Annotated in this window: 54 protein-coding genes and 1 pseudogene (1 of these 55 cut by a window edge); 35 read left to right on the forward strand and 20 right to left on the reverse strand. The window is 65.8% G+C overall.

Features of this window, described 5'->3' with window-relative positions:
* Positions 1–133: 133 nt before the first annotated feature.
* The 8 genes from LV28_RS46110 to LV28_RS46145 form a co-directional block, all read right to left on the reverse strand.
* Positions 134–763 carry an alpha/beta hydrolase gene (locus LV28_RS46110; protein WP_023597855.1) on the reverse strand — a complete coding sequence of 210 codons (630 nt, stop codon included), beginning with the start codon at positions 761–763 and terminating at the stop codon, positions 134–136.
* Positions 764–893: 130 nt separating this feature from the next.
* Positions 894–1,223 carry a (2Fe-2S) ferredoxin domain-containing protein gene (locus LV28_RS46115; RefSeq protein ID WP_023597856.1) on the reverse strand — a complete coding sequence of 110 codons (330 nt, stop codon included), beginning with the start codon at positions 1,221–1,223 and terminating at the stop codon, positions 894–896.
* Positions 1,224–1,309: 86 nt separating this feature from the next.
* Entirely contained in the window at positions 1,310–2,851 is a 1,542-nt protein-coding gene (locus LV28_RS46120; protein WP_023597857.1) for an MFS transporter, read from the reverse strand.
* Between the two features lie 208 nt (positions 2,852–3,059).
* Positions 3,060–4,232: a VanZ family protein gene (locus tag LV28_RS46125; protein WP_048806809.1), complete on the reverse strand. Its 1,173-nt coding sequence runs from the start codon at positions 4,230–4,232 to the stop codon at positions 3,060–3,062.
* Between the two features lie 13 nt (positions 4,233–4,245).
* Positions 4,246–5,058: an ABC-type transport auxiliary lipoprotein family protein gene (locus LV28_RS46130; RefSeq protein ID WP_023597859.1), complete on the reverse strand. Its 813-nt coding sequence runs from the start codon at positions 5,056–5,058 to the stop codon at positions 4,246–4,248.
* Positions 5,058–6,017 (reverse strand): MlaD family protein, encoded by a 960-nt coding sequence (locus tag LV28_RS46135; RefSeq protein ID WP_023597860.1) that lies wholly within the window; start codon positions 6,015–6,017, stop codon positions 5,058–5,060. The genes LV28_RS46130 and LV28_RS46135 overlap by 1 nt, the downstream gene beginning before the upstream one ends.
* A complete protein-coding gene (locus LV28_RS46140; protein WP_023597861.1) occupies positions 6,007–6,936 on the reverse strand; it encodes an ABC transporter ATP-binding protein in 930 nt (309 codons plus the stop codon). The genes LV28_RS46135 and LV28_RS46140 overlap by 11 nt, the downstream gene beginning before the upstream one ends.
* The gene (locus tag LV28_RS46145; protein WP_023597862.1) at positions 6,936–8,057 is read right to left on the reverse strand and encodes an MlaE family ABC transporter permease; all 1,122 of its coding nucleotides are present in this window, start codon (positions 8,055–8,057) and stop codon (positions 6,936–6,938) included. The genes LV28_RS46140 and LV28_RS46145 overlap by 1 nt, the downstream gene beginning before the upstream one ends.
* 216 nt (positions 8,058–8,273) lie before the next feature.
* Here LV28_RS46145 and LV28_RS46150 point away from each other — a divergent pair, with 216 nt between their 5' ends.
* Genes LV28_RS46150 through LV28_RS46160 form a run of 3 tightly spaced genes read left to right on the forward strand, consistent with a single transcriptional unit; the run spans position 8,274 to position 11,267 of the window.
* A complete protein-coding gene (locus tag LV28_RS46150; protein ID WP_160117966.1) occupies positions 8,274–9,305 on the forward strand; it encodes a biotin--[acetyl-CoA-carboxylase] ligase in 1,032 nt (343 codons plus the stop codon).
* Positions 9,305–10,366 carry a type III pantothenate kinase gene (locus tag LV28_RS46155; protein WP_052408621.1) on the forward strand — a complete coding sequence of 354 codons (1,062 nt, stop codon included), beginning with the start codon at positions 9,305–9,307 and terminating at the stop codon, positions 10,364–10,366. Before LV28_RS46150 ends, LV28_RS46155 begins: the two co-directional genes overlap by 1 nt.
* Before the next feature lies 1 nt (position 10,367).
* The gene (locus LV28_RS46160) at positions 10,368–11,267 is read left to right on the forward strand and encodes an SPOR domain-containing protein (RefSeq protein ID WP_038619595.1); all 900 of its coding nucleotides are present in this window, start codon (positions 10,368–10,370) and stop codon (positions 11,265–11,267) included.
* A gap of 21 nt (positions 11,268–11,288) precedes the next feature.
* On the opposite strand, the gene LV28_RS46165 is transcribed toward LV28_RS46160, so the two are convergent.
* The 3 genes from LV28_RS46165 to LV28_RS46175 form a co-directional block, all read right to left on the reverse strand.
* Complete coding sequence (locus tag LV28_RS46165; protein WP_038619593.1) at positions 11,289–12,296, reverse strand: asparaginase; 1,008 nt, start codon at positions 12,294–12,296, stop codon at positions 11,289–11,291.
* Positions 12,293–12,796, reverse strand: coding sequence for a D-glycero-beta-D-manno-heptose 1-phosphate adenylyltransferase (gene rfaE2 / locus LV28_RS46170; RefSeq protein WP_038619590.1), 504 nt, complete (start codon positions 12,794–12,796; stop codon positions 12,293–12,295). The genes LV28_RS46165 and rfaE2 overlap by 4 nt, the downstream gene beginning before the upstream one ends.
* A 133-nt stretch (positions 12,797–12,929) precedes the next feature.
* Positions 12,930–13,814 carry a ferritin family protein gene (locus LV28_RS46175; RefSeq protein ID WP_023597868.1) on the reverse strand — a complete coding sequence of 295 codons (885 nt, stop codon included), beginning with the start codon at positions 13,812–13,814 and terminating at the stop codon, positions 12,930–12,932.
* A gap of 761 nt (positions 13,815–14,575) precedes the next feature.
* Between LV28_RS46175 and LV28_RS46180 the strand changes: the two genes are divergently transcribed.
* From LV28_RS46180 to LV28_RS46190, 3 genes are all read left to right on the forward strand, one after another.
* On the forward strand, positions 14,576–15,136 hold the full coding sequence (locus LV28_RS46180) for a chalcone isomerase family protein (protein ID WP_029754410.1): 561 nt from the start codon (positions 14,576–14,578) through the stop codon (positions 15,134–15,136).
* A gap of 242 nt (positions 15,137–15,378) precedes the next feature.
* Entirely contained in the window at positions 15,379–15,816 is a 438-nt protein-coding gene (locus LV28_RS46185; protein ID WP_023597870.1) for a nuclear transport factor 2 family protein, read from the forward strand.
* Between the two features lie 121 nt (positions 15,817–15,937).
* Positions 15,938–16,525, forward strand: coding sequence for a LysE family translocator (locus LV28_RS46190; protein ID WP_023872923.1), 588 nt, complete (start codon positions 15,938–15,940; stop codon positions 16,523–16,525).
* 53 nt (positions 16,526–16,578) lie between these two features.
* On the opposite strand, the gene LV28_RS46195 is transcribed toward LV28_RS46190, so the two are convergent.
* The 6 genes from LV28_RS46195 to LV28_RS46220 form a co-directional block, all read right to left on the reverse strand.
* On the reverse strand, positions 16,579–17,511 hold the full coding sequence (locus LV28_RS46195) for an AraC family transcriptional regulator (protein WP_081326971.1): 933 nt from the start codon (positions 17,509–17,511) through the stop codon (positions 16,579–16,581).
* 159 nt (positions 17,512–17,670) lie between these two features.
* Entirely contained in the window at positions 17,671–18,960 is a 1,290-nt protein-coding gene (locus tag LV28_RS46200; RefSeq protein WP_023597873.1) for a patatin-like phospholipase family protein, read from the reverse strand.
* Positions 18,961–19,078: 118 nt separating this feature from the next.
* Positions 19,079–20,092, reverse strand: coding sequence for a PhaM family polyhydroxyalkanoate granule multifunctional regulatory protein (locus tag LV28_RS46205; protein WP_025249942.1), 1,014 nt, complete (start codon positions 20,090–20,092; stop codon positions 19,079–19,081).
* Between the two features lie 117 nt (positions 20,093–20,209).
* Positions 20,210–21,031 (reverse strand): enoyl-CoA hydratase/isomerase family protein, encoded by an 822-nt coding sequence (locus LV28_RS46210; protein WP_023872920.1) that lies wholly within the window; start codon positions 21,029–21,031, stop codon positions 20,210–20,212.
* 148 nt (positions 21,032–21,179) lie between these two features.
* Positions 21,180–22,331, reverse strand: coding sequence for an ABC transporter substrate-binding protein (locus LV28_RS46215; RefSeq protein ID WP_023597876.1), 1,152 nt, complete (start codon positions 22,329–22,331; stop codon positions 21,180–21,182).
* A gap of 272 nt (positions 22,332–22,603) precedes the next feature.
* Positions 22,604–23,590, reverse strand: coding sequence for a fumarylacetoacetate hydrolase family protein (locus LV28_RS46220; protein ID WP_023597877.1), 987 nt, complete (start codon positions 23,588–23,590; stop codon positions 22,604–22,606).
* A 182-nt stretch (positions 23,591–23,772) separates the two neighbouring features.
* Here LV28_RS46220 and LV28_RS46225 point away from each other — a divergent pair, with 182 nt between their 5' ends.
* The 4 genes from LV28_RS46225 (at position 23,773) to LV28_RS46240 (ending at position 27,353) form a co-directional block, all read left to right on the forward strand.
* Positions 23,773–24,624: an IclR family transcriptional regulator gene (locus LV28_RS46225; protein WP_023597878.1), complete on the forward strand. Its 852-nt coding sequence runs from the start codon at positions 23,773–23,775 to the stop codon at positions 24,622–24,624.
* 279 nt (positions 24,625–24,903) lie between these two features.
* Entirely contained in the window at positions 24,904–25,911 is a 1,008-nt protein-coding gene (locus LV28_RS46230) for a DUF3108 domain-containing protein (protein WP_147291592.1), read from the forward strand.
* A gap of 204 nt (positions 25,912–26,115) precedes the next feature.
* The gene (pcaD, locus tag LV28_RS46235; protein ID WP_023872917.1) at positions 26,116–26,910 is read left to right on the forward strand and encodes a 3-oxoadipate enol-lactonase; all 795 of its coding nucleotides are present in this window, start codon (positions 26,116–26,118) and stop codon (positions 26,908–26,910) included.
* Positions 26,911–27,095: 185 nt separating this feature from the next.
* The gene (locus LV28_RS46240; RefSeq protein WP_023597881.1) at positions 27,096–27,353 is read left to right on the forward strand and encodes a BTH_I0359 family protein; all 258 of its coding nucleotides are present in this window, start codon (positions 27,096–27,098) and stop codon (positions 27,351–27,353) included.
* Between the two features lie 90 nt (positions 27,354–27,443).
* On the opposite strand, the gene LV28_RS46245 is transcribed toward LV28_RS46240, so the two are convergent.
* A complete protein-coding gene (locus LV28_RS46245) occupies positions 27,444–27,836 on the reverse strand; it encodes a rhodanese-like domain-containing protein (protein ID WP_023597882.1) in 393 nt (130 codons plus the stop codon).
* A gap of 100 nt (positions 27,837–27,936) precedes the next feature.
* Here LV28_RS46245 and LV28_RS46250 point away from each other — a divergent pair, with 100 nt between their 5' ends.
* The 4 genes from LV28_RS46250 (at position 27,937) to LV28_RS46265 (ending at position 33,315) form a co-directional block, all read left to right on the forward strand.
* Complete coding sequence (locus LV28_RS46250) at positions 27,937–29,013, forward strand: homocysteine S-methyltransferase family protein (RefSeq protein WP_023597883.1); 1,077 nt, start codon at positions 27,937–27,939, stop codon at positions 29,011–29,013.
* Between the two features lie 126 nt (positions 29,014–29,139).
* Complete coding sequence (gene metH / locus LV28_RS46255; protein ID WP_081326972.1) at positions 29,140–31,872, forward strand: methionine synthase; 2,733 nt, start codon at positions 29,140–29,142, stop codon at positions 31,870–31,872.
* 264 nt (positions 31,873–32,136) lie between these two features.
* Positions 32,137–32,847, forward strand: a complete 711-nt coding sequence (locus LV28_RS46260) for an MgtC/SapB family protein (RefSeq protein ID WP_023872915.1) — start codon at positions 32,137–32,139, stop codon at positions 32,845–32,847.
* 144 nt (positions 32,848–32,991) lie between these two features.
* Positions 32,992–33,315, forward strand: coding sequence for a hypothetical protein (locus tag LV28_RS46265; protein ID WP_038619580.1), 324 nt, complete (start codon positions 32,992–32,994; stop codon positions 33,313–33,315).
* A 207-nt stretch (positions 33,316–33,522) separates the two neighbouring features.
* Here the strand turns inward: LV28_RS46265 and LV28_RS46270 are convergent, their stop codons facing one another.
* Positions 33,523–33,849, reverse strand: coding sequence for a DUF1840 domain-containing protein (locus LV28_RS46270; RefSeq protein ID WP_023597887.1), 327 nt, complete (start codon positions 33,847–33,849; stop codon positions 33,523–33,525).
* 161 nt (positions 33,850–34,010) lie between these two features.
* Here LV28_RS46270 and argS point away from each other — a divergent pair, with 161 nt between their 5' ends.
* From argS to LV28_RS46300, 6 genes are all read left to right on the forward strand, one after another.
* Positions 34,011–35,774 (forward strand): arginine--tRNA ligase, encoded by a 1,764-nt coding sequence (gene argS, locus LV28_RS46275; RefSeq protein ID WP_023597888.1) that lies wholly within the window; start codon positions 34,011–34,013, stop codon positions 35,772–35,774.
* 61 nt (positions 35,775–35,835) lie between these two features.
* Positions 35,836–36,525: an SPOR domain-containing protein gene (locus LV28_RS46280; protein ID WP_023597889.1), complete on the forward strand. Its 690-nt coding sequence runs from the start codon at positions 35,836–35,838 to the stop codon at positions 36,523–36,525.
* 266 nt (positions 36,526–36,791) lie between these two features.
* Positions 36,792–37,493 carry a thiol:disulfide interchange protein DsbA/DsbL gene (locus LV28_RS46285; protein ID WP_023597890.1) on the forward strand — a complete coding sequence of 234 codons (702 nt, stop codon included), beginning with the start codon at positions 36,792–36,794 and terminating at the stop codon, positions 37,491–37,493.
* Between the two features lie 46 nt (positions 37,494–37,539).
* A complete protein-coding gene (locus LV28_RS46290) occupies positions 37,540–38,439 on the forward strand; it encodes an SDR family oxidoreductase (protein WP_023872913.1) in 900 nt (299 codons plus the stop codon).
* A 194-nt stretch (positions 38,440–38,633) separates the two neighbouring features.
* Entirely contained in the window at positions 38,634–39,236 is a 603-nt protein-coding gene (locus tag LV28_RS46295; RefSeq protein ID WP_038619577.1) for a hypothetical protein, read from the forward strand.
* Positions 39,237–39,477: 241 nt separating this feature from the next.
* Positions 39,478–40,797 (forward strand): MFS transporter, encoded by a 1,320-nt coding sequence (locus LV28_RS46300; RefSeq protein ID WP_023872910.1) that lies wholly within the window; start codon positions 39,478–39,480, stop codon positions 40,795–40,797.
* An 81-nt stretch (positions 40,798–40,878) separates the two neighbouring features.
* Here the strand turns inward: LV28_RS46300 and LV28_RS46305 are convergent, their stop codons facing one another.
* Positions 40,879–41,961, reverse strand: coding sequence for an MBL fold metallo-hydrolase (locus tag LV28_RS46305; protein ID WP_023597894.1), 1,083 nt, complete (start codon positions 41,959–41,961; stop codon positions 40,879–40,881).
* Positions 41,962–42,090: 129 nt separating this feature from the next.
* On the opposite strand from LV28_RS46305, the gene LV28_RS46310 reads away from it, so the two are divergent.
* The 15 genes and pseudogenes from LV28_RS46310 to bioB form a co-directional block, all read left to right on the forward strand.
* Entirely contained in the window at positions 42,091–42,525 is a 435-nt protein-coding gene (locus LV28_RS46310; RefSeq protein ID WP_023597895.1) for a MerR family transcriptional regulator, read from the forward strand.
* A 216-nt stretch (positions 42,526–42,741) separates the two neighbouring features.
* Complete coding sequence (locus LV28_RS46315; RefSeq protein WP_048806503.1) at positions 42,742–43,227, forward strand: PaaI family thioesterase; 486 nt, start codon at positions 42,742–42,744, stop codon at positions 43,225–43,227.
* Positions 43,228–43,351: 124 nt separating this feature from the next.
* The gene (locus LV28_RS46320) at positions 43,352–44,533 is read left to right on the forward strand and encodes an isovaleryl-CoA dehydrogenase (protein ID WP_038619574.1); all 1,182 of its coding nucleotides are present in this window, start codon (positions 43,352–43,354) and stop codon (positions 44,531–44,533) included.
* Positions 44,534–44,638: 105 nt separating this feature from the next.
* Entirely contained in the window at positions 44,639–46,444 is a 1,806-nt protein-coding gene (gene aceK / locus LV28_RS46325) for a bifunctional isocitrate dehydrogenase kinase/phosphatase (RefSeq protein WP_023597898.1), read from the forward strand.
* Positions 46,445–46,492: 48 nt separating this feature from the next.
* Entirely contained in the window at positions 46,493–47,173 is a 681-nt protein-coding gene (can, locus tag LV28_RS46330) for a carbonate dehydratase (RefSeq protein ID WP_023597899.1), read from the forward strand.
* 157 nt (positions 47,174–47,330) lie between these two features.
* A complete protein-coding gene (locus LV28_RS46335; RefSeq protein WP_038619571.1) occupies positions 47,331–48,515 on the forward strand; it encodes an acetyl-CoA C-acetyltransferase in 1,185 nt (394 codons plus the stop codon).
* A gap of 43 nt (positions 48,516–48,558) precedes the next feature.
* A complete protein-coding gene (locus LV28_RS46340; protein ID WP_038619569.1) occupies positions 48,559–49,236 on the forward strand; it encodes an SDR family oxidoreductase in 678 nt (225 codons plus the stop codon).
* Between the two features lie 164 nt (positions 49,237–49,400).
* A complete protein-coding gene (locus LV28_RS46345) occupies positions 49,401–50,006 on the forward strand; it encodes a 2-hydroxychromene-2-carboxylate isomerase (RefSeq protein ID WP_023872904.1) in 606 nt (201 codons plus the stop codon).
* 20 nt (positions 50,007–50,026) lie between these two features.
* The gene (locus LV28_RS46350) at positions 50,027–50,449 is read left to right on the forward strand and encodes a YchJ family protein (protein WP_038619565.1); all 423 of its coding nucleotides are present in this window, start codon (positions 50,027–50,029) and stop codon (positions 50,447–50,449) included.
* 86 nt (positions 50,450–50,535) lie between these two features.
* Positions 50,536–52,143, forward strand: a complete 1,608-nt coding sequence (locus LV28_RS46355; RefSeq protein WP_023597904.1) for a carboxyl transferase domain-containing protein — start codon at positions 50,536–50,538, stop codon at positions 52,141–52,143.
* Positions 52,144–52,186: 43 nt separating this feature from the next.
* Positions 52,187–52,978, forward strand: coding sequence for an enoyl-CoA hydratase/isomerase family protein (locus LV28_RS46360; RefSeq protein ID WP_023597905.1), 792 nt, complete (start codon positions 52,187–52,189; stop codon positions 52,976–52,978).
* 334 nt (positions 52,979–53,312) lie between these two features.
* On the forward strand, positions 53,313–54,719 hold the full coding sequence (gene bioA, locus LV28_RS46365) for an adenosylmethionine--8-amino-7-oxononanoate transaminase (protein WP_048806502.1): 1,407 nt from the start codon (positions 53,313–53,315) through the stop codon (positions 54,717–54,719).
* Positions 54,716–55,933, forward strand: a complete 1,218-nt coding sequence (gene bioF, locus LV28_RS46370) for an 8-amino-7-oxononanoate synthase (RefSeq protein WP_024788577.1) — start codon at positions 54,716–54,718, stop codon at positions 55,931–55,933. The genes bioA and bioF overlap by 4 nt, the downstream gene beginning before the upstream one ends.
* Positions 55,926–56,720, forward strand: coding sequence for a dethiobiotin synthase (bioD, locus tag LV28_RS46375; RefSeq protein WP_025249951.1), 795 nt, complete (start codon positions 55,926–55,928; stop codon positions 56,718–56,720). The genes bioF and bioD overlap by 8 nt, the downstream gene beginning before the upstream one ends.
* Positions 56,721–56,847: 127 nt before the next feature.
* A pseudogene (bioB, locus tag LV28_RS46380) lies at positions 56,848–56,864 on the forward strand (biotin synthase BioB); its annotated part runs 970 nt beyond the window's last position; the annotation flags it as partial.

A 56,864-nucleotide genomic window follows, 5' to 3' on the forward strand; every position in this document is an offset into this window, starting at 1 on the left:
GCCATGCCTGTCGGGGACATAGACCCCGAGGGACATGACAAGGTTCAGGGGCGAATTATACCCGCCATGATTTCGACACCCCAGCGCCAACCGCCCGGGCGCCCCAAATCCGGCAAAATTCGCCGGCGATGTATCAATGACGCCACGCGTCGACCACGATCTGTTTCAGCAGGGGCAACAGACCGTGGAAAAAGTGCTCGCCGCCCGGGATGACCACGATGGGCAGCTTCTGCGGCCGCGCCCAGTCGAGCACCGACTGCAGCGGCACGGTGTCGTCCACTTCACCGTGAATGACGAGCGTGTCTGCGGGCACGTCGGCCACGTCCCAGTTGCTCGCGGCCGTACCCACGAACACCAGCCGCTGGGCCGGCGTGCCGGCGGCCTCGAGCGTTTTGGCGACGTGCGAGAGCACGAACGTGCCGAACGAAAAACCGGCAAGCGCGAGCGGCAGCGCGTCCCAGCCGGGCTGTCGGCGCATCCACGCGATCACGGCGAGCAAGTCGTCGCGCTCGCCGATGCCCTTGTCGTGCTCGCCCGCCGATTGCCCCACGCCGCGAAAATTCGGGCGGACCACGGCATAACCCAACTGCACGAAAGCGCGGGCGAGGGTCTGGGCAACCTTGTTGTCGAGCGTGCCGCCGAACAGCGGATGCGGATGGGCGACCAGCGTGATGCCGCGCGGCGCGCCGGCCGGTCGGTCGATGGCGATTTCGATGGCCCCGACCGGGCCGTCGATGGTGAAGCGTTCAGTCTGAGCGTTCATGGCGATGTGAGGTCTGGGATGCGGCAGCGCCCGCGCTGCGCCAATGGGTGCGGGAGCGGGCGAGCCGGTTCGGGAAGTTCGGTGTCGGACACACGCGGCGGGACCTGGAGCGGTCGAAGCCGCGGCCGGATCAGTCGATCAGCAGGCGTTCGACGATCTCGCCCTGCACCAAGTGCTTTTCGACAATCTCGTCGATGTCGGACTCGTCGAGGTAGGTGTACCAGGTCCCCTCGGGATAGATCACCACGACCGGGCCCTGCTCGCAGCGATCGAGGCATCCGGCCTTGTTCACACGGACCTTGCCGGGGCCGGCGAGGCCCAGTTGCTTGACCTTCTTCTTGGCGTATTCCTGCATCGACTGCGCATTGCAGTTTGCGCACGACGGACGGTCGGCGCCGGGCTCGCGCTGATTCAGGCAGAAAAAGACGTGATGCTTGTAGAACTGCGGCTGGGTGGCCATGTCGGGGCTATCGGGAAGTGGCAACGTGTTCGCGTATTGCGGCCCATTCTAACCGACCTGCCCCGCGCGTGCGGAGACCGCCGTGCTCACCGAAGCCGGCGTTGCACGGCCATGAACAACGCGCAAAACGCGGCAAGACATGCAAAACCGAAGAACACATTCACGCTGGCGAGTACCAGCGCCTGTTGCGACGCGAGATTACCCACCCAGGCTGATGCCATGTGCCCGGCCGTCGTCGCATCCACGCTTGCGCCGAACACCTGCTGCGCCTGCGACACCGCGGCATTGTAGGCGGGATTGAGTGGCGTCATCGCCGGCGTGAGTTGATGCATGAACACCGCCTGACGATCCTGCATCAGCACGGCCATCATCGACACGGACATTGAACTCACCAACTGGCGCACGATGTTCTTCGTCTGATAGCCATGCTGGAAAACGTATTCGTCCATGCCGCGAAACGTGAGCTCCGCGATGGGGATCATGGCGAACACGCCGCCGAGCCCACTGAGCACCATGGGCAGGATCAGCCATTGACTCGACACACCCGGGTACGTCTGCGAAAGCAGGAACGCATACCCGAGCAGGCACAGGTACCCGATCAGCACAAACGGCTTGAGCTGCACGAACTTCGGACGCGCCAGGGTGTACATGACGGCCACCACCAGGCTCGTGACCGACGCCACCGCCTGCAGATATCCGGTGTGCTCGACGCTCCAGTTCAGCCCCCGTTGCATGTAGATCGGGAACAGATACGACGTCGAATACGAGAAGAAGTAATACACGGCGTAGCCACCCAACCCAAGCACGTAGACCGGGTTGCGCACCAGTACCCGAAAGTCGATCAGCGGCTTGTGGTGCGAGTACTGATGCCACATGTAGCCGATCGCGCAGATCGCCCCGACCAGACACAGTTCGAGCAGATGCAGCGGGTTGGAGAAAAAGTCGAACCGCGATCGCTGCATCATTACTTCGACGAACAACACGCCTGCCGCAAAGAACACGATGCCGCGCATTTCGAATTCGCCCTCGTCGCGCAAACGCTCGCGAAAATCAGGAATCACGATCCACGAAGCCAGCGCGCCGGCCAGCGCAATCGGCACAACCGCAAAGAACACCGACGACCATAGAAAGTGGTCGACGAGATAGCTGGCGAGCAGCGGTGCGGAGATTTGTCCGCCGAAGAAGCCGTAGGTGAAGAAAAGCAGTGCGCGCAGCCGCAATTCCGGGGCGAAGCACAGGTTGATGAGGATGCGGCTCGCGGTGAAGAGCGACCCCGCGCCCAGACCGAGCACGAAGCGGGCGACGGCGAGTTGCGTCGGCGTATGCGCCATGCCGCAGAGCCATGCGCCGAATGCCATGAGCGTCAGCGCACCGGCGAGGAACGTGCGGTACCCCAGGCGCGACGCAAGCCAGCGCTGCTTGAGGATCACGAGAATTCCAGCCACCGCATAGAGGGTGGAGACGAAAGCGTACTCTTCGGGGGCCGCACCGACCCCGCCCGCAATGTGCGACGACGCGAACACGAACATGCCGTTTTCGAGCATTTCGATACCCGTGGCGGCGGCGATCACGGCCATCAGCACGCGCTGCCGTGTCTTGTGCGCAAACGCCAATCCCCAGGTACTCATCTTTGCCTCGCCAATGAAAAACGCCCGGAATCTGCCTGTCGATGCCGGGCGGTCGCGGCACGCGGGATATCAGCGTGCCTTACATGGGAGTTTAGGATTCATGGCGCCCGAGACCAACCGGCGACGGGCCAATACGCTATTGCAGATTCAGAAACAATGCGCGGTGAAACTCGAGCGTATCCCCCTTGCGAAGCAAGAAAAAAGTCCGTCACCGCGACGTTCCGACGCTGCGGGCCGGGCCGCGATGGCTCGGATCGAACATGGCGAGCAGATAGATCAGCACGAGGTAGGGCCACGTCCACGCGAGCCAGCGCGCGAGCACATTGAAGTGAACGTATTGCCCCTGACGCCACGACTGGAGCGCGGCCTCATAGTACGGATTGGCGGGCAACAGATTGACCAGCACCAGCAATACGATGAGTGCCGCAAGGGCGACCGCACCGCGCAAGGCGCGCGGCCCCCTGCCGGCCAGAAACAGCACGAGCCCGCCGACGACCATCCCGTAGACGGCCCCTGCCGTCACCCAGTCGAAGGCCTGAGCCGCCGAGAACTGCCATGCCGAGGCAACGGCCTTGATCGCGAACGCGCTCGCGAACATGGCGCACAGCAATGGCACGCGCGGCGCCGTGCGGCGCATTGCCAGCGTGGCGAGCAGACCTGCGAGGACCGTGCCACATGCCGTGACGATCGTCTCCCACAAGGCATGGCTGGCCACGGCATCGAGCGCGGACAGATAGTCCTGCAGTTGTCCGAGGCGAGGCACCCAGTCGATGACGCGATCGGTCACGTCCGGGTCTTGCCAGAGCCAGATCTGGCGCACGAGGTCGCCGTCGCCGAAGAGAAACTGCTGCGGGTACGCCTGGGCCCAGGGCCAAAGCGCCAGCAAGACGAGCAACATGCTCGCCTGACGCTCGAACCAGGCAAAGCGCAAGTGTCGCAGCCATCCGCGATCGAGCAGCGGGCTGGTGAGCGGCACGGCAATCGCGCCGCCGATGAGCGCGCCGAGCGCGTTCGTCGCCAAATCGACGTTCGAGGCAACGCGCGTCGGCAGATAGGTCTGCAACGCCTCAATGCCGCACGAGAGCAACGCTCCGAGCACGAGCGCGGCGATCACCGCGCGCACGCCCCGCCAGGCCGGATGCAGCGCCAGCACCGTGAGCACGCCCAATGGCAGGTAGCCCAGCACATTGGTCACCACGTCGAACATCGTCATCCAGCGGGGCAGCGGGGCGAACAGATAGTCGAACGGCCCGACGGCCGCGCGCTGGAACGTGAAGGGATACAGACTCGCGTAGGCGATCAGCAGAATCAGACAGATCAGCGCCTGACGCGTGAGCGGTGACGCGCGTCGTTGCCAGGGTTTGACATCCGGCTCGGGCATCGGCGACGTCTGCCTATCGGGCGGGCGCGGCGGCACCCGAAGTCGCCGGCTGCGCCATCGACGCCGGCGTCGCATGCGACTCGGCCGGCCCCCGCGTTGTCGCGGATGGCGCAGGCACGCGCCCGGCGAGCCACTGGATGAGTTGCGTCTGCACGGCGTCGCACGCCGCTGCCAGGGCTTTCGCCCCCCCTGCGGCGTCCGCTGTCGCCGCGGGCGCCTGGGCGCGCAACGTGGTTTGCGCGAGCAACTTCGGGCCGTCGAACAGGGTGGCGCGCATCTGCACGACCCCATGACTGGTCGACGCACTGTCGAAGTACTGTGCGAACTCCTCGATCTCGACACGCAGGGCGGGCGCCGCGGTCGGATCACCGGCAGCCAGTACCGGACGGTCGACGGACAGCGCCGCACGCAGGCGGTCGCCGAAGAGCCGAGCGGGAGACGCCAGCCACCGGCTGTTCGCGTACACGCGCGCCTGGTCGCCATCGCGAGCGGGAAGGCGGTAATAGATCATCTCGGTATCCAGCCAGCTCGGCGCACTGACCACCACCTTCAACGGCGCGAGACGCGGGGCACCCGCCACGTCGGCGACGGCCGGATTTCCCGCGGCTCCCGCGGCCGCCGGCATCGTCGGCGGCCCGAGGTCGAACCGGGCGACCGAATTCGAGGGTGACGGTGCCGCGCATCCCGCGACCAGTATCGCCGCGCCCAGACCCAGCATCCAGGTGCTTAGCAGACGCAGCGGACCGACGCCGGTGTGGACTGTGTGTGTGCTCGCCGTGCTCGGCTTGGTCATCTCGATTTCCCCTTGCATCACGATGTCGCGCATTACTGCCCCGCCGCGCCCGGCCACGAAAAGCCCGCTTCGCCCGGACCGGGCGTCGGCGGCGTCGTGCCGAACAGCAACGCGCGCGGATTGCGATTGATGGTGTCGGCGGCCTGCCCGACCGCCTGCGACGTGAAGCGCAGTTCGTCGGACAACCGGTTCAGGCGCGGCAGCGCTTCTTGCTGCAGCGATCCTTCGAACGTGTGCATCGTGCCTTCGAACGCCGCCAGACTCGACGTCGCCTGATCGGCCGCACGACCGACGCTGTTCAGATTGCGCACGAGCGGTCCTTGCGGGTCGGCCAACTGATTCGTCAGACGATTCGCGCCGGACAAAGTGCCATTGAGTTCCCGCACCGTGTCGGGCAACTGACGGGTGACCGGCTCGAGTTGCTGCGCCACGCGATTCACACTTTGCGCGGCGGTCTTCACGCTGTTGATCGAGTCGAGAATCGCCTGTCGGTTCTCCGGTGCGAGCAGCTTGTTGACCGATGACGTCGCCTCTTCCAGCTGGTGCACCAGATTGTTGCCGCGCCGCTGAAGTTCGTCGACGAAACTCGGGCGAAGCCGCAACTGTGCCACGTGCGCCGGCGACGACGGCAGCAGCGTCCGATCGTGCCCGTCGTCGTCGAGCTGCACGAATGCCAGTCCCGTTACGCCCTGGTAGCTCAGCGTGGCGAACGTCGACTGGGTCATCGGGGTGCCCTCGTTGACGAGAATGCGAATCAGGATCTGTCCGGGCGTGCGCGGATCGAATTTGATCGACTCGACCTTGCCCACGGCCAGGCCGCGGTACCGCACGGCCGATTCCGGGTTGAGCCCCGTGACGTTCGTGTGCGCCACCAGGTCGTACGGGACACGCTCGCGATTGTCGCGATTGAACCAGTACACCGAGGCGGCGACCGCCGCGAGCAGTACCAGCGTGAACAGGCCCGCCATGAAAGCGTGCGATTTATTTTCCATCGTCGAGTAACTCCGAAATCCTGGCGCGCCTTGCCGCAGGCAAAGCCAGCAACGCGCGTCTGCCGCGCTCACCGAGGAAGAAGCTGTGAATGAACGGGTGATCGACCCGAACCACGTCCTCGACCGGCGCGTTGACGATCACCCTGCGCTCCGCGAGCACCGCCACGCGGGTGGCCAGCATCATGACCGTGTCGAGATCGTGCGTCACCATCACGACCGTCAGTCCAAGCGAGCGGTGCAGGCCGCGAACCATGTCCACGAACTCATCGGACGCCTGCGGGTCGAGCCCCGCCGTCGGCTCGTCGAGAAAGAGCAGTTCCGGCTCCAGTGCAATCGCCCGCGCGATCCCCACCCGTTTGATCATCCCGCCAGACAACTCCGACGGCATGCGATTGGCCATGCGCCCCGACAGTCCGACCATTTCGAGCTTGTACATCACCACATCTCGAATCAGGTCCTCCGAGAGCGTATGCAGCTCGCGCAATGGCTGCGCGATGTTGTCGAACACGGTCATGGCGGAGAACAGGGCGCCGCGCTGAAAGAGCATGCCCGACCGACGGCGCAGCAAGTGCGCCGCGCGACGGTCGATCATCGTGATGTCGTGGCCGAAAATCCGGATATGACCGCTCGTCGGCGCCTCCAGCCCGATGATCTGCCGGATCAGTGTTGTCTTGCCCGAACCCGATCCGCCAACGAGCGCGATGATCTCGCTCTGCCCCACCGTGAGGTCGAGGTGCTCGTGAATCGTATGCGTGCCGTAGCGTTTGGTCAGGTCATGCACTTCGATCACCGGCTGTGCTTCGCCCGGCAGGGTCGACGATACCGGCGGACACCCGCTGGAAGCGCCGAAAAGCACGTCACCGCCGGACTCGGGCGCCGCACCTTGGCGGGAAGGATCGGATACGGTGGTCGTGCGCATCAGCCGATCCCCACATTGCGGAACATGATGGCAAAGACCGCGTCGGCCAGAATCACCACGGTGATCGACGTCACCACCGACTGCGTGGTGCCCTCGCCCAGGCTTTGCGTGTTCGGTTTGACGCGCATGCCGAAATGACAGGCGACCAGCGCGATCAGCATGCCGAAGACAACGCCCTTGCCCAGACCGATCCATAGATTCGCGACGCGTACGGCATTCGGCAGCGTCGTGAAGAAATAATGCAGACCGATGCCCAGTTCGTACTTCGCGGCAAGTGCGCCGCCAAGCAGCGCGATGATGTTCGTCCACATGATGAGCAGCGGCATGGCGATGGCCAGCGCGATGACTTTCGGCAGCACCAGACGGAGCCCGTGCGGGATGTCCATCACGCGCATGGCGTCGAGTTCCTCGGTCACACGCATCACCCCGAGCTGCGCCGTAAAGGCGGACCCCGAGCGCCCCGCGACGAGAATCGCCGCGAGCACCGGGCCAAGTTCGCGAATGACCGCGAGGCCCAGGATGTTCACGATGAAGGTGCTCGCTCCATACAGCTTCAACTGCTGGGCAGAGAGGTAGGACAGCACGATCCCGATCAGGAAGGCCACCAGCGCGGTGATGCCGAGCGCCTTGGCCCCCGCGCTGTAGACATTGGCGGACATCTCCAGCCACGGGGCACGCACCGGATGGCGAACCACGCGACCGAGGTCGATCACGAACCGGCCGAACATCGCGATGCCGTCGCGCAGGTGTTCTCCGAGCGAGAACAGCGAATACCCCAGGCGGCTGATCGGATCGACACGGCGCGCCGGCACCGGGCTCTGCCGCGTTCGGTCGAATTCGGCCAGGTGATCGAACAGCGCGCGTTGTGTCGGCGTCAGCGAAATGCGCTCGGGGTATTGCCGTTGCCAATACCGCCAAAGCGCTTGCGCGCCCACGTGGTCCAGCCTTTCGACGCACGTCAGGTCCCACGCCAGCGGGCCATTCGGCAAGGCACGCACCAGACCAAGCAGCGTTTTCTTGCGCTGCGAGAGGGCCAGTGCCGTCCACAGGCCGCGAAGCATGACCACCGGGCCTTGCGCCGTGGTGGTCAGCTCCAGAGTGGGCACGGCATCGAGGTTCAAAACAGAGAGTCTCCTGACAACAAACCCGCTGGAATTCGGCTCGCGTCCAGCGAAACGCGGTCATTGTACGGTACAGGTGGGGCTAATCGATGGCAACCCGGTGCGGTCTGAAAAGCTCTCGGAATCGGCTCACCCGAGCGTCGGATAATGCCGAAACACGGGCATTTGCGCCGATCAGACCGACGCGCCGCCAGCCTCGCCGCTACAATAGCAGCCATGAATAACGCCACATCCTCCTCCCCGGACATCCTCTGCGCCGCCCAGGCCTCCGTGGCCGCCGATGGCACCGAATCCGCCGTCGGCGCAACCGCCGGGACCCGGCTCGACGTCGCATCGCGCCGGCTGGACGGCGAACGCATTCGCTCCCGACTGAGCGCCGCTTGCCGTGGCTGGGGAATCGAGGTGGTCGAGACGACCGGCTCCACGAATCTCGACTTGCTCGCGCGCCTTCGCGAGAACGTCGCGTGTGCGCCGACCGTGCGTGCCGCCATGGTCCAGACCGCCGGGCGCGGGCAGCGCGGCCGGGCGTGGCAGAGCCAGCCCGGCGACAGCCTGATGTTCTCGCTGGCTTATGTGATGTCCGGCGGACCTGCGGACCTGGCGGGCTTGTCGCTCGCCACCGGTGTGGCGGTGATCGAAGGACTTTCCGACTTGCCGTTGTCGGCGCCGCAGGCGCTCGGTCTGAAGTGGCCGAACGATGTGCTGCTGCGAGGGGGCAAGCTGGCGGGCATTCTGATCGAAACCGTTCCGGCAGGCCCGGGGCGTATTGGCATCGTTATCGGCATCGGTCTCAATCTTCGCCGCGCGGACGATGTGGCCACCCGGATCGACAACGCGGCAGCAAGTGCCGCGAGTGCCTCGGATGCGTCGGGTGCATCGAACCGGTCCCCGGCGCCGACACCCGTCGTGCCGGCCACGCCACCGGCGGCACTCGAATCCGTGTTTCCTGAGCCGGACATGTCGACCGTGCTCGTCGCCCTCGTCAAGCGCCTCACTGCCATGCTGGACCGGTTTGCGACGCAGGGCTTCGCGGCGTTTCGCGAAGACTGGGAAGCCATGCATGCCTATGGTGGGGCCGCCATTCGAATCATCGAGCACGGGCGCGACGTCCTGCATGGTGTGGCACTCGGCGTTGACGGACATGGCTGTCTGCGCGTGGCCACGTCACAAGGCGAGCGCGTCATTGCGAGCGGCGAGGTGTCCGTGCGCCTGCTCGATCGCGCGCCTGGCACGCAGGAGGCCCGCTGATGACCGATTCCCGGCAAGGGCCTGCGCGCACGCCGGCAAGTCTGGCGCCACCGGCGGGACCGGGCTCGACCGGGGCGGCGCATCCCGCCCCGTGGCTCCTGATCGACGCAGGTAACAGCCGGATCAAGTGGGCGCTCGCACCCGCGGTCCGACCGAAGCACTGGCGTGCCGCCGCGCCGGGCTTTCTCGCCAGTGGCGCCGTCGATCACGCCGAGTGGCGCACGCTCGCCACCCAGATTCGTGCAGGTTGGGCGGCCCTGGCCGCCGGTGTCGGCAGCCAGCCCCACTTCGCGCCGAATTCGGCACCGATGGCGCTCGGTCAGGGCGGCCAGGACGATGGCTTCATCTGCCCGGCGCCCGCGGGCGTCTGGCTGGCCAATGTCGCGGGCGAGGCGGCGGAGCAGGCCGTTCGCATGACACTGCAAACGCTGTGGGGCATGGCGTCAGCCGATTGGCTCCAGGTGCTGCGCGCCAGCGATTCGCGCGCCGGTGTGCGCAATGGCTACCTTTCCCCGGCCCAGCTCGGCAGCGATCGGTGGGCCAGCCTGATCGGCGCCCATGCCGCCTGGCCCGGCGAGCATTTGCTGATCGTCACACTGGGGACCGCAACGACGGTCGAGGCCCTTCGTGCGGATGGCGATTACCTCGGCGGACTGATCGCGCCCGGGCCCGCGCTGATGCTCCAGTCGCTCGCGCAAGGCACCGCGCAATTACCGACGCTCGACGCCACGACGCCCACCGGCGGCCAGGCATTTGCGCGTAGCACGTCGGATGCGATTCTCCGAGGATGCGCCGCGGCACAGGCCGGGCTTGTCGAGCGCAGCCACGCACAACTCCAAAGCCAGCTCGGGGCGCCCGTGCGTTGCGTTCTCTCGGGCGGCGCGCGCCAGGCGCTTGCGCAGACCCTTGCCTTGCCGTTTACCGAACACGATCAACTGGTGCCGGCCGGCTTGTACGAAGTCGCGCTTCACACCGCCGGCGCCGGGGAATCCGCCGCACCCGCCGCGTCGGCGCCATCGTCGCTCTCGCACGATGACCGCCCCTCCCGCAGAGGTGCCTGAGATGTTGCGTGCCTTGTTACTCGCTGTCTTTCTTGCCGCCAATGCGGCGTTGGCCGCGGTACAGTTCGGCTGGCTGAAATGGCACGACCTCCTGGCGACTTCGGGGCGCGAGCCGATGCGCGTGGCGCAGCAGATCGAACCCGCGAAGATTCGCCTGTTGGGCGCCCAACTCAGCGAACCGGCATCGGATGCCGCAACCCCGAAAGTCGAGGCGCGCGAGAGCACCGCGTCGCAGGCTGTCGCGCCGTCGGGCGCTTCGGGCGCTTCGGGCGCTACGGGCGCGTCAGGCATATCGGGCGTGGCCGCAGCTGCGACCAGTCAGGCCGTCGCAGCTGCAGCGCCTGGCGCCGTGCAGGCCGAGACGAGCACGACACAGGCGGGCGCCGCATCGTCGGCAGCCGCAGCCGCCGTGGCAACGGCGTGCCTGGATATCGGCCCATTCTCCGCCAGCGACGCACCTCAAGCGCGGGGGCTGCTGCTCGCGGCCCTGCCGTCGGGTCAGGGCGACATTCAGTCGATCGCCGTCGACAAGCGCTATTGGGTGCACCTGGACCCCGTCCCGAACAAGGCGGCGGCCGACAAACAGGTTGCCCAATTGCGCGCGGCGGGCGTGACGGAGTATTTCCTGCTCAACGACGACGGATCGAATGTGGTGGTATCGCTGGGATTGTTCAACGATCGCGAGCGCGCCGTGCGGTTGATGGCCGCCGCACAGAAGAAGGGGCTCACGCCGCAATTGAGCGAGCGGCCGAACGCCCGTAGCCGGATCATTTATCGCATTGCCGGCATTAACGGGAATGCCGCCACGCAGGTGCGTGGCGTTGTCACACAACAGTGGTCGGCGCAAATGGTGCGTGCCTGCCCGGTGCCCGCCGGCAGCCCGCCGGCCGGGGTTCGCTAGACGAGAGGGGCATCGACGCCGTCAGCACACACGCCGGAGGTCCACGACCGGCCGCACGACACCCGTTTGGAAGCCGCGCGCGTTCCTGACGACCGGAGTCACCCAGGGCGCCAACCCTGTCGTCCGGGCGGACGTCACCAGACCGAGGGCCTCCAACACGGCGACGGCAGCGGTGTAGAGCGCGCGCATGTTGCCGTCGACCACCTTGATCGCGATACCCAATCCGGCGGATCGCACGCCGATCGTCTGCACGCCGTCGGCGCCGATCTTGGCGACCCAGTCGCCTGGCGCCATGCGCATGAACGCCAGATCGTTGCGCGCGGTACCGGACACCATCTCGGGTTGCTGCGTCATGGCGTCGAACAGTGTCGAGAGTGCCGCATCGTCGCTTGCCGCAAGGCGCGCATAGGCGCCCGCCAGCTTCTCGAGCGGCAGCGCGTAATTCGGCGCGGAGCACCCGTCGATCCCCAACCGCAAGGCATCGCCCTTCACGCCGACGACATCGCCCACACGCGCACGAATGGCCTGCTGCAACGGATGCGCCGGATCCAGGTAGGTATCGAGCGGCAAGCCGTGCTGCACGCAGTACGCAAGAAAACCGGCGTGCTTGCCTGAGCAGTTGTGGTGCAGCGGCGTCGGCTTCAGATCCGCGGGCGCTCGTTTGCCCGTCGCCGAGTAAAAGGTCGGCGTATGGCAACCGCATTGCAGATGATGCTCGTCGCAGCCCGCCTTGGTCAGCAGGCTCGCCACACCTTCGACGTGGAAGCTCTCGCCCGAATGGCTGGCGCAAAGCAGCGCCAACTCCGGCTGCGTCAGGCCAAAGTGCCTGACGCCGTCGCCCTCGACGAAGGGCAGCGCCTGAAACGGCTTGAGGGTCGAGCGCGAAAACGTCAGGAACGAGGGATCGCCGGCCGCGTAGCGCAAATGACCCTGCGCATCAACGACAGCCACACTGCCGTAATGAACGCACTCCACGGTATCGACGCCCTGGGCGCCGCGGGTGACCTCGACGAGCGGGGCAAGATTCATGACTGGGCCCGCACTTTCTTGAGCAACGACGTGGTGGAGCGCTGATGTTCGAACGGGATTGCCAGCGCCTTGCCGCCCCAGCCCCGCACGAGGGCCGCTTCGGGAAGGACGTCCATGTCGTAGTCACCGCCCTTGACCAGGATATCGGGCCGCACCGCCTCGATCAGCGCCTGTGGCGTCGACTCGCCAAACGTCACCACGTAGTCCACGCTTTGCAGCGCCGCGAGCAGCGCGGCGCGATCCTGTTCGTTGTTGATGGGACGGTCGTCGCCCTTGCCGAGCGTGCGCACCGAAGCGTCCGTATTCACGCCGACGACGAGACATGCCCCGAATGCGCGCGCTTGCGCGAGGTAAGTCACATGACCGCGGTGCAGGATGTCGAACACGCCGTTGGTGAATACCAACGGACGCGGCAGCGTTGGCGCAAGCGCGGCGAGGGCCTCGCGCGAGACGATCTTGGCCTCGAAATCGGCCTGAGGAATGACGGGGGAAGATGACATGACGATCGATCGAAGTTGACGCGATATTGTCCCACGTCGAGCGCGAGGCAACAAAAAAGGGGCCGAAGCCCCTCTTTCGTCGATACGTCCATCGCACCCCGCAAGACCCGCGGCTCTCCAGGGCGCGATCCGCTTACGATGCCGTTGCGACGGCCGGTGCCGCCGGGGCCGTGACAGCGGCCAGACGGCTCGTGATTTCCTTGCGGTAACGGTTCAGGTCCTGCGCCGTCGCGAACGTGCGCTCGAACAGGAGCGACATGTTGTGCAGAATGCGCTCGACCACCTTCTTCTCCCAGCTGTCGTCGAACTTGATCTGCTCGTCGAGCCAGTGCTCGAGCCACTCCGGCTCCGGCAGACGCGACTGCACGGTGTCGTTCGGGAACAGGTCCTTGTTCACGTGCAGGTTGGTCGGATGCAGCGGCTTTTCGGTGCGGCGCGCCGACGCCATCAGCACGCCGATCTTCGCGAACGCGGCACGCGCGTTGTCGCCGAAGCTCGTGAGCGCCTTCTTCATGTAGCGCAGGTATGCGCCGCCATGACGGGCTTCGTCACGCGAAATGATTTCGTAGATGGCCTTGATGACCGGCTCGGTGTGCCACTCTGCAGCCCGGCGATACCAATGGTTCAGACGGATCTCGCCGCAGAAGTGCAGCATGAGCGTCTCGAGCGGCGGCGCCGGATCGAACGGGAAACGCACCGCGTGCAGCTCGGCCTCGGTCGGCACCAGATCCGGACGGAAACGGCGCAGATACTCCATGAGCACCAGCGAATGCTTTTGCTCCTCGAAGAACCACACGCTCATGAACGCGGAAAAATCGCTGTCGTCACGGTTGTCGCGCAGGAACATCTCGGTGGCCGGCAATGCCGCCCATTCCGTGATGGCGTTCATCTTGATGGTGCGCGCCTGATCGTCGGTGAGCTGGCTCGCGTCGAACTTGTCCCACGGAATGTCCTTTTCCATGTTCCAACGCACTGCCTCCAGCGACTTGTAAAGTTCGGGATACAGCATTTCGTTCATTTCAATTACCCCCAAGGTCGCGAGACCTTACACCAGGACTCAAGATAGTATTGTGAAAGTTTACGCCGAATTTCGACAGACAAAACGGTGAGCGCGTCGCGGGAGGCCCCCGCCGTCCCGGCTTCACGTCTTGAACCCTGCCGTCGCAGAAGGACGGCGATGTTACGCCTGTTACGTCGCTATTACGCTATTACGTGGCCGCATCCTGGCGATATGGCTTAGAGCGACCTTACTAAAATATGGGCAAACTCTTGAATCATAACATAAATATCTTTCATCCCCGGCGCGTCTGACACTCACGTGACGGTAATACGTCGTAATTTTGACGGCCGTCAAAATGTCACGCGGAGGGCCTAAGCTTGAACGGCGGCGAGCGTCGTCGACGTCACCGTCGATCCACTTCGCGACATTCCCCGCACCGGCCGTCGCTGCGCGCGCTTCGCCCGCCGCCGGTGGACGTCGATCCAATGCGAATCCAATGCGACACCGCCCCGGTCATCAGGGTAAGTCCTTGTGCCACGGGCCTGCGCGGACGGCGGTCCATGGTCTACGCTGGAAACGTCGTACCGCGATAGCAGACCCGGACCTATCCCAGGAACGCGAGGCCTTCGGCGGGGTGCGGATCCGCATACCCGGATTCCGACGCCTTGTTTGAGGATAGTTCTCAGTCGCAATTTCGCAACAAGTCGCTAGCCGAAACTTCGACGCTACGACACGGGCCAACCTACTCGACGGAATCCTTGACCGATAAGGAGCCGAGCATGGCAACTCGTCCCGCATTCGCCCTATGGCTGCGCATGGCCTGCCTGTTGACGGCAGTCGCCGTTGCCCCTCACGCCCAGGCATTCGACGTTGGGCAACTCGCCTCGCAGGAGACGCCGGCCGTACGTCTGGTCGGCCACGGCTCGTTCACCCGCCTGGGCTTCCATCTTTACGACGCCGAGCTGTTTTCCGGCGCCGATCGCGTGAGCGCGAACTGGAGTGCGCATCCGCTGGTGCTCGATCTGCGCTATGCGCGCAGTTTCACGTCGCATACGCTGGTGCAACGCAGCCTGATCGAAATGACCAAGTTGCAGGTCGCCACCGATGCCGAGCGGCAGCACTGGGCTGACGAACTCGCGCGTATCCTGCCGGACGTCTCGGCCGGACAGCACCTCACGGGGGTGTTCCGACCCGGTGACGGCACCCGCTTCTTTTCCGACGGCAAACTGATTGGGCGCATCGCGGGCGATGCCTTCGGCCGCGCCTTCTTCGCGATCTGGCTCGACCCGCGCACCAGCGCGCCCGACCTACGTGCGGAGTTGATCAGCGACGCCCGTTGATCCGATGCGCGATGTCGCATCGGCGCCACGACCGGCGCACCTCCCCGGTGCATCCAGTTGTTCCGGCTGGTAAGTTACGAGGAGGGCCGCGCTGCCACCGGGCCTTGGCGCCGGCCCGCTTGGGGCGGGTCGGCAAGTCGACGGACTGAGGCCCGCAGGCGTCGCGCTGGCTACGCGGTCGTCCGAACGTTCCCGGCTGTCCATCGAATCGCGGCTGTGACAGCGCCGATGCGAGTGTGCCCATGGATATCGATCATGCTGCGGCGCTGACACGCCTGACGCGCTTCCTCGAGACCCTCACCCGCCAGAGCATTGCGAATCTGGGCGAGTTCTATACGCCCAACGTCTATCTTCGAACGCCGTTGCACGAAGTGCGCAGCGCCGCCGAAGTCGCCGGACTGCTCATGCAACTGTTCGAGCGCGTCGACGTGCCGCGCTTCGAGATTACCGCCACGCTGCTGCAGCACAATCAGGCGATGCTGGTATGGAATCTGCACTTTCACGCGAGGCGCTGGCTCGACGACGAGCAGATCATCCACGGCGCGTCGCATCTCCGGCTCGCCGTGGACGGTCGCGTCGCCTACCAGCGCGACTATTGGGACGCCACGGAGGATCTCTACCTCAAGCTTCCGTTCATGGGTCGTTTGCTGAGATGGTTACGCCATCGCCTGCTTGGCTGAACCACCGGCACGAAATTGCACGGGGCCTGTTGAAGGGCAGTTTTGTTCAATACGCCGCCAGCCCGTGCGGCTACGCTCGGAACCTCGTTTCATTCGCATCGTTTTGGCACTGAGGGCTCCGATGACACTCTTTTATTCGATGGCGGCTTTTGCGCTGGCCGCGTCCATTACCCCCGGGCCGGTCAATGTCGTGGCGCTGGGCTCGGGCGCCCGTTATGGGTTCGTCGCCAGCCTGCGTCACGTGACCGGTGCGACGGTCGGCTTCGTCGTGCTGCTCGTTGCGGTTGGCTTCGGGGTGTACGAACTGCTTCAGCGCGTGCCGGGGCTCCTGCACGCAATCCAGTGGTTCGGCGTGGCGTTTCTGCTGTATATGGCGTACAAGCTGGCCGTGGACAATGGCGAGCTCGGCGACTCCGACACGGCGCGTGGCCCGACGCTATCGAATGGCGCCGTCATGCAATGGCTCAATCCGAAGGCGTGGCTTGCCGCGCTCGCCGGGATGGGTGCGTACACGGCCGGAGACCCGCTGCGCATCTGGCAGTTCGCGGCGATCTACTTCGTGGTGTGCTGGCTCTCGGTCGGGTGCTGGGCAGTGGCAGGCGCGATGCTCCGCCACCATATGCGCGACGCGGTACGTGTGCGACGCCTGAACCGTGTGATGGCCGCATTGTTGGCAGGAAGCGCGGTGTATCTCGTGGCGGCCGGGTAGCGGCACGGGCACGACGGCCATTCATCTTCAGCGCCGCAGTCCCGGGCGACTTGTCACGCCGCCCGGGACTGCGGGACATCGCACGCCGCGCGCAACGCCGCCGCGTCGCCAGCATCGGGCGACTGCCCCGAATCGCCGGCACCACGCGCGTCGAGCGCGCCTCGATAGTGCCCGGGCGTCGCAGCGAGCAGTTGTTTGAACGTTCGCTGGAAGTGGGCCTGATCGGCGAATCCCGCATCGAGCGCGACTTCGGCAATGGCGTGGCCGCGGCGCAACCGCGCACGGGCGTACTGGATCCGCTGGTTCATCAGGAATGCGTGGGGCGTAAGGCCATACTGCGCCCGGAATGCCCGCGTAAGGTACGACGCCGACAATCCTGCCGCCGCGCAAATCTGCGCGAGCGTCAGGGCCTCGCGACAATGCGCGCGGATGAAGTCCGCGGCGTCGCGCAGTTTCCGTGCGTCTTCGCGCATCGGTCGCGGGGCCGGGTTGAGACGCTCGTGCGCATCGATGAAGCACTGCTGCACCGCGGTCTCCCGTTCAAGCCGGTCGCGCGACGCGTCGGTACAAACGTCGTAGAGCCGGTTCAGTCCGTCGTACAGCACCGGATCGGTCGACGACATCGGATCGAACAGATGCAGATCCTGACCCTGACCAAAACCCAGTTCGCGCTGAAGATCGCGCAGCCAGGCCGTATCCACGAACCACATGCGATATGCCCACGCTTCGTCGCCGATGGGGTTGCAGGCATGCACGGCGTCGGGGTTCATCACGACGACGCTGCCTTGCCCCACGGTTTCTCTCGCGCGCCCGTTCAGATACGTGCTGCGGCCGCCCGTCACCACCCCGATCGAGAACGTCTCGTGGCTATGCAGCGCGTAGCACACACGACGGCCGTCGAGCACTTCGCGCGCTTCGATGAACGGCAATGCCGGGTCGCGCCAGAACGTCGACGGGTACGGACAGGGAACAGTGGCTTTGGACATGCGCGTGCGAACTTGTCTGCGAACTCAGAGGGCTGGTGTTACCGCAGTGCTGCGGTGCCGAGGCTTGCGGGTGATCGAATCGTCGGTCATGAAGTCTACCAACTTCCGGGGCGCCGGGCCGGCCGGCACGTCGCACATTGAAGCCGCGAGGACACCGAATCATGCCGCCGGTTTGCCGCTGTCGGCAACCGTTGCGGGCTCGTCGACGGACAACGGCGAATTCGCGGACATGCCCGCTCCGCCCACCGCCCCCGCTTCCACGTGGTCGAGCGGGCTCGTGCCGTCGGCTTCGGCCACCAGCCATGCGGCGATGGCGTCACGTTGCGCGTAGGCATCGGCCTCGCCCAGCGCGATGAGTTCCTGGGTGTATGCGGACTCGAACAACAGGTAGCTTGCGAACGCGGCGCCGCGGGCTTCGTCGGCGCCGATCGCGCCGAGCATCGTGCGCACCGCGCGCGGCAATTGTTGCAGATGCCGCGACGCAATCGGTTCGATGCGCTGGCTGGGCGAGATCAGCAGCGTTTCGACCGGCCGCCAGCCGCTCGATTCGCGATGCGCCTCGGGCACGTGCCGCAGCACGTTGTTGATGTGCTGGACCCGCTCCAGATCGGCCGACAGACCGTCGATGAACACGCTCGCCAGCGCCTGCCCCCCGATCTGCGCGAGGCTGGGATAGCCGCCGATGCGCTCGCCGCTGCTGTCGAGCCCGTACTGACCGTGCGACGCCCCAATGATGAGAATGCGCGTCGCACCGAGATGAATCGGCGGGCTGAGCGGCGCGATCTGACGCATCGACCCGTCGCCGAAGTATTCGGGCTGTCCGTCGAGATCGAGTTCGATGGCCGGAAACAGGAACGGGATCGCGCTCGAGGCAAGCAGATGATCGACCGTGAGCGGCACGGCGCGTGCGAGACGCAGCGAACGCTTCCAGGGCTGGATCGGCGAGGCGCTTTGATAGAACGTGACGTGTTTGCCGGAGGAGTACGACAGCGCCGTGACCGAAAGCGCTTCGAGCGCGCCGGACGCGAACACGTCTGGCAATCGGTCGAGACGGATCGCATTGCGCAGCATTTCGTTGAGCGGCGACCAGTCGAACAGCGAACGCGGCGATCGGCGCAACGCCCATCCGAGCGAGAGTGCGGCGAGCCAGCGCGCCCCGGTGCCCGCCATGCCCAGCGAGTCGGCGCGAAAGACCTGCCCGGCGTGAAACTGCCGCCACACCGCATCGAGCTTCATGACGCCGTGCTGGAAATCATCGGCATGCGAGGCGAGCGCCGCCGCATTGATCGCCCCGGCGGACGTGCCGCAGACAATCGGAAACGGTATCGCGCGCCGCGACGGCAGCACCTCACGCTGGATTGCCGCGATCGCCGCGAGCACGCCCACCTGATACGCGGCGCGTGCTCCCCCGCCCATCAGGACGAGACCGGTGCGTTCGCCAGAGATCATGGGGCGTCCTCCTGCCTTCGTTATTGCCCGCGGCGCCACGTGGGCGGTGGCCGAGCGTGGATGGACGGCGGCGACACGCGGTTGCGCGCGTCATGGCGTCCGATGGCGCCCTTCGGCGTCACCACTTCCACGCCGCCTGCTTGCCCGGCGCCTTGACCGGCGCCCCCTCCGACACCGTCGAGGCGCGGGTGGCTTTCACGGTCTTGGTCGACGCGCGGGTCGATGTCTTCGCGGCAGTCCTGGCCGTGGCCGACTTCGCGGGCGTCTTCTTGTCGGCGGGCGCGCGCTTGGCGGCCGTTTTCGCAGCGGCCTTCCCGGCAGCGTTCCCCGCCGCCTTGCCTGCCGCGCCACCCTTTGCGGCCGCGCCCGTCTTGCCTGCGGTCTTGCCAGTGGTCTTCGACGCCTTGGCCGCACCGGCGCTCGACGGCGTCGCCCGAGTCGCCTGAGTCGCCTTGGCAGCCGCGTCGGACATTTGCGCAGCGGCCGCCTCCGTCATTTGCGCGGCCGACATGCCGGCGGCCTGCGCCGCGGCGGCGATCTGATCGAACTGCGCCCGCATGGCGTTAAACCAGAGCGACGGGTCGAGCGCGCCATAGGCATTGCCCGCCTGGGCAAACGGCGGCACCGTGCCGTCGCCCTCGGGTGGCGCCTCCTGCGAATCGGCCGGGGGCTCGGGCGCCGACTCCGGCTCTGCCGCGGCCGGTGACGACGCCTCCACGTCCTGCGCGGCGCCCGCCGCCCCGAACGGGGAGCGCCAGAAGTCCCCCACGCCTGTTTGCCCAAAGGGGGGCGTAGGCGCGTCGCCGCCTTGTGCCGGATGCGCGGCGTCGCCTGCGTCGCTCGCCGCGCCGAAGCCTCCCGTGCCGAACGCGCGCAGCGTGGCGTAGGTCGCGCGCTGCACCTCGAACGCCTGGATCGTCGAGCGCAGCACGTTCAGATTCAGCGTGAGCCACTGCTCGACGGCGCGCATCTCGGCAATGCGATTCTCGATCTCGTTCGGATCGAGCAAAGGTGCGGCGCTCTGCATCAACTGCGTGAGCGGTGAAGTGAAGGTCGCGGGCGGGCTGAACGCCTCCCACATCTTCTTGAGAATGTCGAAGCCATTGGGCATGGCACTCGTCGAATCGCTCATTACAGTCTCCAGTCGTGGTCCGGGACGGACGGCATGCCCGCTCACCGGCAGGCCATGCGCTGCGGGGCCCGGGGGGCGCTTGTACCGATCATACGCCCAGCCCGTGCCCTTGGTGTGTCAGAACGGCGCGTCACCCTTGTAGTCCGGCGCGCGGCGCTCGCGCAGCGACGCGATGCCCTCGCGAACGTCCGGCCCGGAGAAGCCCATGAATTCCAGCGCGAGCGACGCATCGAACGACGGCCCCGCACTGCGCAGCCAGTTGTTCAGCGCGTACTTGGTCCACCGGATGGCCGTCGTCGAACCGCTCGCGAGCTTGTCCGCCACCTCGAATGCCTTGGGCAGCAGGTCGGCCTCGTCGACCGCGAGCGAAACGAGGCCGATGCGCTCGGCCTCCTCGCCGGACACCGGCTCACACAGCAAGAGGTAGTACTTCGCCTTCGCCATGCCGCACAACAGCGGCCAGACGATGGCCGCATGATCGCCGGCGGCCACCCCCAGGCGCGTGTGGCCGTCGATGATGCGCGCAGTCTTCGCCGCGATCGAAATGTCCGCCAGCAGCCCGGCAACCAGGCCCGCGCCCACGGCCGGGCCGTGCATGGCCGAGACGATCGGCTTGCTGCAATTGATCACGTTGTAGACGAGATCGCGCGCCTCGCGCCACACGCGCGCGCGTACGGCGAAGTCGTCCGCCATGTCCTCGACAAGCGAGAGGTCGCCACCGCCGGAGAATCCCTTGCCCTCGCCGCGAATCACGACGGCGCGCGTTTGCGCGTCGCGATCGATGTCGCGCCACACGTCGGCCAGCTCCTGATGCATGCGATGGTCCGCCGTCGACAGGCCGCTCTTGTTCGCACCGGCGCCCATGATCAGCTCGAGCACGCCGTTCGGATGCCGCTTGAATTGCAGCGACTGATAGTGTTGATAGGGGTCTTGCGACATGGCTTACCGCTCCAAAAAAATATCCCCGCACAGGCGGGGATGGGAAACGGCGGCGCCGGACAATGCCGACACCGCCGACGGTCAACAGGTCGATGCGAGCGCCGTCGGGTCGCTCACATCCATGAAGGATCCGGGGGCGTCGGGCCGCTTACGGCGCGATCACCCATTTGCCGTTTTCGATCTTCACCATCACGCGGGCGCGCTGGTCGAGGCCGAGGTGATCCGTCGGACTCATGTTGATCACGCCGTTCGACACGTGCACGTTCTTGCTGCTCTCGATCGCGTCGCGCAGCGCCTTGCGGAATTCCGGCGTGCCCGGCTTGGCCGTCTTGAGCGCGATCGGAATCGCGCGCTGGAGCAGAATGCCGGCATCCCAGGCATACGAGCCGAAGGCCGCCACCTTGCCCGGGCCATACTTGGCGTCGAACTTCTTGATGTAGTCGAGTGCCACGGCCTTGGCCGGATGGTCGTTGGGCAACTGCGACGCCACGAGCACCGGGCTGGCCGGCAGGTACGTATTGTTGCAGTCCTTGCCGCACACGCGCAGGAAGTCGTTATTGCCCACGCCGTGGTTGTGATACACGATGCCCTTGTAACCGCGCTCGGCGAGCGCCTTCGGCGGCAGTGCGGCCGGAGTGCCGGCGGCGCCCACCACCACGGCGTCGGGGTTCGTCGCCATGATCTTCAGGATCTGCCCCGTCACACTCGGATCGGTGCGCGCGAAGCGCTCACTCGCCACCATCTTGATCTTGTGCAGCCCGGCAAACTTCGCCACTTCCTCGTAGAACGCCTCGCCCAGCGCGTCGCCCTGGCCGATGAACGCCATCGTCTTCACGCCATGACGGCTTGCATGCTCGGCGATCGCCGATGCCATCTGCGCGTCGGTCTGCGGGGTCTTGAACATCCAGTAGCGCTTGGCGTCCACCGGCTCGATGATGCGCGCGGACGACGCCAGCGAGATCGTCGGCGTGGTGCCTGCGGCGATCACGTCGAGCATGGCCAGCGTGTTCGGCGTGATCGACGAGCCGATGATGGCGTCGACGTGGTTCTCGGAGATGAGCTTCTTGGTGTTTTGGACGGCCGTCGTGGTATCCGACGCGTCGTCAAGCACGATGTAATCGACCTTCTGCCCGCCGATTTCGGTCGGCAGCATGGCAATGGTGTCGCGCGCGGGAAGGCCGAGCGAGGCGGCGGGGCCGGTAAGCGAGATGCTCACGCCGATCTTGACCTGAGCAGCGGCGCCGCCGGCCAGCGCCAGCAACATCGCACCCAACAAGACAGTGCGCACGGGGTTTCGCATGGAAAATCTCCTGGTCTGGCCTGCGCTGTTTTTTTCTATCCGCAGGACTCCCGGAATGGGTGCCCCACGTCGCGCCGGCGAAAATTAGGGCCGGCTCGCCCGCTAGGGGTGCGAACCGACTCAAGGAGACAAAGAATAGCGGAGCCGGAATTGCCCGCCATATCCGGGTTCACCCTATGGATACCACGCCCCGCGCCGCGCAAACACCCGCCGTGCCCGATATTCCGGGCATCGCACGGCGCGAACGCGCGACGTTGCGCGCGCGCTATTTGTTATTCGTCGAGCGGCGCGACCGCCTGGTCGATGGCCCCGAAGATCGATTTGCCCTGTGCGTCGAACATCTCGATGCGAACGCGATCGCCATAGCGCATGAATGCCGTCTCCGGGGCGCCCTTGTCGATCGTCTCCAGCATGCGCTTCTCGGCAATGCACGCGCTTCCGCGACTGCGATCCTTGTTCGAGATGGTGCCCGAGCCGACGATCGTGCCTGCGCGCACGTTGCGTGTCTTGCACACATGGGCCACGAGCTGACCGAAATCGAAGACCATGTCCTCGCCGCACTCCGGCGCACCAAACTTCCTGTCGTTCCACTTCACCGTGAGCGGACGATGCACGCGGCCGTCGCGCCAGGCGTCGCCGAGTTCGTCGGGCGTGATCGCCACCGGCGAGAAGCTGCTCGCCGGCTTGCTCTGGAAGAAGCCGAAGCCCTTGGCCAGTTCGGCCGGGATCAGGTTGCGCAGGCTCACGTCGTTGACCAGCATGAGCAGACGCACGCCCTCGAGGGCACGCGCCGGGCTCGCGCCCATGGGCACGTCCGAGGTCACCACCGCGACCTCGGCCTCGAAGTCGATACCGAAGTCTTCCGACGCGCACACGATGTCGTCCGTCGGACCGATGAAGTCGTCGCTGCCGCCCTGATACATGAGCGGATCGGTCCAGAACTCGGGCGGCATTTCCGCACCGCGCGCCTTGCGCACCAGCTCGACATGATTCACGTAGGCCGAACCGTCGGCCCACTGATACGCCCGCGGCAACGGCGCCATGCACTCGGCTGGGTCGAACGCGAAGCTGTTGCGCGCACGATGATGATTGAGCTCGGTGTAAAGCGTTTGCAGTTGCGGCGCGTAAAAGGTCCAGTCGTCGAGCACGCGTTGCAGCGTGGGGGCGATGGCATCGGCAATGCAGGCGGTCGACAGGTCGCGCGAGACGACGATCAACTGGCCGTCACGGGTGCCGTCCTTACGAGTGGCAAGTTTCATGTGTGGGAGTCTGCGGGCGGTCTCGGGCCCGATAGAATGGCGCTTGAAGCGCACGATTCTACCTGAGCGCCCCGCGCCGCGACGGCGGCGGCAATCCGCGGCGAGCCGCGAACGCCGCTGAAGGAAAATGACGAAGCCGAAGACGCTTTCGCACACGACGTACACGAGAACAACGGAGACACATGACAGCGCCTGACCCAAACAACAAGATCGATCACGACGACACCGCGCCCGACGAGGAGAAGACCCGCTCGGGCATCCAGTCCATCGAGGTCGGCTTCCGGCTCATCGAAGTTCTCACCGAGGCGTCGAACGCGATGATGCTGCGCGATCTCGCCCACGCCGCGGGCATGAATCCCGCCAAGGCGCACCGCTATCTCGTGAGTTTCCAGCGGCTGGGGCTCATCGTGCAGGACCCCGTGAGCGGCCGTTACGACCTCGGCCCCTTCACGCTGCGCATGGGCCTCGCCCATCTCGCGCGCATCGACGCCTTCAAGGCCGCCCGGTTTGCCCTGTCCGAACTGCGCGACGCCATCGATCAGACGGTCGGTCTCGCCGTCTGGGGAAACCAGGGACCGACCGTCGTGCACTGGCTCGAGTCAACGTTCCCGATGCGCGTGCCACTGCGTCTGGGCGACGTGATGCCGATGCTCGAATCGGCGGCCGGACGCCTTTTCGCCGCCTACCTGCCGGCCCGTCAGACGGCGCCGCTCATCGACGCGGCCCTCACCGCCCTGCAGCACGCCTCGCGCCACCACCTGCCGGCCACGCGAGCGCAGTACGATGCGGTGCTCGACGATGTGCGCGCACACCGTGCGGCACGCGTGGAAGGCACGGTGTTGCCGTCCGTCAATGCGTTCTGCATGCCGGTGTTCGACGCGACAGGGCAACTCGTCATGGGGCTCATGGCGCTCGGCCCCGAAAGCCGCTTCGACGCCAGTTGGGGCGGACCGATCGACACGGCCTTGCGCACCCTCGCGCAAAAGCTCTCCGCGGATCTGGGCCATGCGCAGGCGCCCGGCCACCGGCCCTGAGCCACAAGGTGGCGGCGCGGTCTGAACGGCGGTGGGTGCGAACTGTCGAACCGACATTCATCGCAATGTGAGATGCTGACGCACTGACGTTCCGGCTCTTCGATTCCCGTGTCTTCGCGCGACCCACGCCTTTCCGGCCCCCCCCGTCCTGATCACTCCGATCCCAACGGCCGCTCCCGCAATGCAGCGTCCGGCGCCAGGCCGCCGGGCGGGCGCCGGCCATGGCTCGTCTGGACGGCCGTGCTCGCGGCGGTGCTCGTCGCGCACGGACTCCTCGCCATGTGGGTCGCCCTGCATCGCACGCCGCTCGATGACACGCCGATCCCCGTCATTCCGATCACGCTGATTCCACTCAAGCCGGTGGCGCCCCCTGCCCCTGAGGCCTCGCCCACGCCACCGCCCCCGAAGCCGACGAAGCCCCCCGTGCGCAAGCCCGTGACCAAGCCCGTGACCAAGCCGGCCGCGCCCCCGGCGCGGCCCGACTCGCTGGCGGCCCCCGCCACGGCCGATACGCCCGGTCCGCATGCGGCCTCCGAGACCGTCGCCGGCGCGGGTGACACCCCGGACGCGGCAGCGAGCGACGCGGCGGCGCAAACGCCGCCCGGCCCGCCGCTCACGGCGGCGGCTGCCAATGGCGACAAGTTCGATCCGCCGCCATCCGCCACGCTCACTTACGACGCGCTCATGAACGGTGTGCGCAACCAGACCGGCCAACTGCAATGGGTGAACGAGAACGGGCACTACCGACTGCGCATTGCCGTGCCGATCATCTTTTTCGGAACGTTCGAGTTCATCAGCGAAGGCGGCTTCGACGTGAACGGCATCGCGCCGTCCCGTTACGTGGAAAAACGCGGGCGGCGGGCCGAGTACGTCACCGATTTCCTTCGCGAAGGCGCCCCGACGCTGACGTTCTCGCGCTCGGGCCAGACGGCGCCGCTCGCACCTGGCGCCCAGGACCGTTTCAGCGTGATGATGCAACTGGCGAGCTACGCGCGGGGCAACCCCGAACGCTACACGCAGGTGGGCGTCACGCATGAGTTCACCGTGGTCGACACCGACAGCAGCGAAGTGTGGCCGGTGCAGTACGTGGGCAGCGAGACGCTGACCACACCGCAGGGGTATGTCGAGACGCGCCACTTCACGCGCTTGCCGCGCAAGGCGGGCGACGAGCGGCGTGTCGACATCTGGCTCGCGCCGTCGCTCGACTGGATGCCGGTGCGCGTGAAGCAGACCGAGCCGTCAGGCAACGAATTCGAGTTGATATTCACCCAGAAGTCCGCGCCCTGAATTCCTTAGATTGTCGAGCGATTTCTCGAAAATCCAGCGCAAACCCAGCGCGGATGTAGCGGCCATGCGGTCGCCCGACGAAGTGTTGCCCCACTACTACGAATCGCGCTGCACAAGTTACGTGTTCCTGACATAATCGGAAACATCCCAGTGCATCGACGCCACTTCGCCAATGTATCGACGAAATTCGGGAGGCCGGACAATATGAAAGTCAGTGCCAACGGAGCATCGCTGCATTACGTGGTGGACGGCCATGGTCCCTGGCTGACGCTGGCGCACCCATTGGGTGCGGACCTGACGGTCTGGGACGATCTGGTGCCCGAACTGGCGGCACATTTCCGGGTATTGCGCTACGACAGCCGCGGCCACGGCCGCAGCGACGTGCCCCATGGGCCCTACACCGTCAAGCAGTTGGCCGCGGACGCCACGGCACTGCTCAGTTCACTGGAAATCCCCCGCACCCATTTCGTGGGTATCTCGATGGGCGGCGCAGTCGCCCAGCAGGTCGCCCTCGACGCCCCCGAGCGTATTGCCAGCCTCACGCTGATCGACACCACCGCCGGCTATGACGAGGCCGACGCCAAACGCTTTCGAGAGCGCGCCGCGCAGGCCCGCGACCATGGCATGAAGGCGCTGGCGGATGGCACGCTGGACCGCTGGTTGAGCGAGGGGTTTCGCAAGCGTCATCCGCATCGGGCCGAGCGGATTCGGGCGCTGGTGGCCGGCGCCCATCCGGAGGGTTTTGCCGCGGCGTGCGAAGCGCTTGCCGCGTTCGACGTGCGATCGAGGTTGCACGAAATCGAGACGCCGACGCTGGTGCTGGTAGGGGAAAACGATCCCTCCACCCCGCCACCTGTCGCGCAGCGCATTGCCGACGGTATCGCCGGCGCCCGTCTGGTGGTCGTGCCCGACGCCGCGCATCTGTCGATCGTCGAGCAGAAACAGTTCGTAACCAATGCCCTTGCAACGTTTTTGCAAGGGGCCGCATCTAACGTATGAACCCTGCAGAATGCGGGACCTGAAGCGGGACCTTTGACCAAGGAGGGCCGAAACCATTGAATTCGCCATTGAATTCGTCAGCCGGTGTGCCGATAAGCGAATCATGGGGCACTGCCTCTTGAAATCGCGCCGCGTCGCCCCTATGTGGGTACCAAGGACCATGCAGGAACACCAGGAGAGTTGCCATGCTCATGATTTACAACAGCCCGAATTACTGTGTCGTTGAGTTTGCCGCGGATAACGGCAATCACTCGCTGTCTGCCGGTGGCTATGAAATCGTGGACAAGACCGCTGGCCGTGAGATCTTTCTCGACGGCACGCTTGCCCGGCAATTCCGTGAAGAGGTGCAGAAATTGATCGCCACCGAGCCTTCCGAAGACGAAGTCGACGAATTTCTCGGACAGTTCGACACCTTCATGACGAATCCGGTCGTGCTCCACTGACGCCGGCACCGCACGCGGTGCAGCCACACGAAAAACCCTCGCCATGGCGAGGGTTTTTTCATGGCGCCAAGGCTTGACCTCATGTCAGGCTCAGCACTGCTCCCAGGGCAGACCCTCGAAGCGCCAGCCATTCACGGCGTTGCGGTGGTGCGTGGCGTCCAGATCGCCTTCGAAGCCGTGCAGCACACCGTAGACGTTCAGGAAACCCGCGGCCTCCAGCGCTTCGCCCGCCGCCGTGCTGCGATTCCCGCTGCGGCAGATCAGCAGTACCGGCCGGTCGCCGCCCGCGCCCGCAAGCTTGCGAACGCTTTGGACGAAATGCGGGTTGATCTCCCAGTCCGGGCCGTCGTTCCAGGCCACGTGGATGGCCCCGGCCGGATGCCCGACGAACAGGTATTCCATCTCGCTGCGGCAATCGACGAACAGCGCGTTGGCGTTGGCTTGCAGAAACTGGTGGGCGGCGCCCGGCAGAAGGAATTCCATATCGTTGTCGAAATAGTGGGAAACGGCGCGGCTCGCGGGCGAATGCCGCCAAAACCATTACAATTATAGGTTTTCCGGCCACTCCAAGGCGACGTCCGTCATGACCACCGCAACCCCACCCGCCGCAAACGCCACGCCATCCACGCGCGCCTATACGCGCGGGCAGGCGCTGCCTGCGCTGCTCGAGTCGCGCATCCTGATTCTGGACGGCGCGATGGGGACCATGATCCAGCAATACAAGCTGGGCGAGGCCGAGTATCGCGGCGAGCGTTTTGCCGACTTCGCGCACGACGTCAAGGGCAACAACGAACTGCTCTCGCTGACCCGCCCGGACGTGATCAGCGAGATCCACCGCAAGTATCTGGCAGCGGGCGCCGACATCATCGAGACGAACACCTTCGGCGCGACCACGATCGCCCAGAGCGACTATCACATGGAAGCGCTGGCCGACGAGATGAACCGGGAGTCCGCGCGGCTCGCGCGCGAGGCGTGCAATGCCTTCAGCACGCCCGAGAAGCCGCGTTTCGCCGCCGGCGCCATCGGCCCGACGCCCAAGACGGCGAGCATCAGCCCGGACGTGAACGATCCGGGCGCGCGCAACGTCGACTTCGATCAGTTGCGCGACGCGTATTATGCGCAAGCCAAATCGCTGCTCGACGGCGGTGTGGACCTGTTTCTCGTCGAGACCATCTTCGACACGCTCAACGCCAAGGCCGCGCTCTTCGCCATCGACGAACTGTTCGAAGACACCGGCGAGCTGCTGCCGATCATGATCTCGGGCACGGTGACCGACGCGTCCGGGCGCATTCTGTCCGGCCAGACGGTCGAGGCCTTCTGGAACTCGCTGCGCCACGCCCGCCCGCTCACGTTCGGCCTGAACTGCGCGCTGGGCGCGACGCTGATGCGTCCTTACATCGCCGAGCTGTCGAAGCTCTGCAACACGTATGTGTCGGTCTATCCGAACGCCGGCCTGCCCAATCCGATGAGCGACACCGGCTTCGACGAGACGCCCGACGTGACCTCCGGCCTGCTCAGGGAGTTTGCCCAGGCCGGGCTGGTGAATCTGGCGGGCGGTTGTTGCGGCACGACGCCGGAGCATATCGCCGAGATCGCCAAGGCATTGGCCGACGTGAAGCCGCGCCGCTGGCCGTCGCAATACCGCAGCGCCGACGTCTGAGCGCCGCCCCGCCGTCGCCGGCGTGTCCGGCGACGACACGTCCGATAGATCGACAGGTCTGAAAGCAAGACACCCGGCGCGTCGCCCCGAAGCCGCGATGCGCCACCCACTGAACGGATCCGCCCCATGAGCCAAACGTCCCTCGTACCGCCGATGCGCCTGTCCGGCCTCGAGCCTTTCAACATCGGTGAAGGCACGCTGTTCGTCAACGTTGGCGAGCGCACCAATGTCACGGGCTCGAAAGCGTTCGCGCGCATGATTCTGAACGGCCAATTCGACGAAGCGCTCGCGGTCGCCCGCCAGCAGGTCGAGAACGGCGCGCAGGTCATCGACATCAACATGGACGAGGCCATGCTCGACTCGAAGGCGGCGATGGTTCGCTTCATGAACCTGATCGCCTCCGAGCCGGACATCGCGCGCGTGCCGATCATGATCGATTCGTCGAAGTGGGAAGTGATCGAGGCGGGCCTGAAGTGCGTGCAGGGCAAGGCAATCGTCAACTCGATCTCGCTCAAGGAAGGCAGGGACGCGTTCGTGCAGCACGCCAAACGCATCCGTCGTTATGGCGCCGCGGCCGTGGTCATGGCCTTCGACGAACAGGGGCAGGCCGATACCTACCAGCGCAAGATCGAGATCTGCGAGCGCAGCTACCGCGTACTCGTCGACGAAGTCGGCTTCCCTCCCGAGGACATCATCTTCGATCCGAACATCTTCGCGGTTGCCACCGGCATCGAGGAACACAACAACTACGCGGTCGACTTCATCAACGCCACGCGCTGGATCAAGCAGCACCTGCCCGGCGCGAAGATCAGCGGCGGCGTGTCGAACGTGTCGTTCTCGTTCCGCGGCAACGACATCGTTCGAGAGGCAATCCACACCGTGTTCCTGTACCACGCGATTCAGGCGGGCATGGACATGGGCATCGTCAACGCCGGCCAGCTCGGCGTGTACGAGAATCTCGATCCCGAGCTGCGCGAGCGCGTGGAAGACGTGGTACTCAACCGGCGCGACGACAGCACCGAGCGTCTGCTGGAAATCGCCGACCGCTTCAAGGGCGGGGCGCAAAAGCGCGAGGAAAACCTGGAGTGGCGCAACCAGCCGGTCGAGGCGCGCCTGTCGCACGCGCTGGTGCACGGCATCACCACGTTCATCGTGGAAGACACCGAGGAAGTGCGCCAGAAGATCGCCGCGGCGGGCGGACGTCCGATTCAGGTCATCGAAGGCCCGCTCATGGACGGCATGAACGTCGTGGGCGATCTGTTCGGCGCGGGCAAGATGTTCCTGCCGCAGGTCGTGAAGAGCGCGCGCGTGATGAAGCAGGCCGTCGCGCATCTGGTGCCGTTCATCGAGGAAGAAAAGGCACGCATGGCGGCCGCCGGCGAAGACGTGCGCTCCAAAGGCAAGATCGTGATCGCCACGGTCAAGGGCGACGTGCACGATATCGGCAAGAACATCGTGACGGTGGTGCTCCAGTGCAACAACTTCGAGGTCGTCAACATGGGCGTGATGGTGCCGTGCGCCGAAATCCTCGCCAAGGCGAAGGAAGAAGGCGCCGACATCATCGGCCTGTCGGGCCTCATCACGCCCAGTCTCGAGGAAATGGCCTATGTGGCCTCGGAAATGCAGCGCGACGACTATTTCCGCCTGCGCAACATCCCGTTGCTCATCGGCGGTGCGACGACCTCGCGCGTGCATACGGCCGTGAAGATCGCGCCGAATTATGACGGCCCGGTGATCTACGTGCCCGACGCCTCGCGTTCGGTCTCGGTGGCCTCGAACCTGCTCTCCGACGACGCCGCCGAGCGGTACCTGGAAGAGGTGAAGACGGATTACGAACGCGTGCGCGCCCAACACGCCAACCGCAAGGCCACGCCGATGGTGTCGCTCGCCACCGCGCGCGAGAACAAGTTCAAGGTCGACTGGTCGTCCTACGTGCCGCCCAGGCCCAAGTTCATCGGCCGGCGCGTGTTCAAGAATTACGACCTCGCCGAGCTGGCCGACTTCATCGATTGGGGCCCCTTCTTCCAGACGTGGGATCTCGCCGGACCGTTCCCCGCGATTCTGAACGACGAGATCGTCGGCGAATCGGCGCAGCGCGTGTTCGCCGACGGCAAGGACATGCTCGATCGCCTGATCAAGGGTCGCTGGCTCACCGCCAACGGCGTGATCGCCATGCTGCCCGCGAACGTGGTGAATGACGACGACATCGAGATCTATACCGACGAATCTCGCACGGAGGTCGCGTTCACGTGGCATAACCTGCGCCAGCAAAGCGAGCGCCCGGTGGTCGACGGCGTGCGCCGCCCGAACCGTTCGCTGGCCGACTTCATCGCGCCGAAAGACAGCGGCGTGGCCGACTACATCGGCGTGTTCGCCGTGACGGCGGGCCTTGGCGTGGACGCCAGGGAGGCGGGGTTCCTCGCCACCCACGACGACTACAGCGCGATCATGCTCAAGGCGCTGGCGGATCGTCTGGCCGAAGCCTTCGCCGAATGCATGCACGCCCGCGTGCGACGCGACTTCTGGGGCTACGCGAGCGACGAACAACTCGACAACAACGCCCTCATCAAGGAGCAATACGTCGGCATTCGTCCGGCACCGGGATACCCGGCGTGTCCGGAGCACTCGGTGAAGGGGCCGATGTTCCACTACCTCCAGGCGCACGAAATCGGCATGAGCGTGACGGAATCGTTGGCCATGTTGCCCGCGGCGAGCGTATCCGGCTTCTACCTGTCGCACCCGGACAGCACGTACTTCAGCGTCGGCAAGATCGGCCCCGATCAGGTCGAAGACTTCATGGAACGCACGGGCGTGGACGAGGCGACGGCACGACGTCTGCTCGCGCCGCAACTGTCGTGACCAAGATCGCGGAACCCATGTCCTCTCGCATGCCCCCGCGCCTGCCGTAACGCATTTCGTCACGAACTGAAGGCATAATTGCGGCGGCCCCTCGGGTCGCCGCTTTCCTCTGCGCGATGGCCCGTGGTGCCCTGCTGTTCCCTGTTGTGCCCCTGTTGTGCACGACGCGCAGGCCTTGCGCGCCCGAGCGCGCCTGGACCTGCGCTTGCGCTTGTTCCGACTTCCCTCTCCTGCCGGCGCCGACCGAGACGTACCATGCACGCACTGCAAAGCCTCCAGAATTTCCAGCTCCTGCCGCTGCTCAACACGACGATCTCCCTGTTCGTGGCCTTCGTGCTCGGCACGATCATCGGCGTGGAGCGGCAAGTCCGCCAGCGAACGGCAGGCCTGCGCACCAACGTGCTGGTCGCCGTGGGCGCCGCCGCCTTCGTCGACCTGTCGATGCGGCTCATGCCCGGCGACACACGCGTGATCGCCTACGTCGTCTCGGGGGTGGGCTTCCTCGGCGCGGGCGCCATCATGAAAGACGGCGCGTCCGTGCGCGGCCTGAACACGGCGGCCACGCTGTGGGGCTCGGCGGCCGTGGGCGCCGCCGCGGGCGCGAGCCTGATCGTCGAAGCGGTCGTGGTCGCGGCCTTCGTGCTCGCGGCCAACACGCTGCTGCGACCGGTTGTCAACCGTATCAACCGCGCGCCGATCAACGAAGCCACGTCCGAAGCGACCTACGCGCTGTCGGTCATCTGCGCGCGCACCGTCCAGCGCGATGTGCTCGACAAGGTCGAAGCATGGCTCGAAGCCTCGAACTATCCGGTGCGTGCGCTGGACATCCACCCGTTCGGCGAGTCCGAAGTCGAAATCGAGGCACTGCTTCTGCCGACCGCCGTCAAGGCCGGCGAACTCGACGCGCTGACCGATCACCTCGAGACGCTGCCCGGCGTGAATCAGGTGTTCTGGTCGAGTCGTTCGGATGACTAACTGAAAAAGCCGAATTACAAACCATTACAAAGGCTTACAGCACCATCGGATGCGCTTTCTTAGACTGGAATCTCACTGACGCAAGTGATGCCTGCACGACAGACTTTCCTTAGGTGTGCAGCGCAAAGCAAAGGAGTCCATCTGATGAAGAAGCTGATTATTTCCGTTGCCGCCCTGACCCTCGCCGGCGCTTCGGCGCTGAGTTTCGCCCAAGGCTCCGCAGGCGGCGGCGCGGCCGGCCCCGGCGGCGGCACGACGACCGATCCTTCGGTGCCGATGCCCAGCCAGGCCTCGCCGACTTCGCCGCAGACCCCCACGCCCGGCGCCCAGACCATGACGCCGTCGAACCCGCACCCGACGTCGAAGACGCAAAAGCCGCGTCACAGCACCAAGAAGATGCCGAACAACGGCAACACCGGCAACGGCAGCACCAACGCGCCGGACAACGCGCCGGGCAAGGCGCAGTAATCCGCGCCAGGTCTGCCCGCGGGAAGCGGTGCCGCCACTGCTCAGACCCTCCCCCTCGCCCGGGGCGGCCCCTTCCTGGCATCGACACAAAAAAAGCAGGTCCGCGTTTTGCGGCCTGCTTTTTTGTGTCTTCTTGCTTTTTTCTGTCCGAAACACGTCGAACACAACCGGCTTCGCGCCCGATGTGCCGGGGCACATTCCGACGGCTTAGCGCTCGCTCGTCTCCCACGTCACCGCACAGCCTTCGTTCTTGGCTTCGCGCAGCATGTTGAGCAGCGGATAGGCGCGTTGCGCCAGACGAACGCGATCGTTCTCGTCGCGCTCTTCGGACTTCTTCCCTTCGTTCTGCTTCTGTTCCACGGCCTTGTCTTCGGCAATGGCGGCTTCGAGCTTCTTGACGGCGGCGTCCGTTTCGTCGTCGCCGATCGCGCCCCTTACGCCCACCTGTTTGCCGACGATTCCCAGCAAATACTGCGCCAGATTTTCCAGCATCGTGATATTTGGCGAGGCGTGCGACTTGAACGTTACCAGCATGGTTGTCTCCCTGTTCGAGTTATCACCACCCCCGTCCCCGACATGTCACGCAACGAGGGGACCGGCGGGTACCGTGACTTCATCATACACCTGTTAAAATCCGGTGCTGACGATTCAATTGCCTGTCCGGACACGTCCGGTCGCCCCCGAAACACCCGCCAATGCTACCCGCACAAAAGAATGCTCTCGTCGCGCTGATCGGCGATGTCGTCGCCGGCCTGATGCCCGCGGACGGTACCGCGCCCGCCGCGCCCACGATCTCGCTCGAACGCCCGAAAGTCGCCGCGCACGGCGACCTGTCCTGCAACGTGGCGATGCAGCTCGCCAAGCCGCTGCGCGCCAACCCGCGCGAACTGGCGCAGAAGATCGCCGACGCGATCCTCGCCGACGCCCGCGCCGGGGGTCTGGTCGACGCCGTCGAGATCGCCGGTCCCGGCTTCATCAACCTGCGTCTGGCCAACACGGCCAAGCAGTCGGTCGCCCGAGCGATCCTGACCGAAGGCGCGACCTTCGGCCGACGCGCCGTCGAAGGCAATGCCGCCCCGGTGCTCGTGGAGTTCGTCTCGGCCAATCCGACCGGTCCGCTGCACGTGGGTCACGGGCGGCAGGCCGCGCTCGGCGACACGATCTCGGCGCTGCTGGACACGCAGGGCCGCCCGGTGCATCGCGAGTTCTATTACAACGATGCGGGTGTGCAGATCCAGACGCTCGCCACGTCGGTGCAGGCCCGCGCCCGCGGCCTGAAGCCGGGCGACGCCCAGTGGCCCGAGTCGGCCTACAACGGCGACTACATTGGCGACATCGCGCAGGACTTCCTCGCGCGCAAGACCGTCCAGGCATCCGACGGCGCCCCCGTCACCGGCAGCGGCGACATCGAGGACATCGACTCGATCCGCGCATTCGCCGTGGCGTACCTGCGTCGCGAGCAGGATATCGATCTGCAGACATTCGGCGTGATCTTCGATCAGTACTACCTCGAATCGTCGCTGTACGCGGACGGCAGCGTCGAGCGCACGGTGCAGGCGCTCGTCGACGCCGGAGTGACGTACGAACAGGAAGGCGCGCTGTGGCTGCGCACGACCGATTACGGCGACGACAAGGACCGCGTGATGCGCAAGTCCGACGGCACCTATACGTATTTCGTGCCGGACGTCGCCTATCACACGCGCAAGTGGGAGCGCGGCTTCCACCAGGTCATCAACGTGCAGGGCTCGGACCACCACGGCACCATCGCCCGCGTACGGGCCGGCCTGCAGGCGCTGGGCATTGGCATTCCGAAGGGCTATCCCGACTACGTGCTGCACAAGATGGTCACCGTCATGCGCAACGGCGAAGAGGTGAAGATCTCCAAGCGCGCGGGCAGCTACGTGACCGTGCGCGACCTCATCGAATGGTCGGGCGGCATCACGGCCGAAACGCCGGTCACGGACCCGGTTCAGCGTGAAGACGCGCTGCGCCGTGGCCGCGACGCCGTGCGCTTCTTCCTGATCTCGCGCAAGGCCGATACCGAATTCGTGTTCGACGTGGACCTCGCGCTCAAGCAGAACGACGAGAACCCCGTGTACTACGTGCAGTATGCGCACGCCCGCATCTGCTCGATCCTCACGCAATGGGGTGGCGACGAAGCGCAACTCGCGCATGCCGACCTCGCGCCACTCGACAGCGAACGCGCACTCGCGCTGCTGCAACTGCTGGCCGAGTATCCGGACATGCTCACGCGCGCCGCCGAGGAACTTGCGCCGCACGCCGTGGCCTTCTATCTGCGGGATCTGGCGAGCGCGTTCCATTCGTTCTACAACGCCGATCGCGTGCTGGTCGACGACGAAACCGTCAAGCATGCGCGACTCGCGTTGCTGGCGGCCACGCGTCAGGTGCTGCGCAACGGTCTTGCCGTGCTGGGCGTGTCCGCTCCGGCCAAGATGTAAGCTTTCCAACCCACTCCGAACGGCAATCGCATCGGAACTCTGTAAGGACGGAATCGACTCGATGGCAAACAAACGTCGACCACCCCGCCAGCGGGGCGGTACTTTCCTGGGCATCGTGCTCGGCCTGATCGTCGGGCTGGCCGTTGCCGTCGTCGTCGCGCTCTACATCACGAAGACGCCGACCCCGTTCGTCGAAAAGACGCCACCGCGCCCCGCCGAGAATTCGCCGGCCGCCCAGGCGCCGGATCCGAACAAGTCATTGCAGCCGCGCACGCCGCTACCGGGCGCCGCTTCGGGGCCCGCGGCAACGGAGCCGTCCTCGCAGGCCACCTCCCCGCTCGTGCCGGGCACGCCAGTGGAGCCGACCACGCCGCCGGTGGCCTCCTCGCCCACCGCACCGACCACGTCGCCCGCCCACACGAAGCCGTCACCGGCGGATATCCTCAGCGGCAAGTCGACGGTGCCCGTCGCTCCGCCGACCACGCCGCCCGCGAGCGCGACCGATAACGCCAACACCGGTTACTACCTGCAGGTCGGTGCGTTCAAGTCGCAAAGCGACGCGGAGCAACTGCGCGCCAAGCTGGCCCTCTCGGGCTTCGAGGCGAAGGTCACGCAGCGCGATGCGAACGGTCTCACGCTCTATCGCGTGCGCCTCGGTCCGTACGGCAAGCTCGACGAGATGAATCACGTGCGTCAGCGGTTGCAGGACGGCGGCTACGACACGGCGGTGATTCGCTTCACGAAGCAGTAAGCGCCCCGTGGCAAAAGGCGTTGCACCGAAAGGGCAACGCCTTTTGTGTCTCTTCCCATTGCACCGTTCGATCTCCCGTCGGCTGAGCAGGATGTTGAAAAACCCTGCATTATTCGGGGGAACCGGCGTCGGCGGCGTGTTGAACCCGGCAGTGCATCGACTGTCATACGCACTGGCGATTCAATTGCCTGACTTCGGGATATGGTTTCGCGGGAATGCCACGCCAACGATGGCGGGAGCGTCCGCCTCACTCCTCAATAACGATCATGAAAAAACTTCTTGGTGCCGTTCTGATTTCTTTCGGTTTCCTCTCCGGTGCGGCCTCGGCGTCGCCCGAAGCACCGGTCGCGGGGACCGACTACCTGGTGTTGCCGCAGGCACAGCCGACGTCGTCGGGCCCGGGCAAGATCGAGGTGACCGAGTTCTTCTGGTACGGTTGCCCGCACTGCAATGCGCTGGAGCCGTCGCTCGAAGCGTGGGTCAAGAAGCAAGGCAAGGATGTCGTTTTCAAGCGCGTGCCCGTGGCCTTCCAAAGCCGCTTCGAACCGCATACGCGCATGTTCATCGCGCTGACCGCGCTGGGCAAGGAAGCCGAGCTCACGCCGAAGGTCTTCAATGAGATCCACGTCAAGCACAACTATCTGCTGACGAAGGATACGCAGGCCGATTTCCTCTCGAAGTTCGGCATCGACAAGGCCGCCTACGGCGCCGCGTACGACGCCGCCGGCAAGCCGGCCATGGCGCGCAAGGAATCGCCCGTGGAAATCGCCAACAAGACGTGGCAGGACTACAAGATCGACGGCGTGCCGACGATCGCGATCCAGGGCAAGTATCTCGTTTCGCCGGCAACCTCGGGCGACGCATTGCAAAAGGCCGGCAAGCCGGCGACCACCGAGCAGCAAACGTTCGACGCGGCGCTGAAGACGGCCGACTCGATCATCAATCAGATCCGCGCGAAGAAGATGTAAGCTTCGCCACCGACAAAGCCCGGCTCCGGCCGGGCTTTTGCGTTACATGGCCACACATACGACATCACCGAAGGTCTTCATCACCGGCGCCTCGAGCGGGTTGGGCGAGGCGCTCGCCCGTCATTACGCGGCGCAGGGCGCCATTCTCGGACTGGTCGGCCGACGCGGCGACAAGCTCGCCGATCTGGCAGCCACGCTGCCGCATCCGCACGCCGTGCATTGCTACGCTGTCGACGTGCGCGATGCGCTGGCACTGCGGGCGGCGGCGGGCGACTTCATGGCGCGCCACGGGGTGCCGGATATCGTCATTGCGAATGCGGGCATCAGCCACGGCGTGAATACGGAAGATGCGGCGGATCTGCCGCATTTCGCGTCCGTCATGGACACCAACTGGATGGCCATGGTCGCCACCTTCAGCCCGTTCGTGGCGCCCATGCGCGCGCGCAAGCGCGGCACGCTCGTGGGAATCGGCAGCGTGGCGGGAGTGCGCGGTCTGCCGGGTCATGGTGCGTACAGCGCCTCGAAAGCGGCGGCGATGACCTATCTGGAGAGCCTGCGCGTCGAACTGCGGGCCGACAAGGTCGCGGTGGTCACGATCGCGCCGGGCTACATCCGTACGCCGATGACCGACGGCAACCCGTTCCCGATGCCCTTCCTGATGGATGCGGACAAGTTCGCGCGAAAAGCCGCGGCGGCGATTGCACGCGGCAAGCGCTTCGTTGTGCTGCCCTGGCAGATGGGTATCGTGGCCTGCGCGATGCGGCGTCTGCCGCGCTGGCTCTATGACAGGCTCTTCGCGCGGGCGCCGCGCAAGCCGACGCTGTCGCAACGTCAGGCGCGCGAGGCCGAGGTGCTCCAGGCGGACGCCTCGCAGGCCGAGAAGACCGGGAAGGGCGTGAAAAACGCGAAGGACGACTCGACAGGCAAGATGTCCGACACGCCTTAGGACGACGCGCCCCGAGCATGGGCGCGCCATCCCGGTGCGCCCTGCTTCCTCGGCTTCATTGGGTTCACCGCTTCATCCGGTGCGCCCTTCGCTCCGAGATCCCATTCGGACATCCCCCAAAAAGCGCCGCGACCGATCGGGATACCGGGCATTGCGCGTTAGAGTGCCTCGCTCCGTCCACCCCGCGATGTCACATGAACGCCCTGTCTCTGCAAGACGCATCGCGCGCTTGCCCCCCGCGCGGCGTCGCCCTCATCCCGTCCGGACCGCTTTGGCACGTCACCGCCAGTATTTGCGCCATCTCGAACACCGTCCCGCATGGGTATGCGGCGATGCAGGCGGACCTCGGCAAGCGCTGCCGTACGCGCGACCGCCTCGCATGGCTCGCATGTCTCGCGAGCCTTCCGGTGCTTGCCGGATGTGCGGCACTGGATGCCGGCAACTGGCAAGTATTTGGCCCACCGGGCGTCTACGTGGGCCCGCCGCCTGCCGCTGTCGCGCCCGCGCCCCTGATCGTGACACCGCCGCCGCGCATCGTCACGCCGGCCCCCACCATCATCGCCCCGCCCCCTGTGGTAGTCGCCCCGCTGAGCCCGCCGTACGTCGTGGTGCCCCCGCCGCTGCCGCGCAGTTCGCGCGACGCCGCCCACTTTCTGCGCGAGCGCTGCTACCGGCAAAAGGGCGGGTGCTACACCACGGAGCATCAGGGCGGCTACGTGTTCGACCCGTACACCGGCGCGTGGGACTGGGTCGACCAGCGGCACTATCGCTGGAAAGGACATCGGAAACGACGGTAAAGCTTCAGGTTCGTCACCGTCCCGGCGTTCCATGCGGAAAATCCGCTGTTCGACGCAAGATCCCGCGGTATTTTTGACCCGTTGTGGTGCATTCCAAACCTGCGCTAGAGTGGGCGTGCAACTGGCACGAGGTATACACGACGTTAAACCGGCATTGCCGCCAAAGAGCGGACGCGTGTCGACGGCCCATGGGCCGTGTACCGATCCGACTGCGGCAGGCCCTACCACGCAGGAGAGGCACATGCAGACAACCCCCACCGGCGCGCCGGTCATCGATCCTGCACTGCGACGCAAGGCAGTGATCGGGTCCACGCTGGGCAATGCATTCGAATGGTTCGACTTCACGGTGTACGGGCTGTTCGCCGTTGTCATCGCGAAGCTGTTCTTCCCCGCGGAAAACGACACGAACTCGCTGCTTGCGAGCGTGGCCTCGCTCGGCGTGGCGTTCTTCTTCCGTCCCATTGGCGGCGTGGCGTTCGGTTTGTATGCCGACCGCGCCGGCCGCAAGTCCGCCCTCTCGGTCATGGTGCTGCTCATGGCGCTGGGCACGGGGCTCATCGGTATCGCGCCGACATACGCGACCATTGGCTTCGCGGCGCCACTGCTGATCCTGCTCGCGCGCGTGATCCAGGGCTTCTCGGCCGGCGGGGAATTCGGCGGCTCGACCGCCATGCTCATCGAGTTTTCTCCGCCGCACCTGCGCGGCTTCTACGGCAGCTTCCAGATGTGCTCGCAGGCGCTGGCCGTGGCGCTCGCCGGGCTGTGCGCCTATGTGCTCAACACGGGCCTCACGAAAGAAGCCCTTGAATCGTGGGGCTGGCGTCTGCCGTTCCTGTTCGGGATTCTGATCGGGCCGGTCGGCTTTTACATTCGTCGCCGCATGACCGAGTCGCCGGAATTCCTGGCATATGCCGCCGCACGCGAGCCAACGCGCCGCACGCCGCTCGCCGACGTGTTCTCGAAGCATTACCGGTCGCTCATCGCGGGCTTCGGCCTGACCGTGGCCGCAACCACGTCGTTCTATGTCACGCTCATCTACACGCCGATCTATGCCGTCAAGCAACTCGGCCTGACTCAGGGCGCCGCCAGCCTGTCGACGTTCGTCGCCGCCATGCTCATCGCGGCACTGTGCCCGCTGACCGGCTGGATCTCGGATCGCGTGGGCCGCAAGCCGCTCATTCTGATGTTCGTGCTGCTCTACGGCCTGACGTCGTTCTGGATGTTCACGCGCCTGCATAACGCGCCATCGATGGGCAACCTTCTGCTTGCCCAGATTCTGCCTGCCGTGTGCATGGGTTTCGTATGGGGTGCGTTCCCGACGGCCGTCACGGAAGTGTTCCCGGTGGGCGTGCGCTCGACGGGCGTGTCGATTCTGTACAACGTCTCGGTGATGCTGTTCGGTGGCCTTGCCCCGTTCTGGATCACGTACATGATCAAGGCGACACAGAATCCGCTCGCGCCCGCGTATTACATTCTGCTCACCGTGGCGATCAGCCTGGTGACCTACGGCCTGCTCGGCCGCGACGGACGGCACCTGCCGACGGCGGCACAACACGCCTGACACCGACGGCGTCACACCAGGCAAAAACGCCCCGCGGGCTTCGGCCTGCGGGGCGTTTTTGCTTTCGACTCGGCGCGGTAATCAGACCGGGCTGAAGCGCCAGACGCCCTTCTCGTCACGCGCGCGCCGGAGTTCACCCGCGTGCCACAGCAGGTGAAGGTGCGCGAGCGCTTCACCCATGGCGAACGTCGTCTGGTGCGCATCGAGCTTGCGGTGGAACATGATCGGGACGATGTCACCGGCGCTTTGCGGCGCACGCGCGCAGGCGTCGCGCACTTCCTGCAATCGCGCCGCGTGGTGGTCGCGCAATTGGCGGATGCGCGTGTGCAATCCGGTAAATGGCCTGCCGTGCGAGGGCAGCACCAGGCAATCGGCGGGGAGTTCGAGATAGACACCGAGCGAGTCGAGGAACAGTTGCAGCGAATTCGCTTCCGGCTCGATGTCGAACACACTCACGTTGGTCGAAATGCGCGGCAACACCATGTCGCCGGAGATCAGTACGTTGTGCTGCGCCGAGTACAGCGCCATGTGCTCGGGTGAATGTCCATAGCCGGCGATCAGCCGCCAGTCGCTGCCGCCAATGCGCAGCGTGCCGCCATCGCGCAGACGGTAGAAGCGCGAGGGCACCTCCGGCACGAGATCGCTGAAGTAGGTCTTGCGGTTGCGGATCTGATCGATCATCCGTTCGTCGGCCAGCCCGTGCGCAATGAAGTGGGCCACCGCGAATTCGCCGCCGGCGTTCGCCGCGTTGTTGTTGTCGCCTTCCGACATGAGACGCCCCCATGCGTAGTCGCCCAGCGACATGGCGAGACGGGCGTCCCAACGGGCCTTGTCGCCGCCCTTGCAGATCCAGTGCGCAAGCCCCAGGTGATCCGGATGACAGTGCGTGACCACCACGCGCAACACCGGCTCGCCGCCGAGCGCGCTGTCGAACACCTGCTCCCAATAGGCTTTGATCTGCGGATGGGTAATGCCGCAATCGACGATGGTCCAGCCTTTCACGCCATCGACTTCGTCGCGCAGCAACCACAGGTTGATGTGATCGAGCACGAACGGCAGCGGCATGCGCACCCAGAATACGCCGGGCACCACTTCGTGCACCGTGCCGCCGTCAGGCAGAAAGTCACCGAGAGGATAGTTCAGTTGTTGTTCGAGGGCATTCACGGGGGCCACGCTCCAGAGGGGCTTGTTCTCTTGTTGTGGGGTTGACGCCGTCACCGATTGCATACGGTTCAAGTTGACGCTAACGTAAACGGCAATTCTATCTGCAATGGTAAGCACCCGCTTAACCCGATGCTCACATACACGATCACCGATCTCGCCCGCGAGTTCGACATTACGCCCCGCGCGATCCGTTTCTACGAGGATCAGGGGCTGCTCACGCCCGCCCGGGAGGGCCCCGGCGGACGCCATCGCGTCTACACCGGGCAGGATCGCACACGCCTGAAGCTCACGCTTCGCGGCAAACGCCTCGGGCTCACGCTCTCGGAAATCAAGACGATTCTCGATCTTTACGAATCGCCCAAGGATACGGTGCCGCAACTCAAAGTGTTCCTGGACACCCTTGCGCAGCATCGCGAGGTACTCGAGCAGCAACTCGAAGACCTTCACGCCACGCTCGACGAAGTCTCGCAGCACGAAGCCCAGTGTCTCGCGCTACTCGAAGCCGCGGGCGAGACGGTGCCCGCGACACCGGCCCGGCGCGGCAAGGCGAGCGTCGCTCACTGAATCGATCCCCTCCGACGGCGGCGCCCGGCGCCGTCCGTCACGCAAGGCCCGCCAACGTCACGATGGCGGACATCGCCCGAAGCGCCAGGCCAGTCGCAGGGCGGCCATACCGAAGTCACGACACCCTCAGGAAACCCCTTACTTTACGTTTACGTAAACGTAAAGTAGTATCTTCGAACCTGGTACCCTGGCCCTTTCGACGCGCCCCTTCCGATCATGGCAAACGTCCCTGTCTCCCACGCCGCACCGCTCGACGACGTCGTCGCCGCGAAAATCCGCGCGAGTTTCGACCAACAGGGCGTCATGACGCATTGGGGCGCGCGGCTTTCGCACCTGGCTGACGGTCACTGCGAGATCACGTTGCCCTTCTCGGACAAGGTCAATCAGCAGCATGGCTTCTTTCATGGCGGGGTCATCGGCGCCATCGCCGATTCGGCGGGCGGCTACGCGGGCTACACGCGCCTGTCGCCGGAGCAGGAGCTGGTCACGGCCGAATACAAATTGAACATTCTGGCGCCCGGCAGGGGGGATACACTGATCGGACGCGGTCAGGTCGTCAAAGCCGGACGCTCGCTCATCGTCACCACCGCCGAACTGTTCGTCATCGACGATGGCCAGTGGACGCTTTGCGCACTGATGCAGCAAACGCTGTTCCCGCTGCCCGCGAACCCGGCGGCCAAGGTGCCCGTCGCAGCGCGCTGAGCCACGCTCGCGCGCACGCCATTGCGCCGTCGACGCAATCGAAGCGACCCACTCAACGATTTCGAAGCCTTATCGAACACGCGCGCGGGCGAGCCGCCACGCGCCACCCTCTGGAGACTGTGTCATGACCCTGTTGCCCGGCCTCAACTTCATGCTTGGCGAAGACCTCGACATGCTGCGCGAATCGGTGGCGAACTTCGCCGCGAAGGAAATCGCGCCGCGCGCCGCCGAAGTCGACCGCACCGACCAGTTCCCGATGGATCTGTGGCGCAAGATGGGCGATCTCGGCGTGCTCGGCATGACCGTCTCGGAGCAGTACGGCGGCGCGAACATGGGCTACCTGGCGCACATGATCGCGATGGAGGAGATCTCGCGCGCGTCGGCCTCGATCGGCCTGTCGTACGGCGCGCATTCGAACCTGTGCGTCAACCAGATCCATCGCAACGGCACGCCCGCACAGAAGGAGAAGTACCTGCCGAAGCTGGTGTCCGGCGAACACGTCGGCGCGCTGGCGATGAGCGAGCCCAATGCCGGCTCGGATGTCGTGAGCATGAAGCTGCGTGCCGAGAAGCGCGGCGACCGCTATGTGCTCAACGGCACCAAGATGTGGATCACCAACGGCCCTGACTGCGACACGCTGGTCGTCTATGGCAAGACCGATCCGGAAGCGGGCGCACGCGGCATGACGGCCTTCCTCGTCGAAAAGGGCATGAAGGGCTTCTCCGTGGCGCAAAAGCTCGACAAGCTCGGCATGCGCGGCTCGCACACGGGCGAGCTGGTGTTCGAGAACGTGGAAGTGCCCGAGGAGAACGTGCTGGGCCAGGTCGGCGGCGGCGTGAAGGTGCTCATGAGCGGGCTGGACTACGAGCGCGCCGTGCTCGCCGGCGGTCCGCTGGGGATCATGCAGGCAGCCATGGACGTGGTCGTGCCGTATATCCACGACCGCAAGCAGTTCGGCCAGTCGATCGGTGAATTCCAGCTCATTCAGGGCAAGGTCGCCGACATGTATACGATCCTGCAGGCCAGCCGGGCGTACCTTTATGCCGTGGGCCGCCAGCTGGACTCGCTGGGCAGCGACCACGTGCGCCAGGTGCGCAAGGACTGCGCGGGCGTGATCCTTTACACCGCCGAAAAGGCCACGTGGATGGCCGGCGAGGCCATCCAGATCCTGGGCGGCAACGGCTACATTAACGAATACCCGGTCGGCCGCCTGTGGCGCGACGCCAAGCTCTACGAGATCGGCGCCGGCACGTCCGAGATCCGCCGCATGCTGATCGGCCGCGAACTGTTCGCGGAAACGATGTAAGCAGGCGAACGACCACAGGAAAACGACCCACATCCAGGCGCGGGCAGCGGCGCTACAATCCACTCAGACAGCAAGGAAAACGCACCTGCGCCCGTCCCGACCGGTATGAATCACTTCCCGAAACTCCTGTCGTCGCAGTTTGCTTTCGACGTCGCCCGCACGATGCTGGACGGCTTCGACAAGCATTACCGCATTTTCCGCGAGGTGTGTGTCGCGGCGCAGGCATGTTTCGAGGCGGGTGACTTCATGGGCATCCAGAAACTCCAGCGCGATCGCATCGCCTATTACGACGAGCGCGTGCGCGAATGCGTCGTCACGCTGGAAGACGAGTTCGACGCCCAGTCGCTCGACGACGACGTCTGGCAGCAGGTGAAGCTGCACTACATCGGCCTGCTCACCGAGCATCGTCAACCCGAACTGGCCGAGACGTTCTTCAACTCGGTGTGCTGCAAGATCCTTCACCGCTCGTACTTCAACAACCGCTTCATCTTCGTGCGCCCGGCCGTGGCGACGGAGTACATCGAGAACGACGCGCCGGCCGCCAGGCCGACGTACCGCGTCTACTACCCGGCGCAGGACGGGATGGTCGCCACGCTCACGCGCATCGTCACGAACTTCCAGCTCCGGCGGGCATTCGCCGATCTGCCGCGCGACATCGACTACGTGATGCGCGCCATCGACGAGACGCTCGGCGCGTTCGAGCCCGCACCGAATTTCCAGATTCACGTGCTCTCGTCGCTGTTCTTCCGCAACAAGGCGGCCTACATCGTCGGCCGTATCGTGAACGGCGACACGACCACGCCGCTGGCCATCTCGATCATGCACGACGATAACGGCAAGCTGGCGCTCGACGCCGCGCTGCTGCGCCGCGACGCATTGCGGGTGGTATTCAGCTTCACGCACGCCTACTTCATGGTCGACATGGAAGTGCCGTCGGCCTACGTGCACTTTCTGCGCACGATCATGCCGGGCAAGCCCAAGGCCGAGATCTACACGTCCGTGGGCCTGCAAAAGCATGGCAAGAACCTGTTCTACCGCGACTTCCTGCATCACCTGAAGCATTCGAGCGACAAGTTCGTCAGCGCGCCCGGCATTCGCGGGCTGGTGATGCTCGTGTTCACGCTGCCGTCGTATCCGTACGTGTTCAAGCTGATTCGCGAGCGCTTCGCGCCGCCCAAGGAAACCACGCGCGAGCAGGTCAAGGCGAAGTACCTGATGGTCAAGCAGCATGATCGCGTGGGCCGCATGGCCGACACGCTGGAGTTCTCGAGCGTGGCCTTCCCGCTCTCGCGCTTCGACGACGCCCTGCTCGCCGAACTCCAGGCCGAAGTACCCTCGCTGCTCGAATACGACGGCGACGCGCTCGTGATTCGCCATTGCTATATCGAGCGCCGCATGACGCCGCTCAACCTCTGGCTGCAAACGGCCACCGACGCCCAGGTCGATCACGCCATGCGCGAGTATGGCAACGCGGTCAAGGAACTGATGGCGGCGAACATCTTTCCGGGAGACATGCTGTACAAGAATTTCGGCGTGACGCGTCACGGCCGGGTGGTTTTCTACGACTACGACGAGCTCGAATACCTGACGGATTGCCACATCCGCCGGGTGCCCGAGCCCCGTAACGAAGAAGAGGCGATGTCGGGGGAAGTCTGGTACCGTGTAGGCCCGCACGACGTGTTTCCGCAGACGTTCGAAACGTTTCTGACGGGCGACACGCGCGTGCGTCACTATCTGAGCCAGCATCATCCGGATTTCTTCGACCCGCGCCTGTGGCAGGACTTTCAGGACCGGGTACGGGCCGGACAGATGCACGACTTCTATCCGTACGATGTCGCGCTGCGTTTCGTCAATCGCTACGGCACCGCGAGCGGTGCCGCAAGCGCCCCGCCCCACGCGGTGGCCGCTTGAGCGCCCGACGTCTCCCAGCCCACGACACGCCCGCCGGATGACACGATCATGACCGAAGACAAAGACCAGCCTCTCATCCACCTGCTCGACAACAACCGCGCCTGGGTTGCCGGCGTGAACGCGGAAGACCCCGCGTTCTTCGAGCGGCTGTCCAGGCAACAGGCCCCCGAATATCTCTGGATCGGCTGCTCCGACTCGCGCGTGCCCGCGAACCAGATCACGGGCCTGGCGCCGGGCGAGGTATTCGTGCACCGCAATATCGCCAACGTGGTGGTCCACAGCGATCTCAACTGCCTGTCGGTGTTGCAGTTCGCGGTCGAGGTGCTGAAGGTTCGCCACATCATGGTAGTCGGCCACTACGGCTGCGGTGGCGTGGGCGCGGCACTCGACGGCGAGAGGATGGGCCTGGTCGACAACTGGCTGCGGCACGTGCGCGACGTCTACGAGCGCCACGTCGACCAGATCGACGCGCTGCCCTCGCGCGACGCGCGCCACGACCGCCTGTGCGAGCTCAATGCCATCGAACAGGTCGTCAACATTTGCCATACGACGGTACTGCGCGACGCCTGGGCACGCAATCAGCCGGTGACGGTGCATGGCTGGGTGTACGGCCTGCGCGACGGGCTGGTGCGGGACCTGCGCATGTCCGTCAACAGCCTCGAGAGCCTGCCGCGGATCTATGACCGCTGCGTGGCCGCGATGGCCGAATTACGTCAACCGCGCGCCTGAACGGCGGACGCTGTCCGGCGCACGCCGGACTCGCCCGGGGATGTTCCGCGATCGGGCGCGTGGACGACGGAGCGATTGAAGCATTGGATATTCCGGTGCCGCTGAATCCGCCGCGAGGCGGGCTCGCCGGGGCCGCCACCGATTACAGGAGATTGCCATGCAACAGGACCCGATCGTCATCGTTTCCGCCGCCCGCACGCCGATGGGCGGCCTGCAAGGGGTGTTCGGCGACGTCGCCGCCCCGCAACTCGGTGCCGCCGCCATTCGCGCGGCCGTCGAGCGTGCCGGCCTCAAGCCTGAGCAGGTCGACGAAGTCGTCATGGGATGCGTGCTGCCCGCCGGGCAGGGCCAGGCCCCGGCGCGTCAGGCCACGCTCGGCGCCGGTCTGCCGCTTGCGGCCGGCGCCACCACGGTCAACAAGATGTGCGGTTCGGGCATGCGCGCCGCGATGTTCGCGCACGACATGCTCGTGGCCGGCAGCGTCGACGTGATCGTCGCGGGCGGTATGGAGAGCATGAGCAATGCGCCGTACCTGTTGCCCAAGGCGCGCGCAGGCATGCGCATGGGTCACGGCCAGGTCATCGATCACATGTTCTTCGACGGTCTGGAAGACGCCTACGACAAGGGGCGTCTGATGGGGACCTTCGCCGAAGAATGCGCCGACCGCTACGCCTTTACCCGCGAAGCGCAGGACGCGTTCGCGATCGCCTCACTCGAGCGTGCGCAAAACGCCACGAAGGACGGCTCGTTCGCGTGGGAGATCACACCCGTCACGGTACCCGGCCGCAAGGGCGACACCGTCGTCGACCAGGACGAACAACCGTTCAAGGCCAACCCCGAGAAGATTCCCACGCTCAAGGCGGCATTCCGCAAGGACGGCACGGTCACGGCCGCGAATTCGTCCTCGATCTCCGACGGCGCCGCCGCGCTGGTGCTCATGCGCGAGTCGACGGCCAAACGTCTCGGACTCGCGCCGCTCGCGCGCATCGCCGGACACAGCACGTTCGCCCAGGCACCGGGCCTGTTCACCACCGCACCGGTCGGTGCGATGCGCAAGCTCTTCGAGAAGACCGGCTGGTCGGCGAACGACGTCGATCTGTACGAAATCAACGAAGCCTTCGCCGTCGTCACGATGGCCGCGATGCACGAGTTCGACCTGCCGCACGAGACGGTCAACATTCATGGCGGCGCGTGTGCGCTCGGCCACCCCATCGGCGCGTCCGGTGCGCGCATTCTCGTGACGCTGATCGGCGCGTTGCGCAAGACCGGCGGCAAGCGCGGCGTGGCCAGCCTGTGCATCGGTGGCGGCGAAGCGACGGCGATGGCCGTCGAACTCGTCTGAGCCCGGTGACGGGTCTCTCAAGCCTCTTCGGAACCCACTCTTCATGAAAACAGCACTCATCATCGGCGCCTCGCGCGGCATCGGCATGGAGTTCGTGCGGCAATACCGGGAAGACGGCTGGCGCGTGTTCGCCACCGCCCGCAACGACGACGGACTGGCGGCCCTGCGCGAACTCGGCGCCGAGCCGCTCAGGCTCGACGTCACGCGTATCGAATCGATCTCCGGCCTGTCCTGGCAACTGGACGGCGTGGCACTCGACGTTGCGGTCTACAACGCGGGCGTGAATTCCGAGCGCACCACGGGCCTCGCGCCGGTTACGACGGCGGAATTCGACCGCGTGTTTCACACGAACGTGCTCGGCGCCATGCATGCCGCGCCGCTCGTGCTTCCGCTGGTCGAGGCGGCCGGCGGCGCCTTCGGTTTCCTGTCGAGTCGCATGGGCAGCATGGCGCTCATGGAATCGAACGGCAGCTGGCTGTATCGCGCCAGCAAGGCGGCCGTGAATTCGATCGTGAAGGCGACGTCGCTCGAAGCACAGCGCGCCACATGCGTGGCCATGCACCCCGGCTGGGTGCGCACGGACATGGGCGGCGAGCACGCCGATATCGACGTGCAGACGAGCGTCGCCGGCATGCGCCGCGTACTCGCCCGTGCACCGGGCGAGCGCGCCACGCACAACGGCGGCTTCTTCAACTACGACGGCAACGCGCTCGCCTGGTAAGCCGGGCGAGCGGCAAGGATTGCATCGACGGAACATCGATGGGTGGCGACCGGGCGAACATGGCCCGGCGCACAACCGAATAACAAGCTGTATGTATCAGTGGTGCCACACCGCCGTATCTTTTGATTCGCGGGCCAGAAACGTCACTCGGAACGGGAGCCAGCATGACGTCCGCTATCGACTTTTATTTCGACTTCGCATCCCCGTATGGGTATTTTGCGAGCACCTGCATCGATGACATCGCCTCGAAGAACGGGCGCGGTGTCGCGTGGCATCCGATCCTGCTCGACATCGTCTACAAGGTGAACGGTACGGGGGCGCCGGTGCAGCATCCGATCAAGACCGAGTATCTGCGGCACGATGTGGAGCGCACCGCTCGCTTTCACAAGATTCCATACAAGCGCCCGACGCATTTCCCGATTCCCACCCAGGCGGCCGAGCGCGCCGTGCTTTGGGTGCAGGACCATCGCGGCGGCGACCTGTCCGCGGAGTTTGCCAAGTCGATCTTCACGGCGTTGTACGTCGACGACGTGAACATCGGCGATCCGGCGGAACTGGTGCGGATCGGCGAGTCGCTGGGCATCGACGGCGCGGCACTCGACGCGGGCATGCATTCCCCGGCGGCGAAGGATCATCTCAAGGCCGAGATCGACCTGGCGATGGCGCGCGGCGTGTTCGGTTCGCCGTTCGTCATCGTGGACGGCGAGCCGTTCTGGGGGTTCGACCGCTTCGCACAGGTCGAGGCCTGCCTGAAGCACGGCAAGCTCTGACAACAAGGCAAGACAACATCATGGCAAGACCCCAACCGTCGCGCGACAACACGACACAGGACACCGGACGCGAAGCCTGCCCCTGCGGCGGTCTCGCGTTCGAAGACTGTTGCGCACGCTATCTCGAACGAGGCGACCTCGCGCCCACGGCCGAGGCGCTGATGCGCTCGCGCTACACGGCATTCGTGCGCCACGACGCGGCGTATCTGCTCGACACCTGGGCGGTGCGCACGCGCCCCGCCTCGCTCGAGTTCGACGACGCCCCCCAATGGCTTGGCCTCCAGGTCAAGGCGCACCTGCAACGCGACGACGCGCACGCTGAAGTCGAATTCGTCGCCCGCTACAAGGTCGGCGGCCGCGCGCACCGGTTGCACGAGCGCAGCCGCTTCGAGCGCACCGACGACGGACGCTGGCGTTACGTCGACGGCGACCTGTACGACTGACGACGCGCGCGAACCGTCCGCGCGACGGTTCGCATCGCCCAGGCCACGCAATTCACGACAACTCACCCTCCACCGGATTTCGTCACATGCCGATTCTCGAGAGCAAACTCAACCCGCGCGGCGAAGACTTTGCACGCAACGCGGCCACGATGCAGACCCTGGTCGACGACCTGCGCGCGCGTATCGCGCAACTGGCCGGTGGCGGCGGCGAGGCCGCGCGCAAGAAGCACATCGCCCGCGGCAAGCTGCTGCCGCGCGAGCGCGTTCAACAACTGCTCGATCCGGGCTCGCCGTTTCTCGAGCTCTCGCAGCTCGCCGCCATCGGCATGTATCACGACGACGCCCCGGGCGCGGGCGTGATCACCGGCATCGGCCGCGTGTCGGGCCAGGAATGCGTGATCGTGTGCAACGACGCCACGGTCAAGGGCGGCACCTATTACCCGATGACGGTCAAGAAGCACCTGCGCGCGCAGGAGATCGCCGAGCAGAATCATCTGCCCTGCATCTATCTGGTCGACTCGGGCGGCGCCAACCTGCCGAACCAGGACGATGTGTTTCCCGATCGCGATCACTTCGGACGCATCTTCTACAACCAGGCGCAAATGTCCGCGAAGGGCATTCCGCAGATCGCCGTGGTAATGGGCTCGTGCACGGCAGGTGGCGCATACGTGCCCGCCATGAGCGACGAGTCGATCATCGTCAAGGAACAGGGCACGATTTTCCTCGGCGGCCCGCCGCTGGTGAAAGCCGCCACCGGCGAGGAAGTGAGTGCGGAAGACCTCGGCGGCGCCGACGTGCACACACGCCTGTCGGGTGTGGCCGATCATTTCGCCCAGAACGACGCGCATGCGCTCGCCATCGCGCGCAACATCGCGGCGAACCTGAACCGGCGCAAACCCGCGACCGTCGCCGTGCGCCCCCCGGTCGAGCCGAAGTACGACGCACGCGAGCTGTACGGCGTGATTCCCGCCGATACGAAGAAGCCGTTCGACGTGCGCGAAGTGATCGCGCGTCTGGTCGACGGCTCCGAGTTCGACGAGTTCAAGGCACGCTACGGCACCACGCTCGTGTGCGGCTTCGCGCATCTTTGGGGCTACCCGGTCGGCATCGTGGCGAACAACGGCATTCTGTTCTCGGAGTCGGCGCAGAAAGGCGCGCACTTCATCGAGCTTTGCTGCCAGCGCAAGATCCCGCTGATCTTCCTGCAGAACATCACGGGCTTCATGGTCGGTCGCAAGTACGAGAACGAAGGCATCGCCAAGCACGGCGCCAAGATGGTGACGGCCGTGGCCACGGCCAACGTGCCGAAATTCACCGTGATCATCGGTGGCTCGTTCGGTGCGGGCAACTATGGCATGTGCGGTCGCGCATACTCGCCCCGCTTCCTGTGGATGTGGCCGAACGCCCGTATCTCGGTGATGGGCGGCGAGCAGGCCGCGTCGGTGCTCGCCACGGTCAAGCGCGACGGCATCGAAGCCAAGGGCGGTCAATGGAGCGCCGAGGAGGAAGACGCCTTCAAGCAACCGATCCGCGACCAGTACGAGCGTCAGGGGCACCCGTATTACGCAAGCGCCCGCCTGTGGGACGACGGCGTGATCGACCCGGCCGATACGCGCACGGTGCTCGGACTGGGCCTGTCGGCCTCGCTGAACGCGCCGATTCCGGATTCGCGCTTCGGCCTGTTCCGCATGTAATCGCCCCGATCGACACGCCCGGCCACTCGAGGATTTCCACGTCATGAATCTTGCCACGCTCAAATTCGGCGTCGACGCGCATGTCGCCACCGTCACGCTCAATCGTCCCGACGTTCGCAACGCCTTCAACGAGACGGTCATCGAAGAACTCACGGGCGCGTTTCGCGCGCTCGCCACGAACGATGACGTGCGCGTCATCGTGCTCGCGGCCGAAGGCGTCGCCTTCTGTGCCGGCGCCGACCTGAACTGGATGAAGAAGATGGCCGGTTACTCCGACGCCGAGAACCGTGCCGACGCCATGACGCTTGCCGTCATGCTCAACACCATCTACCGCTGCCCGAAGCCGGTGATCGCACGCGTGCAGGGCGACGCATACGCCGGGGGCGTCGGTCTGGCGGCCGTAGCCGACGTCGTCGTCGCCGTCGACACGGCGCATTTCTGTCTGTCGGAGGCAAAGCTCGGCCTGATTCCGGCGACGATCGGGCCGTATGTCATTCGCGCATTGGGCGAGCAGGCCTCGCGCCGCTACTTCCTGACGGCCGAACGCTTCGCGGCGTCGACGGCGCAGCGGCACGGGCTCGTGCATGAGGTCGTGAGCGCCGACGCGCTCGACGGCACGGTGCAGGCGCTGGCCAAGGCATTGGCCGAGAACAGCCCCAACGCGGTGAAGGAATGCAAACGTCTCGTGCAGGACTTCGCGAGCCGCGTCATCGACGACGGCGCGATCGCCGACACCGCGGAGCGCATTGCGAAGATCCGCGCGTCGGAGGAAGGCCGCGAGGGCGTGCGTTCGTTCCTCGAGAAACGCGCGCCGTCGTGGCGTAGCGAGAACTGAGCGAGAACTGAGCGCGCGCTGTGCCCGCGCGCGCCTGACGGCCGCCCGAACGGTTACAAATATTTTTGGGGAGACGCAACGACGGAGATGCCGCAACGTTATCGGCGGGTTTTGAGGAATTATCGATAACGTCTTCCTATGGCACGCAAAACCTCAAGTTTTTGCCACATTTCCGCCTATTGCCCTGCCAAATCGCTTTGCCTACCATGCGCCCATCCCCCACCTCCGGCCCCATGCGGCACCGCTGCGCGCGATGCCTGCCGCGGGCCAGCCGGACAATCGACCGCCGCCTTCGGGCGGGCGTCGTGCGTCGCGGCCAACCAAGGAGTCAATGATGGACGCCTTCCCGCGCCCCCCCGCCGGTCCCGGCGATCTCGCCGCGCGAAGTCTGCGACAGGTCTGGCACCCCTGCACGCAGATGAAGCAACAGGCAAAGCTGCCACTCGTCGCGCTGTCGCACGGCGAAGGCCCCTGGCTCGTCGATACCGACGGCGAGCGCTACCTCGATGCCATCAGTTCCTGGTGGGTCAACCTTTTCGGTCACGCCAACCCGCGCATCAACGCCTCGCTCGTCGACCAGCTCGGCCGTCTGGAGCACGCCATGCTGGCCGGCTTCACGCACGAGCCGGTCGTGGCGCTGGCAGAGCGCCTGTCGGCGCTGACCGGCGGCGTGCTCGGCCATGCCTTCTTTGCGTCCGACGGCGCCTCGGCCGTCGAGATCGCACTCAAGATGAGCTTTCACGCGTGGCGCAATCAGGGGCACGACGACAAGCGCGAATTCGTTTGCGTGCGCCACGGTTATCACGGCGAGACGCTCGGTGCACTGGCCGTGACCGACGTTGCGCTGTTTCGCGACGCCTACGATCCGCTGCTGCGCCACGCGCACGTCGTGGCGTCGCCCGACGCGCGCAACGCGCGTGACGGCGAATCGGACATCGATGTCGCGCATCGCGCGGCCGCCGAACTCGAGGCATTGCTGGCACGCCGCGAGGGCCGCATTGCCGCCGTCATCGTCGAGCCCCTCGTGCAGTGCGCGGCAGGCATGGCGATGCACGACCCCGAGTATCTGCGCCGTGCGCGCGCGCTGTGCGACCAATATGGCGCACACCTGATCGCCGACGAGATCGCCGTGGGATGCGGGCGCACGGGCACGTTCTTCGCCTGTGAACAAGCCGGCATCTGGCCCGATCTGCTGACGTTGTCCAAGGGCATCAGCGGCGGATACCTGCCGCTCTCGCTCGTGCTTTCGCGCGACGCCATCTTCGACGCGTTCTACGACGACGACACCGCGCGCGGTTTCCTGCACTCGCATTCGTACACGGGCAATCCCCTGGCGTGCCGCGCCGCGTTGGCCACGCTCGATATCTTCGCGGACGACGATGTCCTCGCCGTCAATGCGTTGCGTGCCCGGCGTCTGTCCGATGCGCTCGCACCGCTGGCCAACGACCCGCGCGCGAAGCATTTCCGCCAGCGCGGCATGATCTGGGCGTTCGACGCCGACGTGCCGCAGGCGGCGGAGGCGGTCCGTGCGTTCTCCCGGCGCTTCTACACCGAAGCGCGCGCGCGCGGCGTGCTGTTGCGCCCGATCGGCAATACCGTCTACCTGATGCCGCCGTACGTGCTCGACGACGCGACGATCGACTGGCTCGCCAGCCGCACGATGGCCGCGTTCGATGTCACGATGCGCGACCTCGGCGGCGGCAATCGTGTCGCGACGGTCGGGAAGGAGCAGGCAGCATGACCGCCCACACCCTCCCCCCGCTCTTCGACCGCCTCGATGCGGGCCTCGCCGAAATCGACCGCGCGCATCTGCGCCGCCGTCATCGCGTGGTTTCCACGCCGTGCCAGCCGCACGTATGCGCCGACGGCCGCGACGTCCTCGCCTTCACGAGCAACGACTATCTCGGACTCGCGGCACATCCGAAGGTCGTGGCCGCGCTGATCGACGGTGCGCAGCGATACGGTGCGGGCAGCGGAGCCTCGCACCTGATCAGCGGTCATTTCCAGGCCCATGCCGAACTTGAAGACGCGCTTGCGCAGTTCATGTCGCCGCATCTGGTCGAGGCCCGCGCACTGTACTTCTGCACGGGATACATGGCTAACCTGGCGACGATCTCGGCACTCGCGGACAAGGACGCCGAGATCTTCTCCGAGGCGCTCAATCACGCTTCGCTCATCGACGGCGCGCGACTGTCGCGCGCACGCACGCAGATCTACCCGCACGGCGACGTCGACGCGCTGGGCGCGTTGCTCGCCGCCAGCACGGCCGAGACGAAGCTGATCGTGACCGACGGCGTGTTCTCCATGGACGGCGACATCGCGCCGCTGCCGCAACTGCTCGCGCTGGCCGAACGCCACAATGCGTGGCTGATCGTGGACGATGCGCACGGATTCGGTGTCGTGGGCGAAAACGGACGCGGCGTGTTCGAGCATTTCGCGTTGCGCTCGCCCAACCTCGTCATCATCGGCACGCTCGGCAAGGCGGCGGGCGTGGGCGGCGCGTACGTGGCCGCGAACCGGCGCGTGATTGAATGGCTCGTCAATCGCGCGCGTCCGTACATCTTCACCACGGCGGCCGCGCCGTCGCAGGCGCATGCGCTGCTCACGAGCCTGGCGATCATCGCCGGCGACGAGGGACGCGAGCGCCGCGCCACGCTGCAAGCACGCATCGCGCAACTGCGCGACACCCTCGCGTTGCGCCACTGGCGGCACATGGCCTCGCCCACGGGCGTGCAACCGATCATCCTTGGCGAAAACGCCGCGGCGCTGCACGCCCAGGCCGGTCTGGCCGAGGCGGGACTGTGGGTACCCGCGATTCGTCCGCCGACCGTCGCTCCCGGCACGTCGCGACTGCGCGTCACGCTCAGCGCCGCACACACGGAAGACGACATCGCCCGCCTGGCAGCGGCCATCAACCAGCTCGACCGCGACTGGACGGCGCACGACCATGACTGATCAAACGCTTGCGATCGCCGAGCGCGCCACGCCCGCGCGCCATGCATTCTTCGTCACCGGCACCGACACCGAGATCGGCAAGACGCTCGTGTCGTCGGCGCTGCTGCAGGCCGCCGCGCGGCGCGGTCTGGTGTGTGCCGGCCTCAAGTCCGTGGCCGCCGGGGCGTCGGAGCATAACGGCCGGTTCGTCAACGACGACGTCGAGCAGCTGCACGCCGCGAGCAATCTGAAGCTGCCCGACGACTGGTATTGCCCGTATGTGCTCAAGGATGCCGCCGCACCGCACATTGCCGCCGCGGCCGAAGGCATCGATCTCGACTGCCGCGTGATTCGCGATGGCTACGCGCGTATTGCCGCGCGCGCCGACCTGGTGATCGTGGAAGGCGTGGGCGGGTTCCGCGTGCCGCTCGGCCCCGATGCGAGCGCGCCCGACACCGCCGACCTCGCGCGTCAGCTCGGCCTGCCGGTCGTGCTCGTCGTCGGGCTTCGCCTGGGCTGCATCAGCCACGCGCTGCTCACGGCCGAAGCGATCGCCGCGCGCGGCCTGACGCTTGCCGGCTGGGTCGCCAATCACGTGGATCCGGACATGCGTCACGTGGACGCCAACGTCGACGCCATTGCCGCGCGCATCGGCGCCCCGCTGCTCGGCCGCGTGCCGCACCTGCCGCATCCCGACGCCGCGACGGCCTCGGGTTATCTCGACATTGCACCGCTCGTGGATTCGGCGCCGCATCGCCATGCGCAAGCGCCGCTTGCCGCGCAATCGTCCGATGCGTCCCGATCGTGACGCTACGACATACGACGGCCTCCCCCCGACATCAAAGCATTCAAGGAATCTCACCATGCAAGTTCACGCTCACACCGCCGCACACGGACACGATGAAGCCCTGCGCCGCAACGATACGCCCTGGACCGTCGACGCGATCGAGGC

The sequence above is a fragment of the Pandoraea pnomenusa genome, from assembly GCF_000767615.3.
Classification (GTDB): Bacteria; Pseudomonadota; Gammaproteobacteria; order Burkholderiales; family Burkholderiaceae; genus Pandoraea; species Pandoraea pnomenusa.

Coding starts and splice junctions, on each gene's coding strand:
- LV28_RS46290 (WP_023872913.1), top strand. CDS start 37,540: ATGGCCACACATACGACATCACCGAAGGTCTTCATCACCGGCGCCTCG.
- aceK (WP_023597898.1), top strand. CDS start 44,639: ATGAATCACTTCCCGAAACTCCTGTCGTCGCAGTTTGCTTTCGACGTC.
- LV28_RS46250 (WP_023597883.1), top strand. CDS start 27,937: ATGACCACCGCAACCCCACCCGCCGCAAACGCCACGCCATCCACGCGC.
- LV28_RS46335 (WP_038619571.1), top strand. CDS start 47,331: ATGCAACAGGACCCGATCGTCATCGTTTCCGCCGCCCGCACGCCGATG.
- LV28_RS46240 (WP_023597881.1), top strand. CDS start 27,096: ATGCTCATGATTTACAACAGCCCGAATTACTGTGTCGTTGAGTTTGCC.
- LV28_RS46210 (WP_023872920.1), bottom strand. CDS start 21,031: ATGTCGCAAGACCCCTATCAACACTATCAGTCGCTGCAATTCAAGCGG.
- LV28_RS46360 (WP_023597905.1), top strand. CDS start 52,187: ATGAATCTTGCCACGCTCAAATTCGGCGTCGACGCGCATGTCGCCACC.
- LV28_RS46115 (WP_023597856.1), bottom strand. CDS start 1,223: ATGGCCACCCAGCCGCAGTTCTACAAGCATCACGTCTTTTTCTGCCTG.
- LV28_RS46245 (WP_023597882.1), bottom strand. CDS start 27,836: ATGGAATTCCTTCTGCCGGGCGCCGCCCACCAGTTTCTGCAAGCCAAC.
- LV28_RS46320 (WP_038619574.1), top strand. CDS start 43,352: ATGACCCTGTTGCCCGGCCTCAACTTCATGCTTGGCGAAGACCTCGAC.
- LV28_RS46225 (WP_023597878.1), top strand. CDS start 23,773: ATGACAGCGCCTGACCCAAACAACAAGATCGATCACGACGACACCGCG.
- LV28_RS46160 (WP_038619595.1), top strand. CDS start 10,368: ATGTTGCGTGCCTTGTTACTCGCTGTCTTTCTTGCCGCCAATGCGGCG.
- LV28_RS46125 (WP_048806809.1), bottom strand. CDS start 4,232: ATGCCCGAGCCGGATGTCAAACCCTGGCAACGACGCGCGTCACCGCTC.
- LV28_RS46180 (WP_029754410.1), top strand. CDS start 14,576: ATGGCAACTCGTCCCGCATTCGCCCTATGGCTGCGCATGGCCTGCCTG.
- argS (WP_023597888.1), top strand. CDS start 34,011: ATGCTACCCGCACAAAAGAATGCTCTCGTCGCGCTGATCGGCGATGTC.
- LV28_RS46190 (WP_023872923.1), top strand. CDS start 15,938: ATGACACTCTTTTATTCGATGGCGGCTTTTGCGCTGGCCGCGTCCATT.
- LV28_RS46230 (WP_147291592.1), top strand. CDS start 24,904: ATGTGGGTCGCCCTGCATCGCACGCCGCTCGATGACACGCCGATCCCC.
- LV28_RS46165 (WP_038619593.1), bottom strand. CDS start 12,296: ATGAATCTTGCCCCGCTCGTCGAGGTCACCCGCGGCGCCCAGGGCGTC.
- LV28_RS46265 (WP_038619580.1), top strand. CDS start 32,992: ATGAAGAAGCTGATTATTTCCGTTGCCGCCCTGACCCTCGCCGGCGCT.
- LV28_RS46310 (WP_023597895.1), top strand. CDS start 42,091: ATGCTCACATACACGATCACCGATCTCGCCCGCGAGTTCGACATTACG.
- LV28_RS46220 (WP_023597877.1), bottom strand. CDS start 23,590: ATGAAACTTGCCACTCGTAAGGACGGCACCCGTGACGGCCAGTTGATC.
- LV28_RS46345 (WP_023872904.1), top strand. CDS start 49,401: ATGACGTCCGCTATCGACTTTTATTTCGACTTCGCATCCCCGTATGGG.
- bioF (WP_024788577.1), top strand. CDS start 54,716: ATGACCGCCCACACCCTCCCCCCGCTCTTCGACCGCCTCGATGCGGGC.
- pcaD (WP_023872917.1), top strand. CDS start 26,116: ATGAAAGTCAGTGCCAACGGAGCATCGCTGCATTACGTGGTGGACGGC.
- LV28_RS46195 (WP_081326971.1), bottom strand. CDS start 17,511: ATGTCCAAAGCCACTGTTCCCTGTCCGTACCCGTCGACGTTCTGGCGC.
- bioD (WP_025249951.1), top strand. CDS start 55,926: ATGACTGATCAAACGCTTGCGATCGCCGAGCGCGCCACGCCCGCGCGC.
- LV28_RS46350 (WP_038619565.1), top strand. CDS start 50,027: ATGGCAAGACCCCAACCGTCGCGCGACAACACGACACAGGACACCGGA.
- LV28_RS46340 (WP_038619569.1), top strand. CDS start 48,559: ATGAAAACAGCACTCATCATCGGCGCCTCGCGCGGCATCGGCATGGAG.
- LV28_RS46300 (WP_023872910.1), top strand. CDS start 39,478: ATGCAGACAACCCCCACCGGCGCGCCGGTCATCGATCCTGCACTGCGA.
- LV28_RS46355 (WP_023597904.1), top strand. CDS start 50,536: ATGCCGATTCTCGAGAGCAAACTCAACCCGCGCGGCGAAGACTTTGCA.
- LV28_RS46135 (WP_023597860.1), bottom strand. CDS start 6,017: ATGGAAAATAAATCGCACGCTTTCATGGCGGGCCTGTTCACGCTGGTA.
- LV28_RS46150 (WP_160117966.1), top strand. CDS start 8,274: ATGAATAACGCCACATCCTCCTCCCCGGACATCCTCTGCGCCGCCCAG.
- bioA (WP_048806502.1), top strand. CDS start 53,313: ATGGACGCCTTCCCGCGCCCCCCCGCCGGTCCCGGCGATCTCGCCGCG.
- LV28_RS46185 (WP_023597870.1), top strand. CDS start 15,379: ATGGATATCGATCATGCTGCGGCGCTGACACGCCTGACGCGCTTCCTC.
- LV28_RS46270 (WP_023597887.1), bottom strand. CDS start 33,849: ATGCTGGTAACGTTCAAGTCGCACGCCTCGCCAAATATCACGATGCTG.
- can (WP_023597899.1), top strand. CDS start 46,493: ATGACCGAAGACAAAGACCAGCCTCTCATCCACCTGCTCGACAACAAC.
- metH (WP_081326972.1), top strand. CDS start 29,140: ATGAGCCAAACGTCCCTCGTACCGCCGATGCGCCTGTCCGGCCTCGAG.
- LV28_RS46315 (WP_048806503.1), top strand. CDS start 42,742: ATGGCAAACGTCCCTGTCTCCCACGCCGCACCGCTCGACGACGTCGTC.
- LV28_RS46200 (WP_023597873.1), bottom strand. CDS start 18,960: ATGATCTCTGGCGAACGCACCGGTCTCGTCCTGATGGGCGGGGGAGCA.
- LV28_RS46155 (WP_052408621.1), top strand. CDS start 9,305: ATGACCGATTCCCGGCAAGGGCCTGCGCGCACGCCGGCAAGTCTGGCG.
- rfaE2 (WP_038619590.1), bottom strand. CDS start 12,796: ATGTCATCTTCCCCCGTCATTCCTCAGGCCGATTTCGAGGCCAAGATC.
- LV28_RS46175 (WP_023597868.1), bottom strand. CDS start 13,814: ATGAACGAAATGCTGTATCCCGAACTTTACAAGTCGCTGGAGGCAGTG.
- LV28_RS46120 (WP_023597857.1), bottom strand. CDS start 2,851: ATGAGTACCTGGGGATTGGCGTTTGCGCACAAGACACGGCAGCGCGTG.
- LV28_RS46215 (WP_023597876.1), bottom strand. CDS start 22,331: ATGCGAAACCCCGTGCGCACTGTCTTGTTGGGTGCGATGTTGCTGGCG.
- LV28_RS46280 (WP_023597889.1), top strand. CDS start 35,836: ATGGCAAACAAACGTCGACCACCCCGCCAGCGGGGCGGTACTTTCCTG.
- LV28_RS46140 (WP_023597861.1), bottom strand. CDS start 6,936: ATGCGCACGACCACCGTATCCGATCCTTCCCGCCAAGGTGCGGCGCCC.
- LV28_RS46110 (WP_023597855.1), bottom strand. CDS start 763: ATGAACGCTCAGACTGAACGCTTCACCATCGACGGCCCGGTCGGGGCC.
- LV28_RS46295 (WP_038619577.1), top strand. CDS start 38,634: ATGAACGCCCTGTCTCTGCAAGACGCATCGCGCGCTTGCCCCCCGCGC.
- LV28_RS46285 (WP_023597890.1), top strand. CDS start 36,792: ATGAAAAAACTTCTTGGTGCCGTTCTGATTTCTTTCGGTTTCCTCTCC.
- LV28_RS46130 (WP_023597859.1), bottom strand. CDS start 5,058: ATGCGCGACATCGTGATGCAAGGGGAAATCGAGATGACCAAGCCGAGC.
- LV28_RS46205 (WP_025249942.1), bottom strand. CDS start 20,092: ATGAGCGATTCGACGAGTGCCATGCCCAATGGCTTCGACATTCTCAAG.